This window comes from Hyphomicrobium methylovorum, assembly GCF_013626205.1.
GTDB classification, from domain to species: Bacteria; Pseudomonadota; Alphaproteobacteria; order Rhizobiales; family Hyphomicrobiaceae; genus Hyphomicrobium_B; species Hyphomicrobium_B methylovorum.
The window spans coordinates 1,365,824-1,422,183 of the sequence record NZ_QHJE01000001.1 but is presented as its reverse complement, the minus strand read 5'-3'; the positions used below and the strand labels follow the sequence as shown (position 1 = coordinate 1,422,183).

The window sequence follows — 56,360 nt, the reverse complement described above, 5'->3', positions numbered from 1 at the left end:
GCGGCAGTGAGTTTGACTGGTCCGAGATTTCCGACGCCTAAGGATCGAATGCCGCCGTTCGAGCATGCAATCGCCGCGACGCGCGGAGCCAGAGATTACCAGGAAGACTCTGCCGCTTTCTGGCCAGAGGGCGGTCAAACCGTTTCTTTGGCGAGCGAAGCGGCTGCACATGATCTCGGCGGGTTTGCCGTTCTTGCAGACGGCATGGGCGGTCACGCAGGTGGCGCGCTCGCGAGCCGGACGGCATGCGAAAAGTTTCTAGCCGCGGTCGGCTCGGGAACGGCAGGATCGACAACCGATCGCCTGATCTCCGCGCTTCGCGCGGCCAACGCAGCCATCGCCGCGAAGATCAAGGAAAACCCGTTGCTGTCAGGCATGGGTTCGACGCTGATCGGCACGGCATTCAACCGTTCAGGCATTGAGTGGGTCAGCGTCGGAGACAGTCCGCTGTTCCTCTTCCGGCGTGGCGAAGTTGCAGTCTTGAACGAAGACCATTCGCTTGCCCCGGAACTCGATCGTCTTGTCGCCGAAGGCAAACTCACGGCGAATGAAGCCCGCCGCGATCCGCGCCGCCACATGCTGCGATCCGCCGTCACCGGAGAAGACATCGATTTGCTGGACGTCTCTCGCCGTCCTTTGACGCTCGAAGCCGGTGACTATGTCGTGCTGGCGAGTGACGGCATCGCGACGCTCGATACGGCGGAGATTGCGCGCATCATTCAAGGCTACGCGAACGATGGTGCTGCGGCCGTCGCGAAAGCGCTCATCCGCGCGGTTGAATCGATCCGCGAGCCCTATCAGGATAACGCCACGGTGCTCGTGGTGAGAGCGCTTCCCTAAACCCGCGCTACGCGCTTTGCGCAAAAAAAGAGGGGCAGTGCACGGCACCACCCCCTAGGGAACGTCTGGAAAGCGATGAGCAGAAACTTAACGCCACCAGCAATGGCGGTGGCCATGGCGAACAGCGCACTTGCGGTGCTTGTGATGACGGTGCCACGTCACGTTTGAAACGATGGTCGAGCTTTTCGCAGCGTGTACGCCCGAGACAGCAGTCGCATTCGCTGCGCCGGTGCAGCCGAATGCAAGCACCGCGAATGTTGCGGCGGCGAGTAACGTCTTCATAGTGCATCTCCTTGAGCCAGCCGAAAGCATCTGAGCGCCCGCGGCGATCTACTTCGCGTCGTCGACACATCGATCCGGCGATTGGCATGCCGTTCGGTGACGAATCTAACGACCGCCGCGAACCTATGCTGATGCGCGCGAGAAGCGGTACATACGGATTCGTAAAGTCGATCGGTGACGTGCGTTAACGAAGCAGCAAGATTCAGTGCGGCTCTTGGTTAGTGCTTTTCGCTGATTGTCCGCTTGTCGAATAGAGCGGCAGCGTCCCGACTTGAAATGCGCGGGCATCGTACTCGCGCAGGTCCATGTCGAAGGAAACTTCAGCAGGGCCGCGAACGCCAAAGCGATCGAGAAATCCAAACCCTTCCGATGTGGCTTCGTCGAGTATCAGCCGGAAATGATAAGTGCCCGGCTCACGGATAAGCTGATCCGGCTTTTCTTCAGGTCCCTTCGTATAGAAGAGAATAGTTTCTGTTCGGCTTGCTTTGCCCGCGAGAGGCATAGGCGCGAAGGGCTCGTAACTAAGATTGCGCGTCTTCTCCATCGACCAGCGCCCGAAGTCAGCGGCGTAGAAATTTTTCTTCTCTTTGGTCTTGGTGTTCGTCGCTTCGAGCCGCATCGAAAGCACCGTTCCCGTTCGGCCGCCGTCATTGAGGATCGTCACTGGAACCTGAATGACTTCGAAGTTCGTGTTGTTATAGGGCGATGTGTAGTGAATGACGGGCGGCACGAAAACTTCGAGCGCGGGCGCCTTGAGCGAGCTTTCCCATAAGCTGTAACCCGAGAAGAGAAGCGCCAGCGCCGAGATCAGAATCGTGAATACGCCGTCGCCGCGATGAGCAACTGTTTCGATCGCGACATCCGACGGCTCGTTGCCGATACTCGATCGCGCATGAAGTCTGGCCATGACTGTGGTTCCCCGTGCTGTCCGCCCCGCCGCGGAAGCAAGCAGTCGGCCGCGCGGCGGTCAAGCGATTGCAGCGCGGCAATTGCGGACAGGGGGAGGGTGCATCCCATACGCAGCATTGGAGAGAACACGGAGCTCTGCTAATCCTGCGCGCGCCGCCAAATATGGTCATGAGACTCATATCGGAGGAAGTCGCATGCATCTGCTGATCGTCCTGCTCTTTATGGTGCTCTTCCCCATCGCGTCCGTTTTTATCGAGTCCATATATTTCGCCAATGGTGCCAGCCTCCTGGCATTGATCGGAAAGTGGTTCGTATTCTGGGGCGTGGGCCTGCGCCTCATGTTGGCGGCGGTGAGCCAGATCGCTCAACCCTCGTTCACCGCTCAGACGATCTTCCGCATTCAAGACCCGGCCGCGCTTGTGGTTATTCGCGAACTAGGGTTCGCAAACTTCGCAATCGGGTCGCTCGGCTTGCTGTCGATCGTGCAACCGGGATGGACTTTGCCTGCCGCGATCGCCGGTGCCATTTTCTACGGCTTGGCGGGAGCCAATCACACGTTAAGACCGGAGCGCACGGCTTCGGAGAACGTTGCAATGATTTCCGATCTGTACATATTCGCGGTATTGGCGATTTATAGCGCCGCTGCCATTCTGGGAGCCGCCTAGCGAGGCTGAAGAACACCAAATTGCGCTGGGCCAGCGGCCAGTTATCCGCTGACGGTATATTATAGTCGCAGGCGCTTGGCGCGCGCCTCGCGAAAGTACAATATCCCGCGCTGACCAAAAATTGGATCCCAACTCAAGCTAAAAATATCCGGGAGGAAGTACTCGTGGCCGTCAAGTCCGACATTGAGATTGCGCGCGAAGCGAAAACCAAGCCGATAACGGAGGTCGCTGCCAAAATCGGCGTTCCCGCAGAAGCGCTCGTTCCTTTCGGCTGGACGAAGGCGAAGGTGTCCTTCGACTATATTAACCAGCTCGAAGGCAACAAAGACGGCAAGCTGATCCTGGTGACGGCGATCAGCCCGACGCCCGCGGGCGAAGGCAAGACCACGACCACGGTCGGCCTCGGCGATGGCCTGAACCGCATCGGCAAGAAGGCGATCATGGCTCTGCGTGAGCCCTCGCTCGGACCGTGCTTCGGCATGAAGGGCGGCGCGGCAGGTGGCGGTTACGCCCAGGTCGTACCGATGGAAGATATCAATCTTCACTTCACCGGCGATTTCCACGCGATCACCAGCGCCCACAACCTGCTGAGCGCGTTGATCGACAACCACATCTATTGGGGCAACGCCCTCGGCATCGATTCTCGCCGCGTGACCTGGAAGCGCGTCCTCGACATGAACGACCGCGCGCTGCGCTCGATCGTCAATTCGCTCGGCGGCGTTGCGAACGGTTACCCGCGCGAAAGCGGTTTCGACATCACGGTCGCTTCGGAAGTTATGGCTATCCTTTGCCTGTCGAAGGATCTGAAAGACCTCGAGAACCGTCTCGGCAACATCGTCGTCGCTTACACGCGCGATAAGAAGCCGATCCGCGCACGCGACCTCAAGGCCGACGGCGCAATGACCGTTCTGTTGAAGGACGCGCTGCAGCCGAACCTGGTGCAGACGCTCGAAAACAATCCGGCGTTCATCCACGGCGGTCCGTTCGCAAACATCGCGCACGGTTGCAACTCCGTTCTCGCAACGCGCACCGCGCTCAAGCTCGCCGACTACGTTGTGACGGAAGCGGGCTTCGGCGCTGACCTCGGCGCTGAGAAGTTCTTCGACATCAAGTGCCGGAAGGCGGGCATTGCGCCGTCCGCGGTTGTCATCGTTGCCACGGTCCGCGCACTGAAGATGCACGGTGGCGTCGCCAAGGAAGATCTGAAGAACGAGAACGCAGCGGCTGTTGCAGCCGGATGCGCCAACCTCTCGCGCCACATCGAGAACGTGAACAAGTTCGGCGTTCCGGCCGTTGTCGCGATCAACAAGTTCGTCACCGATACGGATGCTGAAGTCGCCGAAATCCAAAAGGCGGCTGAAAGTCTCGGCACCAAGGCGTTCCTTTGCACGCACTGGTCTGATGGCGGCAAGGGAACCGAGGATCTCGCTCACCACGTCGTCAAAGTGATCGATGAAAACAAGGCGGACTTCAAACCGCTGTACCCGGCTGAGATGAAGTTGCGTGACAAGGTGAAGACCATCGCGACGGAAATCTATCACGCCGCGGACATCGCCTGCGACGCAAGCGTCGAAGCGCAGTTCAAGGAATTCGAAGCTGCTGGCTTCGGGCACTTCCCTGTCTGCATGGCGAAGACGCAGTATTCGTTCTCGACCGATCCGACGAAGCGCGGCGCGCCGACCGGCCATATCGTGCCGATCCGTGAGTTGCGGCTTGCAGCGGGTGCGGAGTTCATCGTCGTCGTGACCGGTGAAATCATGACGATGCCGGGCCTGCCGAAAGTGCCGTCCGCGGACACGATCCGTCTCGACGAAAACGGCAACATCCAGGGCCTGTTCTAAGCTTACGCGCGGCGCTGGATGGTCGTCCGGCGCCGCGCGATTGCTCCGGGATGCGCGGTTGAGGCGCGCATCCATTCTTGCTGCGATCCTCTGCCTTGCGCGATTTCGTTTGAGCGGCCGCCACGCGGCCTCGCGACGACCACCGGAAATAAACGAATGACCTACGCCGTGGCACTTCGGCTGGACCGGGGGCTGGTTTTCGCCGCCGACACGCGCACCAACGCGGGCCTCGACAACATCGCGCAATATCGCAAACTTCAGACTTGGCGACAGCCGGGAGATCGCCTGCTCGTTCTTATGAGCGCCGGCAATCTCGCCGTAACGCAGTCCGTCCTCAGCCTTCTCAATGAAGCGGCGTCGGACGACGATGAGCGACCGACGCTTTTCAACGCCACGAACATGTATCGCGCGACCCGCATCGTGGGTGACGCCGTTCGGGAAGCGCGCCGCATCGATGGCGAAGCTCTCAAAGCCAGCAGAATAAATTTCAACAGCCACTTCATCTTCGGCGGGCAGATCAAGGACGAGCGTCCTCGCCTGTTCCAGATCTATCCCGAAGGAAACTTCATAGAAGCGGGAGACGACACCCCGTTCTTCCAAATCGGCGAGCATAAGTACGGCAAGCCCATTTTGGACCGAGTCGCGCGCCGCGATATGAGCCTTGGTGAGGCCGTGAAGCTTCTGCTGCTATCGTTCGACTCGACGCTGCGCTCGAACCTCTCGGTCGGCACACCGCTCGATCTCGTCATCTATGAAGCGGGCTCGCTCGATCTGACGCGCGAAGTGCGCATTGAGGCCGAGGACCCATATTTCCGCAAGTTGTCAGCGGATTGGTCAGAGGCGCTGCGCCATGCCTTTTCGACAATCGACGACTACGGCGACTGATGCGTAGGCGGCATTTCGCCTGCGGCCGAGCGGCGAGCTGCGTCCATTCTTGCTGACGTGCTTAACAGCTTTCAGCCGCCTAAAAGCCGGTCGCAGCGGTACGGTCAGCAATCACGCGCCTCTCCGCGCCTTGGCAGGGCGGCCGAATATCGCACTGCGACTTGCCTATGCACGGTCGAGTGAGCCGGTCTATCTCGCTTCTTATTAGGAACTAGGATTAGATAGAATCCGGACAGTTCTACCCGCGGCAACTGGAAGGGATGGATGGGTTTCTCAACTCTACAAGACTATCTCACGGACTGGACACTTGAGGGCCGAACACGCCGTCAGGTTTCGGATACGATCCTGGCGCTAGCCGAAGCCAGCATGCTGCTGTCCGAAGTGGCGGGACGTGGCGCGCTCGGCGGCCAGCTCAGCCGTGTTGTCAACAATGCAGGCGAGTTCGACGAGCAGAAGGAAATTGACCTTCTCGCCAATCGAATGATCGTCGATGCATTGCAGTCAGCTCCGGTCGCCGCCATTGCCTCTGAAGAAGCTGAAGAACCGATCGCGCTGAAGCCCGATGCGCCGCTGCTCGTCGCCACCGATCCGCTCGACGGCTCATCGAACGTCGAAGCGAACGTCTCTTACGGAACGATCTTTTCGATCCTGCCTCGTCATCCCTCGTCGACTGGTGAAGCAGCGTTCCTGCGTCCGGGCTCGCATCAGCTCGCCGCTGGCTTCGTGCTCTATGGCCCGCAAACGGTTTTCGTTCTGACAGTCGGCGTCGGTACGCACGTCTTCACTCTCGATCGAGAAGCGAAGGTGTATCGGATGACGGCGCGCGGCCTCGACGTGCCATCGGAAACCGCCGAATATGCGATCAACACGTCGAACGCCCGCCATTGGGACGAGCCCATCCGCATTTACATCCACGATTGCGAGAACGGCGCCAACGGGCCGCGCGGACATGATTTCAATATGCGTTGGACCGGATCGCCGGTCGCCGACATCTATCGCATTCTCACTCGCGGCGGCATCTATCTCTATCCGGGAGACAGCCGGAAAGGTTTCCAGCAAGGGCGCATCCGGCTGATCTATGAAGCCAGTCCGCTCAGCTGGCTGATTGAGCAGGCGGGCGGTCACGCAACCACCGGCCGCGAACGCATTCTGGACGTCATCCCCTCGACGCTCCATCAACGCACGCCGCTCATCTGCGGTTCGCGCAACGAAGTTGATCGCGTGATGCGCATCTACAGCGGGCACGAGTTCAAAAGCGACCACTCACCACTGTTCGGTCGCCGCGGACTGTTTCGGGCTCTGCCATGAGCCTCCGCAATCGTCTCCACCCAACCATGGTTTGAATCCCGCAGATGTCGATCAAGCATCCCATCATTTCTGTCACCGGTTCCTCGGGCGCTGGCACGTCGTCCGTCAGGCAGACGTTCGAGCAGATTTTCCGCCGTGAGCATGTTCGCGCCGCGTTCGTGCAGGGCGACGCATTTCATCGCTTCGATCGCAGCGATATGGAAAAGGCGATGAAGGCCGCCGCAAAGCGCGGCAACCCCAACTTCAGTCACTTCGGTATCGAAGCGAATCTCCTCGGAGATCTCGAAAAGCTGTTCTGCACCTACGGCGAGACGGGCCAGGGTAAGACGCGACTCTACATCCATGATGCCGCGGAACAGAAAGCCACAGGCACTCCGATAGGGTCCTTCACGCCTTGGACAGACATCGAGCCGGACACCGACCTGATGTTTTACGAAGGCCTGCACGGCGCGGTGAAGACCGATCACGTCGATCTCGCCCAACATGCGGATTTGAAAATTGGTGTGGTTCCGGTCATCAATCTGGAGTGGATACAGAAAATCCAGCGCGATCGAACCGAGCGCGGCTACACCACTGAAGAGGTCACGCAGGCGATCCTGCGGCGCATGCCGGACTATGTGAAATACATCTGCCCGCAGTTCGCGCAAACGGACATCAATTTCCAGCGCATCCCGACCGTCGACACGTCGGATCCCTTCATCGCACGCTGGATTCCGACGCCGGACGAATCCATGGTTATCATCCGTTTCAAAGAACCGCGTGGAATTGACTTTGCCTACCTTTTGTCGATGCTGCACGATAGTTTTATGTCGCGTGCAAACTCAATCGTCATTCCGGGGAGCAAGCTCGACCTCGCGATGCAGCTGATCTTGACGCCGCTCATCCTGCAGCTTGTTGAGCGACGTCGCCGCGTTCTTTGAAATCGCTTCGAGCTAAGATTGGAAGAAAATCGTGACGCGCCAAGTTATCATTGCTCCCTCGATCCTCTCGGCCGACTTCGGTAAGTTGAGCGACGAAATCCGTGCCGTAGACGCAGCCGGTGCCGACTGGATTCATTGCGACGTGATGGACGGGCACTTCGTTCCAAACATCACGTTCGGTGCGCCGGTCATCAAAGCGGTGCGCGGCGCGTCGAAGAAGATTTTCGATGTGCATCTGATGATCGCCCCGGCCGATCCGTATCTGGCAGACTTCGCCGCGGCGGGCGCGGACATCATCACGGTTCATGCCGAAGCCGGACCGCATCTCGATCGTTCGCTGCAAGCCATCCGCGCGCTGGGCAAGCGCGCCGGCGTTTCGCTCAATCCTTCGACGCCGGCTGCTGCAATCGAGCATGTTCTTGATCGCGTCGATCTCGTGCTCTTGATGACGGTCAATCCGGGGTTCGGCGGGCAATCGTTCATCACGTCCGTGGTCGACAAAGTGCGGCAGGTGAAGGCGCTTGTCGGCGACCGCCCGATCGACATCGAGATCGATGGCGGCATCACGCCGGAAACGGCGCCGCTCGTCATCAAGGCTGGCGCGAACGTGCTCGTCGCCGGTTCGGCCGTCTTCAAGGGCGGTTCACAGGCGAGCTACGCGGCAAACATCTCGGCTATTCGCACGGCGGCTGAGGCTGCCTGAGGCAAGCGTCGGCGCCAAGCTGGTGAGACATGGCTGAGCCAGTTATGTTTGCGCCATTACCGATCGACGCGGTGCTCGACGATGTCCGGAGCGCTTTGCGCGACTCCGGCACGGCCGTTCTTGTTGCAGCTCCGGGAGCGGGCAAGACGACGCGCGTTCCGCTGGCCCTTCTCGATGAACCCTGGCGCAAGTCCGGAAAAATCCTCGTCCTCGAGCCTCGCCGGATTGCTGCGCGCGCCGCGGCTGAACGCATGGCGAAGACGCTTGGCCAGCGTCTCGGATCGGATATCGGGCTGCGCGCGCGCCTCTCTTCGAAGACTGGTCCGCGCGTCGCCGTCGAGGTTGTGACGGAAGGCGTGTTCACGCGCATGATCCTCGACGATCCGGAGATGACCGGCGTCGCGGCAATCCTGTTCGACGAATTTCATGAACGTTCGCTAGATGCTGACCTCGGTCTTGCATTGGCGCTTGATGCGCGCGCCGCGCTGCGGCCGGACCTCCGCATCCTCGTTATGTCCGCAACGCTCGAAGCTGCGCGTGTGGCGAGCCTTCTGGGTGACGCGCCCGTCATTCAAAGCGAAGGCCGCGCCTTTCCCGTTGAGACGCGATACCTCGGCCGCGGAGACCGCGTCGATGATGCCGTCGCCGCCGCTGTACGCACGGCAATCGATCGCGAAACGGGTTCTGTGCTCGTCTTCTTGCCGGGCCAAGGAGAAATCACGCGCGTTGCAGCCCGGCTTGCAGACAGCATCACCTCGCGTGACATCGAAATCGTGCCGCTCTTCGGCGCACTCGATCCCGCCGCTCAGGATCGCGCCATTTCGCCTGCGCCACCCGGACGCCGAAAAATCGTTCTTGCAACGTCGATCGCCGAAACCTCGATCACGATCGATGGCGTGCGCGTCGTCATTGATAGCGGCTTGGCGCGCGTGCCGCGTTTCGAGCCGGATGTTGGGCTGACACGCCTTGAAACCGTGCGGGTATCGCGTGCATCGGCCGATCAGCGCCGCGGCCGAGCCGGACGCACGGAGCCGGGCGTTTGCTATCGCCTCTGGTCGGAACCTGAAACGCAAGGCCTTGTACCGTTCGCCGAGCCGGAAATTCGTGCCGCTGATTTGTCGGCGCTGCTACTGGATTGCGCCGAATGGGGAACGAAAGATCCGGCCACATTGCGTTGGCTCGATGCGCCGCCTGACGGTCCACTCAAAGCCGCCCGCGCCGCGCTCACTGCGATTGGCGCGCTCGATACGGAAGGCCACATCACGCCGGAAGGCCGTCGCTTGCGTGCGCTGCCGCTTCCTCCACGCTTGGCAAGGATGGTTCTCAAGGCTGGCGAGAGCGGCCACGCGCGTGAGGCGGCAGAACTCGCCGCCGTTCTTGTCGAGCGCGGCATCGGCGGCAATGACATCGACCTTGCCGTTCGTCTGGAACAGTTTCGTCGAGACCGGTCCCGTCGAGCGGAAGACATGCGTGGACTGGCGCAGCAGTGGGCGCGAACTGCAGAAGCGCCCGCCGCAACCGCACGAACCGCCGCGCCGTGGGTCGCGGCGTTACTCGCGCTCGCCTATCCGGAGCGCATCGCGAAGAATCGCGGTAAGCGCGGAAGCTTTCTGTTGGCCAATGGTCGCGCTGGAATTGTCGATACGGCGCACGCCCTTGCTGGAGCGCCGTATCTCGTCGCGGCCGAGCTTCAGGGCCGGGCCGCCGCAACGCGCATCGTCCTAGCTGTCGCAACTGACGAGAACGAGGTATGCGCTTTCGCGCAGAACCGGATCGAAGCGCGAGATGAATTGACGTTCGATCCGGCGCAACGGTCGGTCAAAGCGCGCAGCATTCGCCGTCTCGATGCGATCGAAATGCAAAGCGAGTCGCGTGCCGTTCGCGCCGATGAAGACGCATCCGTCGTATTGGCGAATGGAATTGCGAAGCTTGGCGTCTCGGTCCTGCCGTGGAACAAAGCGCAGCAGCAGATGCGCGCGCGACTGGCGTTTCTGCGGGCCGCCGATGAGACGTGGCCCGATCTATCCGACGCGGCGTTGGCGTCGAACATTCACGACTGGCTTACGCCGCATCTGACTGGCAGGTCGCGTCTCGCAGAGATTGATGCCGGAGTGCTCGATCAGGCGTTGTCGACGCTGCTTCCGTGGGCCTTGCGGCAGCGGCTTGATGCCGAAGCACCGACGCATTTTACCGCGCCAACTGGCAATAGCTTCGCGCTCGATTACGAAGGCGCGGGCGCTCCAGCGCTGCACATCCGCGTGCAAGAACTGTACGGACTGAAGCAGCATCCCGCAATCGCGCGTGGACGGTTGCCGCTGACGCTCAATCTTCTCTCGCCAGCGCATCGTCCGATTCAAATCACACGCGATCTGCCGGGATTCTGGTCAGGATCTTGGGCGGCCGTGCGCGCCGACATGCGCGGTCAGTATCCCAAACATGTCTGGCCGGATGACCCAGCGAACGCTGCGCCAACGGCTCGCGCGAAGCCGCGCGGCACATGAGCCAGCGTCATCCGTAGTAGGAACGATACCAGTCTGTGAAGCGCGTGATGCCGTCCTTCAGCGGTGTCGATGGCCGAAAACCCGTATCGCGTACGAGATCATCAATGTCGGCAAACGTCGCGGGAACGTCTCCAGGCTGCAGCGGCAAGAAAACTTTCTTCGCCTCGCGCCCAAGCGCACTTTCTATGGCGCCGATGAAATCGAGCAGCGCCACCGGCGCGTTGTTGCCGATGTTATAAACGCGGTACGGCGCGGACGAAGTAGCGGGGTCAGGAGTTTCCGACGACCACGATAGATTGGGGGCAGCATTGCGATCCGCAACGCGCAGAACGCCCTCGACGATATCGTCGATATAGGTGAAGTCGCGCGAGTGATGTCCATTGTTGAACACCTCAATCGGCTCACCGGCAAGAATTTTACGCGTGAATAAAAAGAGCGCCATGTCCGGCCGTCCCCACGGACCGTAGACCGTGAAGAAGCGCAGCGCCGTCACGGGCAGTCCGTAGAGATGGGCGTAGGCATGAGCTGAAAGTTCGTTCGCCTTCTTCGTCGCTGCATAGAGACTGAGCGGATGATCGACGTTGTCGTGTACGCTGAACGGCATCTTTGTGTTTGCGCCATACACCGAACTGGACGATGCGAGCACGAGATGCGCAACATTCGACCGGCGGCAACCTTCAAGTATGTTCTGCGTCCCGACGAGATTTGAATCGACATACGCATCCGGATTGATGCTGCCGTAGCGAACACCGGCCTGTGCAGCGAGATGAATGACTTTGTCCGGGCGATGAGCCTTGAAAAGGTGGGCCATCGCGTCGCGATCCGCAATGGTCTGCTGGAAGAACGTGAAAGCGTCGCGAGGGACCAGCCGCGCCAGACGCGCTTCCTTGAGTGCAGGATCGTAATAGTCGTTGACGTTATCGACGCCGACCACCTCGTCGCCGCGATCGAGCAGCCGCATGGCTGTGTGGTAGCCGATGAAACCGGCGGCGCCCGTCACCAGAAATTTCATGCAGCGCTCCTGAGGTGTCCGACGGTGTTAGGACAGCAGCTCGCGATAAACGTCAAGGGTCTGCGCCGCAATGCGTCGCGCATCGAATGAGGCCTGAGCGTCCGCATAGGCAGCATCTGCGAAAGCGGCGCGCTTTTCGGGATGCGCGAGCGCGTCGGCGAGCGCGTTGGCAAGAGCGTCGGCATTTCGGGGTGGAACCAGCCATCCAGCGCGGCCGCCTTGAACAAGATCGCGCACGCCGGGCACGTCTGTCGCCACGATTGCACGGCGTGCAGCTGCCGCCTCGATCAGAGATTTTGGCAGCCCCTCGCGATAATACGTCGGCAAGCAAACGACCGTCGCGGCTTCGAGCACGCGCGGCATGTCAGACCGGTGCCCCCAGATTTCGACATCGCCGTCCCTGCGCCAAGCCTCGATTTCGGAAGTCGTAACGGAGGTTGCGTTCTGAGGATCCGGCGCACCGACGAGCGCGAAGCGAGCCGCAACGCCACGCGATTTGAGGATCCGGGCAGCGGCTACGAATTCGCTGATGCCTTTGAGGTGCAAAAGCCGCGCAGGCAAAACGACAAGCGGCGGTCCGTCGGGTGGCGGCGCAACGTCGAACACCGCCATGTCAACGCCAGCGCCACGAATGAGCCGAATGTGCGCGGCGTCAGCGAGTCCGAGTGCCGTGAGCTCTTCTGCGTCATCACGATTCTGCACGATGACGCGCGTGTTGTTCCCGCGCAGCGCCGCACGGATGGCGTACTGGATGGGAAGCCGCTTCGCTCTCGCGATGAGCGAGCGTGACGCGAACGTCGTGCCGAGACCGGCGACAGCGTTCACGATGCCTTTGACGGGAAGTCCCCGAGCGGCAAGAGAACCAAGAACAACCGGCTTCAAGGCGACGTGATGGATGATGTCCGGCTGCTCGCTCTTGTAGAGACGGCGCAGTCGAGCAAGTTCCAACAAGCCGACGGCGGGACTCGTCGTTCCGCGATTGAGTTCGACCGGCAGCAGACGGAGGCCCGCGTCTCGTATCGGTGCCACATGAGCGTTGATGCGCGTCGCAACGGCGACGTCAAAGCCAGCGTCGCGCGCAGCGACGGCGAGATGCAGCCGATGCGAAACGAAATACCAGTCCTCAGTCACGACAAAGAGGAGCTTCGGCGCGCTCATGCTTGCCCACCGTGCTCAGTCTCGAGCCAGAGTTGAAACATGAGGACGGTCCATATCGCATGGGCGTTGCCCCGCCATCCACGTGAGAGCGCCAACCATGCGTGCGTTATGATGTCGGCATCGAAGAAGCCTTCGCGCTTCAGCCGCTCGGGCGTGAGCAATGCATCGGCCCAAGGTCTCAACGGCCCTTGCAGCCATTCGCTAAGCGGAACGGAGAAGCCCTGCTTCGGCCGCTCGAAAAGGGCCCGCGGAACATGTCGCGCCAGAAGCTCGCGCGTGATCCATTTCGATTGGCCATCACGGCGCAAAATCGAAAGCGGCAGACCGAACGAGAACTCTACAAGGCGATGATCGAGAAACGGCATCCGCGTTTCGAGGCTGACAGCCATTGCTGCGCGATCAACCTTAGCGAGGATGTCATCCGGCAGATAACCCGTGAGATCAGCCAGCATCATGCCGCGGACGGGATCGCCGTCGCTGATCTCATCTCCGGCGCGCGGCCAAAAATGTTCGGTCACGCCGAGTACCGCGCTCGGACTGTCTGGCCATTGCATCGTCGCGTTGGAATAAACCTCGTCGGCCGTGCGCGCGGAGAGAACATTCGCAATCTTTTTACCGCGCTCGGCGAAGCGAGAACCGCCCGCGCTCATCGCTGCGAGCGGGATGCGCTGCAATCCAAGCGCCGTTACGCGTCGCGCAGCATGCGGAATGCGGCTTAGCGTGGGCCAATAGCGATCGGCGAACCGGTATCGATCATAGCCCGAGAAAACTTCGTCACCCCCGTCACCCGACAGCGCCACGGTTACGTCGGCGCGCGCCATCCGGCTGACGAGATACGTCGGAATTTGTGAGGCGTCTGCGAAAGGCTCCGAGTAAATTCCTGAGAGTTTTGGGATCGTGTCGAGCATCTCGCGGTTTGTTACAGTGAGGCTCGTATGCTCGGTGCCGAGATGCTGCGCAACGGCAGCCGCATTCTGCGCTTCGTCGTAAGACGCGTCTTCGAAACCGATCGTGAATGTTTTAACCGGGCGCGACGAGAGTCGCTGCATCGTCGCGGTCACGAGAGTGGAATCGATCCCGCCGGAAAGAAACGCGCCGAGAGGAACATCGGAAATCATCTGGGATTCAACGGCCCGCGCAAACAACCGTTCTGCTTCGGCAAGGGCATCATCGGCGCTGCCATCAAAGGGTATGCGCCGTGCGTCGTCCATTTTGTCTTGCGCACGCCAGTACTGCGCGAAATTTTGAACCGTCCCGCCGCTGGAAATGCCGAGCATAGCGCCGGGCTGCAACTTCGATATTCCGCGATAGATCGAATGCGGTGCCGGGATGTAGCCGTGACGCAGAAGAAGCGCGACAGCATCGCGGGAAATGTCGTCCTGCCAGGAAACATGACGCCGTAACGCGCTGAGATCGGAACCGAACAGAAACGCGGCGCCCTGTTGGCCATAGTAGAGCGGCTTCTCACCAAGACGATCGCGCGCAAGTGTGAGGACGCGCGTATCGCGATCCCAGAGCGCGAGAGCAAACATGCCCGCGGACGCTTCGATCGCGCGCTGAATGCCCCACGCGTCGATTGCGGCAAGCAGAACTTCCGTATCGGACGATCCTCGCCACGCGGGCGCTGCTCCGCTGCGTTCAAGGTCGCGGCGAATATCGGCAAAGTTATAGATCTCGCCGTTGAACGCGATGATCCATCGACCCGATTGCGAAACCATCGGCTGGTGCCCGGCCGCGGAGACGTCGATGATGGAAAGGCGGCGATGCGCGACGGCAAAGCCCGCTTCAGCATCAATCCAGAGGCCGGACGAATCCGGTCCGCGGTGGCGGATAGCATCGTTCATGGCTTCGAGTTGCCGCACGGCATCCTCACGCGCGATGGCCGCGCCGATGAAGCCTGTGAACCCACACATCGCTGGAATGCCGTCCTTTCACTGCGCGCTGCCGCGAACGGGGGGACCGTGGCGCAAATCGCCGCCAGCGGCAAGCGGCAGAGACTGAGCGCCAAGCTTGCCGCGCGCTCAAAAACTTATCCCCGCCCTTGCGGCGGAGCGTATTTTGTCCGGGGAGAACGGATTGCTCGGAATTTTGTGAGAAAGATGACGGATACGCCGAACCTTGCCCTGCCCTATATCCTCGCCGCGCAGGCGCAGAAGCACGTAACCCATAACGAGGCGCTACGGGCGCTCGATTGCATCATCCAGCTTTCGGTTCTCGACCGAACGCTGACGAGCCCGCCCCCGTCACCGACGTCCGGTAGCCGCTATATCGTGGCGGCAGGCGGAAGCGGCGCGTGGGCCGGACGCGACGATCAAGTCGCGGCCTATCAAGACGGCGCTTGGGCCTACTTCACGCCGCGCGAAGGTTGGCTGGCCTGGGTCGCCGGAGAAAACAGTCTCCTCGTTTATGCGGCCGACACCTGGTCTGCGGTTCCCGGCGGCGGAGGCGAGGGCGGTGTGTCCGATCATGGTCTATTGAGCGGCCTCGGTGACGACGACCACGCGCAGTATCACAACAACGCGCGTGGCGACGCCCGCTATATGCCACTTGCGCCCGAGAATGTCGGGATCAACGCGACGGCCGACAGCACCAACCGCCTTGCGATCAAATCGGAAGCGAGCCTGTTCGACAACGAGGGCGCCGGTCATCAGCAAAAGATCAACAAGAAGTCGACGATCGACGCCGCAAGCCAGCTCTATCAAACGAATTACTCAGGCCGCGCAGAAATTGGTCTCACGGGCGATGACAACTTCCACTTCAAGGTGAGCGCGAACGGCTCGACTTGGAAGGACGCCATTCAGATTGACCGCTCGAGCGGTGTCGTCACCACGCCGTTTACGCCCACGCTGACGAAGCAGATTTTCTTGTCGTCCGGAACGTGGAGCAAACCTGCCGGATGCAAATTCATTAAAGCATCCATACAGGGTGGCGGCGGCGGCGGCGGAAGCTCTCAGCTAGCGTCGGCCTCCAACGGAGGTTGCGGTGGCGGCGGCGCGAGTGGCGGCCACGTCATCAAGTATCTCGACGTTACTTCGATATCATCGCTGACGGTAACCGTTGGCGCGGGCGGCACGGCAGGTGCTGCTGGCGTGGCCGGAAGCGGGGGCGGCACATCGGGCCTAGGACCGAGCCACACCTACGGCAAGGCCGATGGCGGTGGTGGAGGGAGCGGAACGGCGGCCGGCGCGAATGGAGTGTACACAGCCGGAGGTGGGCTGCCCGGCACGGCATCCAATGGTGATCTCAACAACGGCGGCAACGGCGGCGGCGCTGGTTTCATGGTCGCAACAAATCAGGGCCTCGGTGGAGAAGGCGGATCGTCATCGTTTGGCGGGGCGGCACGACCAAATCGATTGTTTTTTCCAACGGTTCCGTTTTGGCGGGCAGCGCAGCGACCGGTTACGGAAGCGGCGGCTCTGGCGGAATTTCCTGCACGTCGACATCCGAAGCAGTCGGCGGAGCTGGTGCTGCAGGCATTGTTGTCATCGAGGAGTTTTACTGATGCGCAAGACGATCATTGATGTTGCGACGGGAGACGTTGCGAACGTCGTCGAGCTTGCCGACGACGCTGCATGGGAACCAAGTGACGGGCAAGCCGTCGGCCACAATGGCGGCGAGATCGGCCAACGCTGGAACGGCGTGTCCTACGAGTGGATCGACCCACCGCTGAGTGACTAGCCGGGCAAACTCCACTCATGGCCGTGCGGGTACGTCTTATGCCGTAAGGTCCAACGCGTGATCGGTCGACGCCATGGCCCTTGCTTTACAGGTTTGCGTGCCTGGGGTTCGCAGTGGACTTACGCCAATGCCGCCGACTGCCGATGAGCATGGACCCGATGCGAGATCATTCGCGGTGCTTTGGCGGTGGTTGATTCTCGCCGGACCGAATTTCCTTGCTGGCAGGCGGAGCGCAGCACATCGTTAATGTCACAAATGCTTTTCGTCAGACGGGATATAATGGCCGCCGCGTTCTCTCGCGCGGGGAGCGATCAATCGACTGAGCCGAATTTGCCCTTCAGAAACGGACTCTTCACTCGGTTCGTGCCCACTCCCGCCAAACGCATTACGACCAAAGTCGGATTTGGCCTGACAGTCTTCAGTGCCATTCAAGAAGTTGATAAGTGACTCGCGGCTACATCGCGGTCATCCGCGGCAAACTGCCCCGTCGGAGACTACGACGTAAGTCGGTCTGGAGGTTCTGAATATTGTCTGCGCCAGCCCGAATTTTGATCGTCGATGACCACCCGCTTTTCGTCGAGGCCTTGCAAAGAGCAATACTCGGCATCTTCCCCGGTACCGTCACTCGCGAAGCTGTATCGATCGCCGCCGCAAAAACGGTGCTTGCCGCCGAACCGATGTTCGACGTGCTCTTGCTTGATTTAGCATTGCCAGGAACGCGCAGCTTTGAAGGATTGTTGGAGCTTCGATCGCTTCATCCCAGTGTTCCGATCGTCGTCGTGTCGGCGTACGAAGACCCGCGCATCGTGCACGATGTGATGCGATATGGCGCGGCGGGCTTCATTTCAAAATCGGCGGATCGTGCAGAGATCGCTGCAGCGTTGAAAGACGTCATGGATGGATCGCTGACTTTGCCGAAAGGCTACAGGCCGCCGGAAGCGCCGGAAGCATCCGAAGGTCGCGGCGATCTGGCAGATCGCCTCAAAGCGTTGACGCCGAAGCAGTTGAGCGTGCTGAGGATGCTCAGGCAGGGTCTCCTGAACAAGCAGATCGCGCACGAACTTCAGATCGAGGAAACGACCGTCAAGGCGCACGTCTCCGAGATTCTGCGCAAACTCGGCGTATCTTCACGCACGCAAGCGGTGATCGAAGTCCAGCGCATCGATTTTGAATCGATCATCGGCGAAAATCACCTTTAGCCGTTCACGCGAGCAGATGCTGCATAAGCGCGCGAAGCTCGGCAGGCCGCACCGGCTTGTAAAGAAGCTCGCAATTGTGCTCGCGTGCCGCCTCTGCGGTGACGCTGTTCCGGTCGGCAGTGATGAGGATCGCGGGGATCTCAGCCCCTAGGCCTTCGCGAATAGCCGTGACGGCCTCAATGCCGAGCACGCTCTCATCCAGGTGATAGTCTGCGAGAATGATCGCTGGAGAGAAGCTGGGATCATTGAGAATTTCAGCCACGTCATCCAGATCGCGCGCAACCCGAACGTCAGCGCCCCATCGCGATAACAGCATCTGCATCGCGCTGAGCACCCCAAGATCGTTGTCGATCACAATGAGGGGCTTTGCGACGAGGTTGGTGGTGATCATGGGTTCGAGCACATCGGTCGGCTCGGCTTTTGTGCTGGATGCGAAAGGCGCCATGATCGCGAAGTGCGATCCGCGGCCCACGCGGGAGTTCAGCGTCAAAGTATGCTCAAGCGCATCCGCCATACGCCGCACGATGGCGAGACCGAGACCGAAGCCAGTGCCGCCTGCACGCTCTGATGCAGCACCCCGGTGGAACTCGTCAAAAATCCGTTCTTGCTCCTGAAGCGAGATGCCGGGTCCTGTGTCCCACACTTCGATTGCAACCCGGTCGCCGCGCCGACGTGCGGCGAGAAGCACGCTACCCTTCTCAGTGTAATGCACCGCGTTTGCGAGCAGGTTTTGTATGATGCGGCTGAGCATCTGCGGATCCGACCGCACGTTGAGGTCCGTCTGGCGGCATCGGACATCGAGTTTCTTTCGCCGGGCAATCGGTGCCAGGCTGCAAGACAACTGTTCGAAAATCAGGCTAAGCGGCACCGTCTGGATATTCGGGACGAATACGCCCGCTTCGAGCTTCGAAATGTCGAGGATGCTTGTCAGGAGTTCTTCGATCGAGACGAGCGCGCCCGATATGTTGGTTGCGAGTTGCTTAGTGTCATTCGCGTCCTTGGCGTTTTCCAGTTCGGAAAGCATGAGTCGCGCGGCGTGCAGCGGTTGCAGCAGATCGTGTCCGACAGCGGTGAAGAAACGCGTCTTGAAAAGATTGGCGCGCTCGGCCGTATCGCGCGCTTCGCTGAGTTCGAGGTTGGCATGCGCAAGTTTCGTCAGCGCGTTGTTGAGCTCTTCCGTGCGAATGCGGATCTGCGCTTCCTGATTGATCGCGGTCTGAAAAAGCGTGAAGGCGTTCGCCTGCTGATCCATTGACCGCTCGACGCGCTTCATCAGTGCGTCGTTGATCTTGCGTAGTTTATCGACGGTCCGACCAACGTCGGCCGGGTTCATTTGGTTGTTGTCAGATGTGTCTTGGTTCGCCATGGCCTAAGCCGGCTTGTCCATCGTCGTCGCAAACGCAATCCCGGTCAGTGTCTGGTTGAGATGCATCGCGTTGAACTGCTCGCCATAAGTATGAAAACCAGCAACTCCGAACCGCTGATATAGTTCTTCGACCTTGTAGCGCACCTGTCGACTTTCGGCGTCCAGACGCCGCAGAATGCAGTCGAAGCCTAAAACAAAATCGGTTCCGCCGAGTAGCGCATTGACATTCTCGAGAGCTTCGAGCGTCGTGCTCAGCATATCACGCGGACGCGCGACAGTGAAAACAAGACCTTCGTCGATGGCACAGTAGAATGAGAGACTTTGGTCTGGGTTCACGGCACGAATGCAGCGGCAATAATAGTTGCCGCCAACCTTCACGACGAGCGGATATGAAGCGAAGGTATAGGGCGACAAATCCTCGAGCGATAATCCAATAGCGTTGGCGTACTCGCGCGCTGCGGGTTCCGCGTTGAGTTCGTGCACGATGCGATTTTCGGTATCGGCAGCTGTAACGACGAGCTTGACAGGCGTCGGCTCGAAATTCTGCGTTTTGAAAATGCGAATCGGAAGCGCAGCCTCGACGATGAAAAAGATAGCGCCGCGCTGAACGACGCGGCCGCGATGAATGAGAATGGTGTTGCGAAATTCGAGCCCGTCGCCCGCCGATCCGCCGACAAGCTCGATGCCGTCAAGCGATAGATCGATCGCTGAGGTCAGCGTTTCCTCGGCGTTCGACAATCCGTCGACGAGGATAAGCGCGAACATGTGTTCCTTCGCCGCCCGCGTCGCTCCTGTGATCATCTGAATGCGAAGCCGGCGAGCGATTTCCGATGCGCGCTCCACGCCGCCCTTATCGATATCCGGGATGACTTCGCTCATGACGCGAAAGCCGGACTCGGGAAACGCGATCAGAACGATGCCGCCCTGAATCAGTCCGAGGGGGCCGATTTCGCCGCAGGTACTGCAACCCGATATCGTCGAGTCGGGGAAGCTCTGCTTCATCGCGTCGATGAGAACCGCCGGATCGTGGTTGCTCGAAAAAAATACGATGATGTGCTGAAGGATGACGCCCGCAAGCTCGGAGCGCGCCGCGGCAACGGCTTCCCGTGTCGCAAGGGTACTGGCGACCACACGGATACCGCAGGCAGCGATGGTGGATTTGGTAGCCATAGGAACCTTGGTCTGTAAGGTGCAGCGTGAGCGCCTCGATCGAAAGTGCCATAGGGGGCGTGGGCGAGGCAATGCTGCACCGCGATGAAAAGCGGGGGCGTGGTCAATTTCAGGCTGGTTACGGACTCGTGAACCAATTCAACGGCATCGGCCTTGCGGGCTTTACGTCGCGTTGGCCCGGCGGTTGGGAAAGACTACGTAGCGGGCTACGACTTTCGTGTGGGTGAAGGGCGGTAGATGGCTCTCCAAGTCATCATTATTCGAGCCGACGGCGCGCTCGCCGAGATTGAAGATATCCGGCGCAAAGCCTTTGCACAGGCTTTCGCGGAATCGGGCTTCGACTGGGCATGTGATCGTGAAGGTTTCGCGTTGACGGCCAAGCTGATCGATGCCGAAGCCCGTATGGCGCATTACGTCCGCTCGATGCTGCGCGGGCGGCCGGAAACCGAAGATTTCGCTGTGTTGATGCGCACGATGTATCGGCGCGCGTCAAAGGTGTTCAGCGAGTTGCTGGCGAGTGCCGCGGTAGATCCGCGCCCCGGCATACGTGATCTCGTTGTCGTTGCTCGCCAGGAAGGCATTCGTCTCGCGCTCGCTTCGCTTCTCAATCGTTGCGATACCGACCGTCTCGTGAGATCCGCATTCGGCGAATTCGGACGAAATGCATTTGACGTGGTCGTCACCAACGATACCGGGGGCAATGATGCGTGCGCCCGGGTCTATCGGGAAATGCGCGACGCCGTCGGGACTGAGCCGGACAACTGTCTGCTGATCGAGGCCGCATCGTTCAGCGCCGAAGCTGGTAAGGCGGCGGGGTTTCCAGTGATCACAACGCGGTGCGCGCACTGTCGCGATACGCCCGCATTGAGTTCCGGAAGCTGCATCGTCGCCGATATCGCAAGCCTTATTGCCCGACCCGATCGTGATCGTCTCGATCCGATGACCTCTGAAGACCGCGCCGATTTAATGGCGGCAGTATATCGCCTTCATGCCCGCAAAGCCGAAGGGCCAGCGGATGCAGATTGGAGTGAAGACATGCGCGTAGCCGACATTTTGAAATCCAAAGGCGGCGCATCCGTGAAAGCTATTGCCGCCGATGCCACAGTGCAGGCGCTTGCGCGTAGTTTTCGGATGGAAGACGTTGGCGCCATGCTCGTTCTCGATTCCGAAGGCAGATTGCAGGGCATCGTGTCGGAGCGCGATTTGGCGCGCGGCATCGATCAGTTCGGCATTGAGCTCCCGGCGAAGCACGTGTCCGACCTTATGACGCGAGCTGTCGTGACCTGCGCGCCCGGCGATCGGGTCTCCGTCGTTGCCAACGTCATGACGGAGCGCCGCTTCCGCCATTTGCCGGTCGTCGTGAACGGCAAGGTCGTTGGCATTGTCAGCATCGGTGACGTTCTGAAGAGCCGCGTAGACGAAATACAACTCGAAGCGAGCGTGCTCAGGGATGTGGCGCGCGCCCGGCGTTAGCATCATCAGTTTGCTGCAAGGTGCCGCTGGCAGACTTGCGCCATGCTGGATTCAAATTATCTCGACGCTATCAAGAAATTCGAAGGCTACGCCTCCAAAGCGACCTGGGATTACGCCCAGCACAGCAATGGGTATGGCACGCGAGCGGCCTTTCCCGGCGAAGTGATCGACAAGGCGGAGGCGGAGCGCCGGTTTGCCGGAGAAATTCGCAAGGCCGCTGAGTTCGTCGAATCCGTTGCCCCCGATCTCGATTCCGGCAGCAAGGCCGCGCTGACCTCGTTGACCTACAACGCTGGCCGGACGTGGGCGACGAGCGGCCTCGGCGATGCAATCGCGAGTGGCGACATGGACAAGGCGCGGTCCTTGTTCCTGCAATATAATAAGGCGGGCGGCTCGACACTCGATGGCCTCGTTCAACGCAGGCTTCAGGAAGTCGCTTGGTTCGGTGAAGGTCAGCAAGCGGCGGCGCCGTTCACCACCGCCATGGCCGAACAACCATCAGCCGTGTCTGCGGCATCGACGACGAAGTCTGTCGAAGCGCCGACTGCTGGCGCAGTCGTTCCACCCGAACCTTCCGTCGCACAGCGCGCCGTCGCAAATCAGGCGCCGATGGCAGGCTCGCTATTGGCGCCGGAAGATCAGGCTGCATCACGCGCGTTCTCGCGAGCTGCAGGTGATCCGGTTCTCATGTCGTTGTTGGAGCAGCTCGGCAAAGCACACGCCGCGCGTAAAGAGCCCGACGCCGAGCGCCAGCGCGATACGAAGCAGACGGCCGTCTGATCCCGCCGCGCTTCGCTAAGTCTTAGTGCAGGAGCCAACCGCCAATCAGAAAGCCGAACCAAAGCGTGCCAACCGCAACGCCTGCGATCCTGAGGGTCGAAATCCCGCTTAGGTAAGCGAGAACCCCACCGCCGCGACGCGCGCTTACCGATGCGTCTTGCCGGACCGGCTGCCCTGCTGCCATCGCAGCGGAGCGTTGGATGAAGCTCGCAAGATCGCCCGAGACAAGCGGAGAAACACCGGGAAGCCGCGCCTGCTCGGCAAACCCAAGCATCTCGTGCCGCACGCCATCGTCAGCCGACACAAAACCGTTTTCGGCATAGCGTTGCGTCACGCGGCGCGAGGGATCCGCATTCCCCGCTAAGGCAGCGATTTGCTTTTCGCCGCTTCCTGCAACGTTGGCGATTTTAGCATCTGACGCTTCAAGCTGATCTTCCAGCAGCGTCATCAAAACCGCGGCCGTTGTTTTTCCATCGTGGGCGAGCGGCGGCGCAGCAGCGGTTGGCGCCTGGTGCACGAGGGGAGCGTCGCGTTTCACCATCAGATTGCGTTCGCCCTGCAGCAACGCGCTGTTGTAAAGCAGTTTGCCAATGGCTTCAGGGCCAGTGGTCATCTGTTGCGACCCTCAAACGCCAAGCTAGCGCGGCTGCTGCGTCCCGTTACGGGAGCCGCCAGGCAGCATCTGCGACAGGAACGAAAACACATCCGCAACGGGCGGCTCGTCCAGACTCTGCTTCAGCCCGTCGTAAAGCCTCGGCACGATCTCCATGGCCTGATCGAGCGTGATATCGCTGCCGGGCTTGTAGCCGCCGATCGCGCGGAGATCGCGTGTATCTTCAAAACGCGAAACCAGTTCGATAAGCAGCGTCGCGAATTGCGCCTGTTGTTTCGTTCGGATCTTCGGCGCAAGGCGGGATAGCGATACGAGTGGATCGACGGCGGGCAGTCGCCCCTGGCTTGCGATCGCCCGATCGAGAACGATATGGCCGTCAAGAATGCCGCGCGTCGCATCGGCAATCGGATCGTTATGGTCGTCGCCATCGATCAGAACGGAAAGGATCGCCGTAATCGTGCCCGCGCCTTCTTCGCCTGTGCCAGCTCGCTCCAGCAACTTCGGCAACGCGCTGAACACACTCGGCGGATACCCGCGCGCAACGGGTGGCTCGTCGGCAGCCAGCGCCAGTTCACGCATCGAGTGAGCGTAACGCGTAAGTGAATCGATGATGAGCAGAACGTTCTTGCCCTGATCGCGGAAATACTCCGCGATGGCCATGGCGGAGACGGGAGCAAGTCGCCGCATCATCGGGCTTTCGTCCGACGTAGCGACCACGGAAATAACCTGAGACCGTGTTTCTCCGAGCGTATCCTCGAGAAAATCGCGAACTTCGCGGCTGCGCTCGCCGACCAGCGCAAGCACCGTCATGTCGGCCGATGGCGCGCGGCTGAGCATCGCAAGCAGGGTCGATTTGCCGACGCCCGACCCCGCAAAGATGCCAATTCTCTGCCCCGCGCATATCGGCGTAAAGAGATCGATCGCTTTGACGCCGGTGGTCAGCGGAGCGCCGAGTCGGCTGCGCCGCATAGCGCTGGGCGGGCTGCCTTGAATAGGAACCGCGCGATCGCCCTGAAGCAGCGGCTCGCCATCATCGATGGGCCTGCCGAGAGCATCAAGCGTTCTTCCAAGCCATGTTTCATGCGGGAACAGCGTCATCTGCCCCGACATCGCCGTCACGCACGCGTTCAGTTCGATCCGATGGTCTGCAACGAAGGGCGTGACGTTGATCGTGTTGGCGTCGATACTCGCCACTTCGCCCAGAACCGGGCCGCCGACGCCAGCAATTGAAACCGCGTCACCAATCGAAACGAATTTCGATAAACCCGTTACGACGATGAAACTCGTGCTAATGCGCGAGACACGTCCCGAGACGCGATGCGCGGGCCGCCGTATCGCCGCAAGCGACACCAGAGCATCGAGGCGGTCGAATGGCGTTCGTTCTGTGGCGGCTTCACCCGTCACGTGTCACCCGTCATGATCCGGCAATCGTCCGTAGCGAATCCTTCAGCGAGGATTCGGTGTTGTTCAACACCGTGCTTACGGCGTCGAAACTGCGTTGCAGCGATATGAGATGCGTCATTTCCATCATCGCATTGACGTTCGACTTCTCGACATAGCCCTGAACCACGCCGCTGTTGACGAAGTCGATTTCCGGAACGGGCGGAACATTCGAGGTGACCGAAGCGCCGTTTGCGCGCATCAGCTTGGCATCGCGCGGCATTCGGTAAAGGCCGAGCGCGCCGAGATTATTGCCATCCTGCTCAACGGTTCCAGCCTTGTTGATGACAGGCGGGCCGCCTTCCGGATCGAGCTGCAGCGGAGAGCCACCGGCGTCGAGAAAAGGATCGCCAGCCAGCGTCATCAGCATGCCTTCCTTGCTGATTTGCATCCGACCATCGCGCGTGTAGGCCGTGCCAGTCGGCGTCCGGATGGACAGCCACGCATCGCCGCGCACCGCAATATCGAGCGGGTTCTTCGTCTGCATCAGCTCTCCGGCTTGCGTCGAAAGGTGGTTTTCGCCCTTCGAAACGAAGCTGACGCCTTTCCCCGAGCCGGTCTGAACCAGTTCCTCGAAGGAAAGCTGTTCGGCGCGGAATCCGCTCGTGTTTGCGTTGGCGACGTTATTGGCGACGGTGTCGAGCCGTTTCTGCAGGGCAAGCTGTGCCGAAAGACCAACGTAGATGTTCGACTGCATGTGCCGCGCCCCATAGCAGGTAGGGCCGGTCGCGTCCGGCCAGCATGATTGCTTGCCCCAGCGTACGGGCACGAACTTGTGGCAGGCTGACGCTAGGAGGCAGCCCGGCCGTGGGGCAAGCCCGGCGCAAGGCGAAGCGCAGTTAAGTTACGGTCGCTGAGTGATAGGGATTCCGTCGTGACCATACTCCTGGGTTTTTTCATCACCCTGGCTTGCATGCTCGGTGGCTTCACCATGATGGGCGGCCACGTCACGGTGATTTGGCAGCCCTGGGAGTACGTCATCATCTGCGGCGCGGCGTTCGGCACGTTCGTCGTCGCCAATCCCATGAAGACCATCAAGGACTGCGGCTCGGCCACCGTCGAAGCCTTCCGCAACGATGTGCCGACCCAGGAAGAGCACATCGAGCTGTTGTCGCTGTTGTTTTTCATGATGCGCGAGCTGCGCGATAAATCGCGCGCCGAAATGGAAATGATCATCGACGCGCCGCAAGAATCCGAAGTTTTCAAACGCTCTCCGAGCGTCACCGAGCACGAAGATCTAACCACCTTCATCTGCGATTATTTCCGCCTCATCATCATGGGGAACGCGCGCACGCACGAAATCGAATCCTTGATGGACGAGGAAATCGAAACCGCGCGTCACGACAAGTTGAAGGCCTATCACGCTCTCGTCGCCGTCGGAGACGGCCTGCCCGCACTCGGCATCGTCGCCGCGGTTCTGGGTGTCGTGAAAGCGATGGGAGCGATCGATCAGGCGCCAGAAATCCTCGGCGGCCTTATCGCATCGGCGCTCGTTGGCACGTTCGCGGGCATCTTTTTCTCTTACGCTGTGGTGGGTCCGCTCGCGACGAAGGTCAAGATCGTGCGCGAAAAGCGCCTCCGGTCATACGTGATCGTCAAGCAATCGCTTCTGGCATTCATGAACGGCGCGATGCCGCAAGTTGCCATCGAGCACGGACGCAAGGCCATCTCCGCCTACGAGCGCCCGACCATCAACGACGTCGAAGCGGCAACCATCAGCGGCGGCAGCCGGGCACCAAGCGAAAGCAGGAAGGCCGCGTGATGCCGTTCTCGGCTGAAGTAGCAGAGCTTGGAAAACGGGGCTTCGCAACGGGGCGTAAGAGCCTGGACTGCGAGATGCCCTGTGCATAGCGATCGTCCAGCCCGCACGGCCGTCGCACAAAAGACGCTCGAGCGCGCGCTATCCGCCGGACACAATCGCCCGGACCGTCTGCCTGGTTTGCAGATGATTTTCGGGCAGTTGCCGCGCATTCTCGTTGAAGACATCAGTGCCATCGCCCTTCAGCCGGTCAAGGTGCAGTTGCTCGATCTCGGGCCGTCGACGCTGGGTGAAATGTGTACGTTGTCACCGGGCACGCTTGCCGCCGTCGTACGAACGGAACGCTGGCGCAGCTGGCTTTACTTCATGGCCGACCCGGTCGCCACGACACTCTTTGTCGAAGCAGCGTCCGGCGCAGAAGCTCTTCCGCCGTCGGGTTTCCTGCCGCGCAAACCGACGAAAACCGACGCCAATATTATGCGCGTCTTCTTCCGGCGCCTTGCACGCTGCCTGTCGAGCGCCTTCTCGCTTCTTGTCGATGTGAACTTCGAGGTCCGCTCCGTCGTCGATGAGATCGAGATGGAGCCGAACCTCAGCACGTCCTCGACTGTGATCGTTGCGCGCCTTGGCATCGAGTTCCCCGGCCACATGGCGATCATCAACATCGTCATTCCTCAAGCGGCGTTCGAACCCGTGCGCGACGTGCTCTCCGCGCCTGTCCAGAACGATCCGGCGGGCAGCCCAATGCCGCAGCAGAAATCGCGCGGCGATTCCGAATGGTCGAAGCAACTCTCCGAAGAAATAGCGCGCTCCTTCATTGACCTGAACGGAGTCTTGGAGGAACGCACGATCTCGCTTGGCGAGGTTCAGAAATTCGCAGTCGGATCGATCGTGGAATTGACGAGCACCACGCTGTCGCGCGTGCGCCTCGACGCCGATGAAATACCGCTGTTCTGGTGCGATCTCGGCAAGCGCGACAAGGCGCTGATCCTGCGCGTCGAAGACGATTTCGACAAAAGCCGGGAAGGGATCGATGAATTTTACGGCCTCTGAAGCGGCGGGCCACAAGGCTGCGGCAGGGTTCGTCTGTAAGGATCACGAATCGGAGGCCTGCCGAGCGAAGGCCGAACCCAGCAAAGGCACGATACAATGACGGCGAGTTCAGAGAACGAATCGGAGCACGGGGCCGAAGCTACGGCAGCTGATTTCGATCAGGCTCTCGCTGGAATGACGGCCGCCGCGTACGAGGAAAACGAGAAGTCGGCCTTCGGCATGATGTCGGAAACTTCGGATGAAATGTCCGGTCAGAACGGCGCTGGCGACAACAGCGCGATGATCATGGGCCTTCCCGTCATGATGAAAGTCGTGCTCGGCTCCGCGAAAATGCCGGTCGCGACACTTGCGAAGCTCGCAAAGGGCTCTGTCGTCAAACTCGATAAGACCGTCGGCGATCCGGTAGACATTCTGGTCAACGGCCGCTTGATCGCGCGCGGCGAGGTCGTCGTGCTCAACGAAGCCCCATCGCGCTTTGGCGTTGTCCTGACCGAAGTGGGCAACCTCACCCCAGCCGTGAAGTAGGCGGACGCGGACGATGTCGCTCAGAGACGCCGACCCACAGGAGGCTGGACTGTCACGACCGCTTACAGGGCCGGAGAAAGTCGGCGTGCTGCTTCTGGCTCTTGGTAAGGAGCGCGCCAGCAGTCTTTTGAAAAATTTCAATCCGGAAGAGCTGAACATGATTGTTCGCTCGACCGAGGTAATGCCGACGATCTCGGCCGCGGATCTCGAAGACATCGTCGAAGAGTTCGAAGGTCAGCTTGGCCTCGGAACGCCGTTTGTCGGCCGCCCGGAAGACGTCAAGCGGCTGGTTACCGATGTCATCACCGAAAACAAGTCGGCGGATGTCGGCACCGGCTTCGAAGTGCATCAGGATGTGTGGACGCGGCTTGCGGCCCTGCCCGACGATACGCTCGACGCTCACCTTCGCAATCAGTCGCCCCAAGTGGCGGCATTCTACCTCGATCGCCTTGGAAGCGAACGCGCTTCAAGCATTCTGAGAAATTTCTCGCCGGTCGAACGCAACAACATGCTCGGGCGCATCCTCGGTCTCGGCCAGGTTTCGCCGCAGATTGTCGAAGCCCTCGAAGCCTCATTGCATGAGGAGCTTTTCGATCACGATCACAGTTCGACCGATAAGCACCTCGCGATGGCGGGGATCCTGAACAACATGGATAAGGACGCCGTAACCGAGGCGTTGGAATTTCTGGCGTCGACGAAGCCGAAAGACGCCGAAGCCATTCGCAAGATGCTCTTCAAGTTCGAAGATCTCATCCGCCTATCCGCCAAGGCGATGACGGTGCTGATGGACGGCATCCCGGTGGAGCGGACCGTTATCGCGCTACAGGGCGCTGACTCAAGTCTTCAAAATCAGGTGCTAGGGGCGCTTTCGCCGAGGGCACGCCGCATGGCCGAGGCCGAACTTCAAAGCCCCGCCAACGTCGCGCCGCGCGATATCGCCGACGCGCGCCGCACGATCGTCGATACGGTTCTGCGACTTTCGTCCGAAGGCACAATTGAGATCCCCGACGCCGGCTAGGCTGAGGTTGACAGGATCGCATCGTGGCCGAAGGTCAGGACCAACACAGCAAAACAGAAGAAGCAACCGACAAGAAAATGTCGGACGCGCGCAACGACGGCAATGTGCCGACGTCGCGAGAACTACAGAATTTCACGTATTTGCTGGCCGCGTTGCTCGTTATTGCAGTGTTAGGGCAGGCGTTCGCGCGCCATCTCAGCAGTCTGCTCACAGGGCTGCTCGCCAATGCGGGTTCGGTGCGCCTCGAGAACGGCAGCGACGTCATCATGCTCTTCAGCGTCGTTGGAAAATCCGCGGCAGGCGTTGCGGCGCCTATTCTCCTGGCATTTGGCGCAGCAGGTGTTCTCGCGTCTGTCTTACAGAACCCACCCGTTCCAATCTTCAAGCGCATCGAGCCGCAGATGTCCCGCCTCTCGCCCTCGAAAGGCTTGAAGCGTCTATTCAGCATGTCCGGGTCGGTGGAGTTTTTGAAGCTGACGTTGCGGCTCATCGTCGTCGCCGCCACGAGCGTCATGATCCTGATGCACATGTGGCACGACTTCACGAATGCGATCTGGAGCGACCCGTTTGCAATTCTCACGCTCTCGCAAAAGAGTGTGGTGGCCCTGCTCATTTCGCTGGCGTTGCTGTCGTTCGTGCTGGTCGTGTTTGATCTGCCTGTTGCGCACATTATATGGCGCCGCCAGTTGCGTATGGCGCCGCAGGAAATCAAGGACGAGCGCAAGCAAAGTGAAGGCGACCCGCTCTTGAAGGCGCGCCGCTTGTCAATCGCGCGGTCGCGTTCCCGTCAGCGGATGATGCAGGGCGTTTCGAAGGCAACGGTCGTCATCGCCAACCCCACGCATTTCGCCGTTGCGCTGCGTTATGTGCGTTCCGAGGGAGGTGCGCCGCGCGTCGTGGCCAAGGGACAAGACCTCATTGCGCTGACGATCCGGCGCATCGCTGAAGAAAATTCTATTCCCGTGGTGGAAGACAAGGCTCTCGCAAGGTCCCTCTATGCAAAAGTGGAAGTGGATCAAATGATCCCGGTTGAGTTCTACCGCGCGCTCGCAGAGATCCTAATTCGTCTGCAATCGCGCCGCCCTCGCCCGAATACCGTACGTACCTAAGAGGATGCCGGTCGATGATGCAATTTCGCATTGATCATTCCGCGGTTCGCGAAAAAATTCTTGGCGACAGCATTCGCAGCGTCGCCTCCGATCTCCGCTTGATCGACCTTCCCGATCTCGTGAGCTATCTGAAGAGCGGACAGATATCGAGCGTCAACGCGCTCGTGCAGGCGTCGATCGAGCTCTCCTTCAAACCGGAGACGTTGGCCTTCGGTAGTTCGGGAGACGTCTACCTCGAATGGGACTCCCACCCGCGCGTCTCCTTCGACATGGAATTTCACCACGAAGCGATCCACGTCTATTTCCGCTTGATGCTGGCTGCCGAGGAAGCGGGCGTCGAGATCACCTACATCTCGTTTGAAGGCGAATCACTCGGACCAGCTCACAACACACAGCGCCTGCATGCAGCGCTGCACGGCGCCCGTTTGAACTGACGCGCCCGCCCGATTCCCCATTTTCTGAGCCAGTTGTCCAGTCCGACGCAAGCGTGCGCGTGCACAACGAAATTGCACTATTGGGGATCGTTCTATGCAGCCGCTGCAACTATTCGACCTGGCGTTCCGCCAAAACGAGTGGCTCGCACAGCGCCAGTCCGTCATCGCTTCGAATATCGCGAACGCCAATACGCCCGGATACAAGGCGCGCGAGATTCAGGGCTTCGACGACGAGATGGCGAAGGCCACGGCGATGGTGACGACCAATGCCGGTCACATCGCGCCGGGAAACAACGGAACGGTGTCCGCAAACGAATCGAATTCGCAAGACGCGGACGTGTTCGTGTCGGGCAACGACGTCACGCTCGAGCAGGAATTTCTGAAGTCCGGTGAAGTGATGCGCGGCTATTCGATGAATACGCAAATCCTGAAATCGTTCAGCCGCATGCTGATGTCCGTCACGAAGGGGTAGCGCCTCATGGCTGATCCATTAATCGCATCTGCAAAAGCAGCAGCGCACGGCCTGTCCGCGCAATCGGCGCGTATGCGGGTTGTGTCGGAGAACATTGCCAACTCGTCGAGCACGGGCAAGACGCCCGGCGCAGATCCCTATCAGCGCAAAACGATCAGCTTCCAGAGCGTGATGGACGAGTCCGTCGGCGCCGACATGGTCCAAGTCGACGAGATTTCTCGCGATAAGACGCCGTACGAACTCGAATTCAAGCCGAGCGATCCAGCCGCAAACGAGCAGGGATACGTCAAGAAGCCGAACGTCGATCTGCTCGTGGAGCTTGCCGACATGCGTGAAGCGTCGCGCTCCTACACGGCGAACACGCAAGTCATCAAGCAGGTGCGTGAACTCGTTTCCATGACCATTGATCTGATGAGGCCGTCGTAATGAGCTTGCCGATCGCAATGGTCTCCCCGGAAATCGGTGGCATCGGCGGCGTCGTCCGAACGGTGCCCACAGCCAAGCCGGCCGGTGTTCCGGAGCCAGGGTCGGATTTCGCGCAAACGATGGCTGCGATGGCAGCCGACGCGATCACGACGATCAAAGCTGGCGAGGCAACAGCCACCGCCGGAATTAAGGGGCAGGCGTCCGTGCAGCAGGTCGTGCAGGCCGTCATGCAAGCGGAGCAAACGCTGCAGACCGTCGTTGCGGTCCGCGACAAGGTCGTGAGCGCCTATCTTGAAATCAGCAGAATGCAGATCTGAGGGCTAAGCCATGAGAGCGCTGTCAATTGCCGCGACAGGAATGTCGGCCCAGCAGACGAACGTTGAAGTCATCGCCAACAACGTGGCGAACATCAACACCACCGGCTTCAAGCGCTCGCGCGCGGAGTTCACGGATCTTCTCTATGAAACGGAACGCGCCGCAGGAACAGTTGCGCGCGATGACGAGACAATCATCCCTGAAGGCAACACCGTTGGCCTCGGCGTTCGCACCGTCGCGATTCGCAATCTCCATGTGCAGGGCGCGCTCGCGCCGACGAGCAACCGCTACGATCTCGCGCTGAGCGGCATGGGCTGGTTTCAGATCCAGGGCGAGAACAACGAAATTCTTTACACGCGGGCTGGCGCTTTCAACAAAAACGCCAATGGTCAGTTGGTGACGCTGGAAGGTAACCTCGTCGTTCCGGAAATCACGGTCCCTGATACGGCCAGCGACGTCATGGTCAACCAGGTGGGCCAGGTCTACGCAATCATCGGCGCCACGGGCGAGCAGCAGCTTCTCGGTCAGTTGACGCTTGCGAAGTTTGCTAACGAAACAGGACTGGCGCCGCTCGGCGGAAACCTTTTCCGCGAAACAGTTGCGTCGGGTGACGCCGTGATCGGATCGCCGGGGGATGCAGGCTACGCCAAGATCCAGCAGGGCTATCTCGAAAATTCGAACGTCGATCCCGTCAAGGAGATCACTGAACTCATCGCCGCTCAGCGCGCCTACGAGATGAACTCGAAAGTCATCTCCGCTGCTGACTCGATGTTCAGCACAATCACGAGGGATCTGCGCTAATGCGTATGATGCGGCAAACCCTATGGCTGGCTCTGAGCCTCGCTCCGGTGTTGGCTGGCACGGCACCATCAACGCCCGTGAACGCGGCCGAAGGTGTTCGTGCCGTTATGGTTCCGCGCGGCGTTATTTATCCCGGCGACGTGATCTCGGCCGAGTCGCTTGTCGCGCGCAATCTCACGCGCGACACCGAAAGCCCCGCAGTCTTCGGAGAGAACCCAAAAGATCTGATTGGCAAAGTCGCGCGCCGCACTTTGTTGCGCGGAGAATTCATCCCGAGTTCCGCCGTGCGCGAACAGGAACTGATCGTCCAAGGACGGCGGTACAAGCTGTCCTACATCTCTGAGTCGATATCGATCGTTGGCGTCGGAATCCCACTTCAGTCGGGAGCCGCTGGCGACATCGTTTCCGTGCGCAACCCCGATAGTGGCATCGTCATCAAAGCGCGCGTTCGCGCCGATCAAACACTGGCGGTCGAAGATCAATGAGGTCTATTTGCGCCCTGTTGTTGCTTCTGCTCGCGACCAGCGTCGCGACGGCAGCCACGCGCATCAAGGACATTACCGACGTTCGCGGGATTCGCATCAACCAGTTGGTCGGATACGGCCTCGTCGTCGGACTCAATGGAACGGGCGATACGCTGCGTAATTCGCCGTTCACGCAGCAATCCGTGCAAGCGATGCTCGATCGCATGGGCGTGAATATTCGCGGTTCTCAGTATCAGCCGCGCACGCGCAACGTCGCCGCCGTCATGGTCACAGCGGACCTTCCGGCGTTCGGCCGCAAGGGTACGAGATTCGACGTCACGGTATCGTCTCTCGGCGACGCGAAGTCGCTCGCGGGCGGCTCGCTCGTCATGACGTCGCTGATGGGTGCCGATCAGACGATTTACGCGGCTGCGCAAGGTCAGATTACAATCTCTGGATTTCTCGCGAAGGGCGCGGCGGAAACGGTGACGTCCGGCATTCCAACGCGCGGACGTATTCCGAACGGCGCGATCATCGAGAAAGACGCGCCGGGAGGATTGGACGAAGGCGATCCGCTCGAACTCGTTCTCCGCAATCCGGACTTCGCGACCGCAGTCCGCGTGATGGACGCCATCAACACCTACGGCGAAGAACACTTTGGTCGGAAACTCGCGGCTGCAAAAGATTTTCAAAGCATATCGCTGCGCAAGCCGAACGGAATGTCGACACCGCGTTTGTATGCCGAGATCGGCGAACTGATGGTCGACCCCGATCAGACGGCACGCGTCGTGATTGACGAACGCACTGGAACGATCGTCATTGGCGCCGATGTTCGCATTTCGACCGTTGCTGTTGCGCATGGAAGCATCACCGTCCGCGTGACGGAGATGCCGCAAGTTTCGCAGCCCGCGCCGTTTGCTGATCGCGGCGAAACAGTCGTCGTGCCGGAAACTTATGTCGATGTGACCGAAGCAGGCGGGAACGTCGAGATTGTACGCGGCACGAAGTTGCGTGAGCTCGTAACGGCGCTCAATCGCATGGGACTGAAGCCGATCGGCATCATCGCCATTCTGCAGGCTATGAAGACGGCAGGTGCGCTGCAAGCCGAACTGGTGGTGCAATGATGAGGGCCACCGCGATTCTTTGTGGCGGGATCGCTCTGCTCGGCTGCGTGACGGCGAATGCTGATGAGGCACGCTCCACATCGCGCCAGATCGTACTGGCCAATGCCGCAGTCGACGGCGCAGCAAAGAAGGCTGACGAAGGCGACGCCGCCGCCAATGCTCTGCCCTTGCCGCCTACTGCGCCTGCTCGCCTGACGCCCGCCGAACAATATTGCTCCAGCATCGTAGACGCTGCAGCGGCAGCGCAAATCGCCCAGCAAACGGAAAACCTTGAGATGGCCAAGCGCCGTATCGAGGAACGCGTTGCGGTTCTGGCAGCGAAAACAGAAGAGCTGAAAAGCTGGATGAAAAAACGCGAGGACTTTACCGCACACGCAGCCGATACGCTCATCGAAATCTACAGCAAGATGAAGCCGGATGCCGCCGCGAACCAATTGCTCGCGATGGATGAACTGACCTCGGCCGCCATCGTCTCGAAGCTTTCGCCGAAAGTGAACAGCCTGATTCTCGGAGAGATGGACGCGACGAAAGCCGCACGACTGACGGCGATCATCGCCAACGCCGGAGCAATCTCAATGAAGCCGGAGGTCCAGTCCCGTGCGAACCGGCAATAGAGCACGCTGGACGTCGCTGGCCTGCGCTTCTCTCGCGCTGCTGTTGCCAGCGTGCGCGATGGATCAAATACGCGAGATCGGCCGCGAGCCTGCACTCAGTCCGGTGGGAACCGGCCTCACGCCCAATCGTGTTTCGAATCTCGATCTGCCCGTGGCGACCGCCTCCATTCATGCCGGAAATTCGACGTGGCGCGATTCCGGCGCGGACCTTTTTCGTGACGCCCGCGCATTCCGGATTGGCGACGTCGTAACGGTCAATATTCAAATCAAGGATAAGGCGTCGTTCAACAACTCGCTCAATCGATCGCGCGATGCGAACGTCGCCTTGGGCACGGCACTGGATTATAATCTCGCATTCGGAGGTCCGGCTATCACGGGCTCCGGCAAAATCAAAGGCAACCTGGATCGCTCCACGTCCACCGATGCAAAAGGAGGGATCGCACGCTCCGAAAGCATCAACTTGCTGGTCGCGGCTGTCGTGAGCGAAGTGCTGCCGAACGGCAATCTCGTAATCAGCGGCACGCAGGAAGTTCGCGTCAACTTTGAAGTTCGCGTCTTGAGCGTCGCCGGTGTCATTCGTCCGCGCGATATCTCGACCGACAATACGATTTCCTATGACAAGATCGCCGAAGCGCGGGTCTCCTATGGCGGACGCGGCCGGGTAATGGAGGTTCAGCAGCCCGCGTACGGACAGCAAATTCTCGACATGGTTTCTCCGTTCTAGGCTCATCGGAGGAAACGTGGCCCAGGCGCTGGTAAAACAAGACGAGACGATCCCGGCACCAGCAGCCGAGGGCGGTAGCGTGATCAAGGGGATGATCGCGGCAATCGTCCTGGGTGCGGGTAGCGGAGTGGCGTTCGGTTACTTCGCGGTGCCGGACGCAGCGCCGGCAAAGGAGATCCACACCCCGATCGAGGAAAGCAAAGACAAAGCCCAGCCGGTAACTGGCCGCTTTCCGAATGACGCGCAGGAAATCGCGATTCCCTCGATCCTCGTAGATCTTAAAGGCGAGCCGAAAACCAGGGTTCGCCTGGACGTCTCCATCGTCGCTGTGCACGGCACATCGGGGTCGGGCCCGCTGAAGGGTGAAGTCAGAGAAGACGTCATTGGCTATCTTAAAGGCCTGAACGTCAGTGACATCCAGGGCGTACGAGGGTTCCAGAATCTGCGCGAACAACTTGACGATCGCGCCAAGATCCGAGGACGAGGCGCAATTCTCGGATTGCTGATCGGCGGGCTTGTCATCGAATGATGTTGCGCCTGGTTATGGCGGTTTTCACCGCGCTCTTGCTCACCTCGACCACGGCGGTCGCCCAGCAGATAAATCTCGAATCACTCTTCCCAGCGGGAGACGCCACCGTCTCCGGGCGTATCGTTCAGTTGCTCGTGGTGATGACCGTTTTATCGGTCGCCCCCGGCCTGCTGATTATGGTCACGTCGTTCGCGCGTTTCCTGATCGCACTCTCGTTCCTGCGTGCCGGACTGGGCCTGCAGACAACGCCGAACAATCTCATCCTCGTCAGCTTGGCGCTGTTTATGACCATGTTTGTCATGGCGCCGACGTTCCAGAGCGCCTGGGACAATGGCGTCAAGCCGATGGTCGAAAACCAAATCAGCCAGCAGGAAGGGTTCACCCGAACGACTGAGCCCTTCCGCGTTTTCATGCGGGCCAATGTCCGCGACAAAGACCTCGCGATTTTTCAGTCGATGGCCGTCGAACGCTTTGGGCAGGCCGAAACCATCGGACCCGATGATCTGCGCGTTCTTATTCCGGCGTTCATGGTGTCCGAGCTGCGCCGCGGTTTCGAGATCGGCTTTCTTGTTACGCTCCCGTTCCTGGTCATCGATCTTGTAGTGGCAACGATCATGACGTCGATGGGCATGATGATGATGCCGCCCACTGTGGTATCGCTGCCACTTAAGATTTTGTTCTTTGTTCTGGTGGACGGCTGGAGCCTTCTCGTCGGCGCGCTCGTCAAGTCTTTTATCTGAAAATCCGTACACTTACGGCTTCGGCAGCGCTTCGTCAGAGCACGCGCATACTTTCAATCAATTCCTGCAAAAGTAACGATTAGGAAAGAACTCTCGGCTATTGCTTCGAGCATGACAGAGTGGCCGCTCGCAAGCGCCACAGGCATGAAGCCGATCTGCCAGGCCGGAAAAAACCCGGCATGTCCCCAGCATTGCGCATCTAGTGCCGAGTAGAAGGACAAGGGACATGGGCATGAATAGCATTAACACGAATACCGCCGCGATGACTGCACTGCAGTCGCTTCAGCAGACCTCGAAGTCGATGCTGACGACGCAGAACCGCATCTCGACCGGCCTCCGCGTCGCAACTGCAGAAGACAACGCCGCTTACTGGTCGATCGCAACGACGATGCGCTCGGACAACGACGCGCTCTCGACGGTTCAGGACGCGCTCGGCCTCGGCAAGAGCACGGTCAGCATCGCCTACACCGCGATGAACACCGCCATCGATCTCGTCGGCCAGATCAAGACGAAGTTGACGGCTGCTGCAACTCCGGGCGTCGACCGCTCGAAGATCCAGTCGGAAATCAAAGAACTCCAGAACCAGCTCAAGGGCGTTTCCGATACGGCGAGCTTCTCGGGCGAGAACTGGCTCTCGGTGGACTCGTCGAATACGGGCTACAACGCAACGAAGTCGATCGTTTCCTCCTTCACGCGTACGTCTTCGGGCGCCGTGCAGGTTGGCAACATCAGCATCGACACGAAAAATGCGGTTCTGTTCGACTCGAGCGCATCGGCAGCCGGCATTCTCGATGCAACTCGCAACTCGCTGGGCGCAATCGCTTCCACCGGCACATCGGTTTACGCGATGGACATCAGCACGCTGACCGACAGCGCGACTGACCTCAACACCCTCAAGGGCTACATCTCTGGCGCCGACGCGGCGTTCCAGGAGATGACGAAGGCCGCGACCGGCCTTGGTGCCAACCAGCAGCGCATCAACCTGCAGAGCACGTTCGTTTCCGCTCTGTCGGACGCCATCACGTCAGGCGTATCGCAGCTTGTCGACGCCGATATGAACCAGGAATCGACCAGACTGCAGGCGCTTCAGGTCAAGCAGCAGCTTGGCGTCCAGGCGCTGAGCATCGCCAACCAGTCGAGCCAGAACATCCTCTCGCTCTTCCGCGGTTGATGAATTGAGGTTTGGCGCTCCGGCGCCAAGCCCCCTGCCCTTTCCTTGATCGGCATTTGTGACGGGTCGTTCCGTGCTTGCCCACTGCTTCGGCAGAGGTGAGCCCGGAAACGGCCCGTCACCTTTACACAAGGTTCGCTCTCTACCGTCGGCGCGGAACCGTGCGGGTAGGTCCGAACAATGGATTGGCGTCAGCTTGAAAATCTGATCAGCAGCCTCAAAGGTCTGGGGCAGCGCCGCCTGATCGCGCTCGGAATCGCGGGCTTCTCCGTGTTTGCGCTCATCTCGGTCGGCAGCTATTTTGCCTCGCGCTCGAACTACGAAACGCTTTACGTCGGCCTGACACCGCCGGATATCAGCCGCATGGGCCAGGTGCTCGGCGAAGCCGGAATTTCGTTCGAAACAAGCCTTGACGGAACCAAGCTTGGCGTCGCCTCCGGGCAGGCCGGGCAAGCCCGGGCGTTGCTGGCCGAAAAGGGTCTGCCGGGCAGCCCGAATTCCGGTTACGAGCTTTTCGACAAGCTTGGCGCCCTCGGCCTCACATCATTCATGCAGGAAGTCACCCGCGTTCGCGCGCTTGAGGGTGAACTCGCACGCACGATCCAATATCTGAAAGGCATCCGCGCCGCGCGCGTGCACCTCTTTCTGCCGGACCAGAACGGCCTGCGAATCAAAAAGCAGTCCCCCTCGGCGTCTGTTGTCATCCGAACCGACATCTCAGGCGACGCCGCCTCGGCGCCCGCAATCAAACATCTAGTGGCCTCCGCCATCCCCGACATGACCCCCGATGAAGTTCAGGTGATCGGCACCGACGGAACACTTCTCGGCGGGGGCAAATCTGCGACCGGCGATAAGCCGGTTCAAATGCTGGATCTCGAACGCACCGTCTCCCAGCAGGTGCAGGACAGCGTGAAGCGCGCTCTCTCGCCTTACCTTGGCATCGACAACTTTGAAGTCAGCGCCATCGCGCGACTGAATCTCGATAAGCACCAGACGAACGAAACGAAGTTCGACCCGGAAACCAAGGTCGAAAGATCAACGCGCGTCGTCAAGGAAGCGCAAAGCTCGTCCGACGGTTCGGCAAAATCTGAAGTCACCGTCGAACAGAATATTCCAGGCGCGGCACCTGTCGGCAAAGAGAACAAGCGCGCGCAAGATAGAAAAGAAGAAACTACAAACTACGAAATCAGCTCAAAGTCGGCATCGACCACGAGCGAGGGCTACAAGGTCGACAACATCTCCGTCGCGGTTGTCGTGAACAAGAAGCGCCTTTCCGAAGTCCTTGGTCCGGAAGCCAAAGCCGCAGATTTCGACAAGCAGGTTGCCGAAATTGAGCGTGTTGCGCTGTCGGCTGCAGGTCTCGATACCAAGCGCGGTGATCGCATTAGCGTTTCGGCGCTGGAGTTTGCAGCCTCCCCGTTCGGTACGGAGCCTGGTTCTGGTGGAAGCGACTGGACCGTTATGCTGATGGGCCTCGCTGCAACAGGCATGAAGTCCCTCACCATTCTCTTGGTTGCGGCAATCGTTGTGATGGCGGGATTCAAGCCCGCGATGCGCGCTCTCATATCGAGTTCCGGGCCAACGGCGCTGCAGTCCGAGTCGGTCACGGCGCTGGGCGCTCCATCGACGCAAGGTCCGGCGCCGCTCGACACGCCGGAAATGGCGTCGGCGCTGCTTGAGCCGGGCGCCAATCCGTTTGATACGGCCGACAACATGGGCTCGGATTTTTCCGGCGGCGGCTTATCGTTCGGACGCCAGATCTCGTTCGGTCCAGTTGAGAAGCTCGGCGCGATCATTGCGCGCGACGAAGAGCAAGCGACCGCAGTGATGAAACACTGGGTCAAAAACGGATGATAGGGCGCCAGCGACATAGCCGGGCGTTTCCATTGCTTGCCGATATCGACCGGGGTGGCGGTTTCGCTCTGCCCGATCACGGGGAGAAATTGAGCGAAGCGCACAACACTGGATTTCAGCTTGGTCTGGCTGCGGGCAGAGTAGAAGCGGAAGCCGATTGCGAATTGCGGCTGGCGGAACTCGAAACGCGTCACCTCGAAATGCTCGCGCAGCAACGCGAAGGCCTGCAACGTGACTATGCGGACGCGCTCGCGGATCGTTTCGACGGCGCCGTAAAAATGATCGAACGCGCGATTGAAGAGCGGGTCGCAAATCTGTTGCAGCCATGGCTCGTCGAACGCCTTCGCGCGCGCGCGATTGAAGACCTCGAAAAGGCGATCGTTCGCGCACTGTCCGAAGGCGCCAAGGTCCACATCGAAGCGCCGCCCACTATCGTTGCGCACCTTCGGGACCGCCTTCCGAATACGGGGCTGCAGATCGAATATTCCGAAAGCCAGACAGCCGATATCCGCGCGCATATCGAAGATACGCAAATCGAAGCGAACCTGTCCGTATGGATCAGTGAGCTGGAGGCGGCGGCCGAATGAGCGACGGACAGGAAGACGTTTCCTCACAGCCATTGGTGATCGTTCGTCGGCGGCGACAGACGGAAGAAGCGCATCACGGCGGCGTCTGGAAGATTGCCTACGCTGACTTCATGACCGCGATGATGGCGTTCTTTTTGGTGATGTGGCTCGTAAATGCCGCTGACAAGAAGACGATCGTTCAGGTCGCGGCGTACTTCAACCCGATGCGTCTGACCGATCGCACCGAGGTGCCGAAGGGCCTCGAAGACACAAACGAAATGGAAGTGAGGCAGACGCGCGACCAGAAGGACAAGACGGGCGCGCCGCATCCGGGCAAGGATATTCCGAAGGGCCCCAGTGAAAGCTCGTCGAAACCGAGCCCAAACTCGGCCGAGGGCGCGAAGGCACAGAAGGCGAGCGGTGAGGCCGGAGGCAAGATCGAAGAAGCGCGGAAGGAAGACGCTCTTTTTGATGATCCCGGCACTCTTTTGAACAGCCTCGCCGATAAGGCGAAGGCAGATCTGCTTTTGGAAGCCGAGAGCCCTCCGGAGGCCCAAGCACGAGATCCGTTCGATCGGACTGTTCAAGACAAAAGATCGAATGCAGCACGGCGTTCGGCGGAAGACCTAAATCCGGGAGATCCCCTGCCACCGCAGGGAGCGGCTACGGTTGATTCGAAAGCCGCAGTTCGTCCTCCAAGTGATAGCCTGCGCGCGGCCGTTCCAGCGCCAGTCGAGACAAAACCTGCGCCCAAGCCCGGCGCTGAAGCGCCCGGAGTGAAGCAACGCGATCCCGTCAAGGAACAGCTCGCGCCCGGCCCGGCGGACAAAGCTGGATTAGTCGATAAGGAGAGCGAAGCTAAGAAGGTCGCCAAAGATATATCGAGCGCGATCTCCAAGGTTTTGCATAACCTGCCCAACGTCGAAGTGAAGGCCACATCGGAAGGCTTGCTTGTCAGCCTGCTCGACGACGCGAAGTTCGGCATGTTCGAGGTCGGTTCCGCCAAGCCACGTCCGGAGCTGGTCATCGTGATGGATAAGATCGGCGAAGTTCTGAAAGAGAAAAAGGGCGATATCGTTGTCCGAGGTCATACGGATGACCGTGCCTATCGCAACGGCAACTACGACAACTGGAGACTTTCCGCGGCGCGCGCGCAGATGGCCCATCACATGCTTGTTCGCGGCGGCATCGCCGAATCGCGATTTGTTGCCATCGAGGGGCGCGCCGACCGCGATCCAAAGATTCCGTCCGATACCAGTGCGGCGCAAAACCGACGCATCGAGATCCTCATTCGTGAGCGGCCGCGATGAAGCGCCTTGTCTGGATCGCCATTGGAGGTGTGACGCTCGCGGCCCTTGCCGGTGGCGTCTTCTTCTATTTAGGCGCAGGCCATCAGTACGAGGCGGGACCGGACGCTCAGGCGTCGCGCCAACAGCACAAAACGTCTGCTACGACCGACGAGGAACGCGACGCCAGCGTACGCGCGCAAACCCTTGGACTTCTCGAAGAACTCAATGCCGTACAGGATCGAGTGATTGCGGGAGACCGCGGAGCGCTCGCTGAACAAAGCAGATTGATGGCGACGATCGCGTCGGTGCTTCGGAAATTCCAGCAGGAAAACTGGAACGACTACGCGAATGTTCGCGCCGCCTTCGTATACGTGCTGAGCGGTGGAGAGCCCGATGTGCTAAATCCGCTCCTGAATGACGACATGCTATACGCAGCCGATCGAGACCTTGCCGAGGGCATCATGAGCTTCGCGCGCGGGGACACGCAGGCAGCGAGAAAGTCGTTCGACGAAATCGATCCAAGGTCGCTCGACATTAGACTCACCGGCCCGTTCGCGCTGGCGCGTGCATCCCTCTACATCGGAGAGGATGAGAAAAAAGCCATCTCGCTGCTGGATGACGCACGCATCGCGGGGCCGCACACCGCAATCGAGGAAGCAGCGGTACGGCGGCAGATTCCAATTCTGATGGACGTTGGTGACACGCCGCGTGCCACGATGCTGATGGCGGATTACGTTCGCCGCTTTGGAAAATCCGCTTATGCGTGGAAGCTGTTCCAAAGTTTTGCAGTTTCGATTGCGAAGCAAGCGGACCTCGAAGACCAGAAAATGATGGAAGACCTTCTGTCCGCAATCTCAACGGCAGATCCGAAGAGTAAAGCCAACCTATGTCTCGGAATCGCAAGTGAAGCGCTGCTGAATGGCAGAATTGCTTTGGCTGGATTAGCGGCCGATGCCGTGCTGAAAATAACCCCGCTATTGCCCGATCAACTGGAAAAAGCGCGGCTCTACAGGGCCGCGGCCGACGCGCCAAGCACGCGCGCCGAGGAAGCACTCGCAATCCTGAGTCAGATGTCGCGCAATCGCCTTTCGGAAAACGATAACGAAATTCGCGAAGTCGCAAGTTTCATTGCGCGCACCGTGATTGAATCCGGCAAGCAGCGGCCAACGCAGATGAAACAGACGAAGGCCGGTGCGGAAGGTACAGATACACCACGACCACCAGGCGCATTGGAACAAGCAGAATCGGCGATGAAAGAAGCCGACAAGCTCATTTCGGAGAGCATGTAATGACGCACGCGATCGGTGCCTCTCAGCCCGGCCCAGTCATGGCCGATAAAGCCGCACACTCTTCCACCTCAAGCGCGTTACGTCGGGGCCAACATGCGAATGCGGTGAACCGCGAAGCCAAGGCAGACGACGAAAAATCGTCGCTCAAGGATGGTGACGCACGCCGATCACGCGCAGGAGAAGCGCCCAAGACCTCGGCGACCGAAATATCTGACGTGCTCGCATCGCGCGAGTCACGAACCCCAACCAAGAGTGATGCTGCGGACGACGACTTTGCGGCGACAATTGATGGCCTCGAAGGAAAGCCTGAAACGCCCGCCGAGGTCAGAACCGAGCCCGCGAAGGGCACCGAGAGCACAGTCTGGAACGCCAATGCAGCATTCGCGCAGATCGCGCTTGCGCGGTTGTCGGACGGTGAGGCTGGCGAAGTCTCGGCCGCTGAAGGCAAAGATCATGGAAATACGCGCCGCTCGGAAGGATTGAAAACCGGCTTGCCGGACTTGGCGGAAAAGCGTGTAGCCAATCATCTGGATATGCCAACGGATGAGTTGCCAGAGGAAACGTTGACGACAACCGTCAGAGTCGACGCCCGCGAAACGCATTGGTTGTTCTCCGAGCGAAAGATTGCTGAAGCAGGCACGGCCGCCGCGAACGGCGAACGCACCGCCACCGGGAAGATTGCTCCACAAGAGGTGCTTTCAGCGAAAGCTCAGGATCTCTTGCAGAAGGCGTCAAACCAAAGCGACAAGTCCGCCGCGCAGACCATCGGCCAAGCGGCCGCCACGAGCGACGCGCCTAAGCGTCAGACATTCGATAGCCAGCGCGACAATGGAAAGTCGCGCGAGCAAACGGGTAGCGATCGCCGTCCGTCAGCACTCGGCGCGGCAGGCAAGACTGAGCGCGTCGCAACTGACATGCCAACCCAATCCGCAGGCGTTCCGGCCGCAACTCAGCAACTTAAGAACGGCATTCTCAACGCGCTGACCGGAGGCCCGCGCGATGGCGCGCCAACTCAAACAAGCCCATTTCATACGATGCCGGAGCGGCCAACGATGGCAGGTCAGGTTCTCCGCGCAATCGACATCACGTTATCTCCCCCCGATCTCGGCACAGTGAAGGTTCGCATGTCGCTGCGTGAAAACGCGCTCGAGATCGACGCGGCTGCTTCGAAAGCATCGACGGCAAAATTGTTGCATGACGACCGAAAAGGCTTGGAGCAAAGCCTGCGCGAGTCAGGCTATGACGTTTCAAGCTTGAAGATTTCCGAAGCAAGTACGAGCAGCTCAGCAAACTTCAACAGCGGTACAAATCCGCAAGACGGCGGACAGGCTCGCACTGGGTTTCTGGGGCAGCAAGCGTCAGACCAGCAACGGCGGGAGGGCGCGCCGTCGGATCAATCGCAGCAGCGCTCATCCGGTGAGCGTTCCAACAGCGGACGAAACGAAAGCGATGCACGGCAAACCAGCGGGATTTACATCTAGGTCGTGACGATGGCGCAGCAACAGCAGCTGGGCGGGACGGGCTTACGCGGCCCATTTCCCCTTGTTTCGGATTCGATCGAGGAAGAAATCGTCGATCATTGTCCAGGAGCGTATGCGCTTGGCTTTATCGATAACCGTGGCCGCTTCGCGATTACGTTCGTCGGCAGTGCCGGAGACGATCTGAAGTCAAAGCTCAAGGCGCACATCGGCACCGCGCCGCAATTCAAGTTCCGGCATTTCGAGCACCAAAGTCAGGCGTTCGAAAAGGAATGCGAAATGTTTCACCAATTCGTGCCCGGTGGAAACTTCCTGCACCCTAGCCGGCCGCCCGGCACAAATTGGACGTGTCCGAAGTGTCGAGGGCCGATTGGCGGCCGTCCATAATGCGGAATATGTCCGCCAGCGCCTGATGATAGCCGGAATGCCAATACGCGCATTCCGCTGTGTCTCGATCCAGATGCAGGTGCTGCTCAAGCTGCGAAGACCAGTCGCCGGTCAGTTGCTCGCCGATGCCGGTCATGCGAGCCCGCAAAGTCTCGATATCGATGTTACGCACACTCATAAAACGTCTCGTCCCTATTCCGTGCCGGTCCGGCTTAGGGGAGACTGTACGCGATATTTATCGCAACATCGCCAATACGACTGATTGCATTTTATCAAAGTTGGAAGTCTCGGGGGCTAAGCCCCCGATTTTCTAAGTTTCGCGACGTATTGATCGATGAGGGCATTGGCGATCATCATCCGCTGAGTAGCCGCCTCGCGGAGGTCCGGTGGCATTCGATCAGGATGGTTGCGCAACGCAAACGCCCGCTTCACGAGCGCCACGTCGGCTTCGGTGGTAACGCCTTCGATCAGTCCGAGGTCGTGTAAGATTTTGTTAGGATCGAGAGAGACCTCCGGTGCTGTCTCCCCGTCGTAAGAATAGGTGTGTCCGGGCGGGATCATTGCGGCGGCTGACTGCGGAATCGAGCGAGCCGTCGCGGCGGCTCCCCAGGCTGCCTCCAAGCTGTCGATCGAAAAGGGATGCGCGGCCCGCGGCAAATCCTCAAAGGAATCGGGCCCTTCGGCAAGGTCTTCGATCAGGCGGTCGAACGGTGATGACGAAGGCGTTGGACGCATCAGGAGATGTGGGGCCAGTTGGCGAAACGATGCCGAACCTTAACGACCCAGGCTTGCAGTGCGCTTACGGAGCTTTGCTTAGCTGCGCCGCGCCGACTTCTGCAAGCTCACGGCCTTGCCGAAATATTCCCGGCCCAGATCTTCAAAATCTAATCGCTCGGCAACGTCCGTAACAGGATCGCGGAACTCGATGCCGATATGGTTCTTCTCGACCCAACTCACATAGCCGTTGACGGGCGTGCCGTCGAAAAGGGTCAGCGTCACGCGCTCCTCGACGTTCGGTACCGCGCCGTCGAGAATGCGGATCTTCGCTCCGGTTTCCGAAAGGTCGACGAGATCGCAGATCATGCTGGAGCTGCGAAACTGCATCACGGCATGCTGGTGGGTCGTCTGGCGGAATTCCGCACGGCGGTCGCCTGGCGCAAACGGCCGCTCCGGCACAAGGGCCCGGTCGGTCAGGTCCCGGCGCATTCGGCGCGTTCGCGTATGCTTCATGGGAACACCGTTCGCGGATAGGCACCCGGATGGGTGAATAGAGTTTTCGATCAACGGATATATTTAGGCGCAATTAGACTGACAAATCGCTAGGAGAAGCCCGCCGAATTAGATATCGGAATTCAGCATTCATTAACGCCGTTCGATTTCCGGAAAGGCACAGTGGTCCAATGGGGTATTGCGCTCTATTCCCCGCGTAATAGGGCACGCATTGCTTGCACCCTCGGTAGAAGAGCCCGGCCGCCGGAAATATCCTTACGAACCGCGAACCTAGCTCGATCCCGCTCCGTGTAGATGCACGGAATGGTATTTTAGACACCCCGCAAGCCGGGATCCAAGTAATGCCAAAAAAAGTGTTAATAAACCGAATGAATCAATGTATCCCGCTTAAATACAGACGATTTAAAGGCGGGGGCGGGAATGTTTGTGGTTTTAGACGATCGTTCGACGGTCGCAGGCGGATGTATTGCCTGTTTTGAGCGCGAAGGAATCGCGGCCGTCGCAGTCGATCCCGCTGAGTTCATGGACTGGTTCGAACTTGTGAATGATTCGGACGTCGATGTCGTCGAAGGATTTTTGATCGGTTCAGTAACGAACCGCCGCCAAATCGCCGCCCGCATCCGCGCCCGTTGCCGTGCCCCCCTTCTCGGCCTCATCGAAGCCAAAACGCTCAACGAAACCCTCGATCTCTTTTCACTTGGTTTCGACGATGTCGTATCCAAGCCCTTCCACGTGCGCGAAATTCTGGCGCGCAGCGGTGCCATCCGCCGCCGCATGAAGATGGCCGAGCAATGCGTCGACGTTGCAGGAATCCGAATTTTCTTCGACGGCCGCGACCCGCTGGTCAACGACGAGGTGCTGCCCCTGCCTCGCCGCGAACGCCGCATCCTCGAATGCTTGGTCTTGAGCCGCAACACCCGCGTGACCAAGACCCAGATCTTCAATCGCGTCTATGGCATCTTCAATGATGAGATCCATGAGAACGTCATCGAGAGCCACATCAGCCGCCTTCGCAAGCGGTTGAAGCAGCGCCTCGGACACGACCCGATCGATTCGCAGCGCTTCCTTGGCTACCGGCTGAAGGAATATTCTGGCGAAGACTCTTCAGTCGCCAATAGCGACGCCGAAACCAGTCTCACGCAAGGCCCGGATGCTCCACTCACGAAGAGCATCATTCGTGACGACCAGGAGAGTGTCGATGGGCCTATACGGACTAATGACTACCAGCATATCGGGCATGTCTGTCCAAGCTGACCGGATGGGTACCGTCGCGGACAACATCGCGAACGTAAATACGACAGGCTACAAAGAAGCATCCGCACAGTTCGCGACCTTGGTTGCCGAAGGCCACGTGGCCTCCTACGTCCCCGGCTCGGTGTCTTCGGTTGCGCGCCGGGCGATTTCCCATCAGGGCGACATCTCCTACACGACCTCTCCGACCGATCTGGCGATCAGCGGCAACGGGTTTTTCATGGTGCAGAGTCCGTCCGGCACACCGTTTCTCACTCGTGCGGGCAGCTTCGTCACCACGAACGGACAGCTCGTCAACGCAGCGGGCTTCACGCTATTGGGCTACGACCTACTGAATGGCGGCAGCACGTCCGTCATTAACAGTGCGGCAGGTCTCGTTCCCGTCAGCACCGCCAATCTCGGTCTTAAAGCCACGCCGTCGAGCGTTGGCGAATTCCAGGTGATGCTGCCGTCGGACGCGGCGACATCTGTGAACCTCCCATCTGCCAATGGCGCCTTCGCGGACTTCTCAGGCAAGACGTCGATCATCACCTACGATAATCTCGGCCATCAGGTGACGCTCGATATCTATTCGGCAAAAACCGCAAACAACCAGTGGGAAGTTACCGTCTACGACAACGCGGGCGCGTCGGCGAATGGCGGCTTTCCATATGCCGGTGGATCTCTGCTAACGACACTGCCGCTAACGTTTGATGGCACCAATGGCAAATTGCTGACGCCCGCGAACGGCACGCTGTCAGTCAATATTCCCAACGGCACGACACTCTCGCTGGCGCTCGGAAATACAACGCAGCTCGCTGGCGACTACACGCCGATGAAAGCGACCGCGAACGGCAATGGCCCTTCAGCCGTTGACCGTTTTGAGATCAGCAAGAACGGCACCGTGACGGCCGTCTATGCCGACGGATCACGCGTAGACGCCTTCCAGGTTCCGCTTGCGAGCGTTGCAAGCCCTGACAACCTGACGGCGATTTCCGGAAACGTCTTCGCAACAAACAAGGATTCGGGCGATCTCCAGCTCGGCAAAGCCAACACAGGTGCGCTGGGTTACATCGCGTCAGGAGCGCTGGAAAAATCGAGCGTCGATCTCGCGTCTGAGTTGACGACGATGGTCGAGGCGCAACGCAGCTATACGGCCAACTCCAAGGTCTTCCAGACCGGCACCCAGTTGCTCGACGTTCTCGTCAACCTGGTCCGATGATTATGACCCCTAAGGGGAAAACGAACTGATGTCGCTGACGTTAAGTATCGACACCGCGCGTTCAAGTCTCGCGACAACCTCCGAGCAGATCTCGGTGGTGTCGCGGAATATTGCGCGCGTGGGCGATGCGAACGCCACACGCAAAACGGCTCAAACCATCACCGGGCCGGGCGTCGGTGTCAGTGTCGCTGGCATCCAGCGCACGGCCAACAGCCTTCTTTTCAATGCGTACCTGAATTCGAATTCCAGCAGTCAGGCGCAGTCGGCCATCACGTCGTCGCTCGATCGGCTTCAGAATACGGTCGACGATACCGATCTGGAGCGCTCGCCGGCAGCGCTGTTGGCCAAGCTAAGCGCCGCTCTGCAGACGTATTCGGGAGCGCCGCAGAATCCCGCGGTGGCCGCAAGTGTGGTCTCCGCAGCGAAGGACGTGTCCAACGCCCTCAATTCGGCATCCGCAACCGTCACGAGTGTGCGCCAGCAGGCCGACGCCGACATCGGCGCGTCTGTTGGTCGAATAAACAGTCTGCTCGCGCAGTTCGAAACGCTCAACAATCAGGTTATCCGCGCGACGAGCGGCAGCGGCGACGCTTCCGACGTGCTCGACGCGCGCGACGCCATACTCAAGCAGCTTTCGGCAGAAGTCGGCATTCGCACCGTTGACGAAAGCAACGGTGGCATGTCGATCTACACCGACAGCGGCGTGACGCTGTTTGACAAGCTGCCACGCAAGGTCAGCTTTCAGCAAACGCAGAATCTTAGCGCGGGCATGTCCGGCGCCGCGGTGTTCGCAGATGGTGTGCCCATTGCGGGCGGAACGCATTCACTTGGAATTTCGACCGGCAAGCTCGCGGGCCTTGTCGCGGTACGCGACGACATTGCGGTAACGTATCAGGGCCAGCTCGATGAGATGGCTCGCGGCCTCATTCTCGCATTCGCTGAATCGGATCAATCCGCTACGCCGACGCTTCCTGATGTCGCCGGTCTCTTCACCTACGCGGGCGGACCCGGTTTGCCGTCATCATCAAGTCTCGTTTCGGGACTTGCCGCATCGATCAAGATCAATCCGAATGCCGACCCAAGCCAAGGCGGCGATGCCGAGCTGATCCGTGACGGCGGCATCTCTGGCAATGCGGCCTACAAATACAATGCCGCAGGCGGAGCGTCTTTCACCGATCGTATCCAGGGTTTGATCGCGAGCCTTGGTGCCGGACAGACATTCGACCCGTCGACACAGCTCTCGTCGAGTGTTCCTCTCGGGAGTTACGCAAAGGATTCAGTCGCCTGGCTCCAGGCTCTGCGTCAGTCGTCGAGCGCGGAAGCCGAGTACCGCAGTACCGTGGCCAGTCGAGCGGCGTCCGCTCTGTCATCGCAGACGGGTGCGAGCCTCGATGAGGAAATGACAAATCTTCTCAGTCTCGAACGAACGTTTCAGGCCTCATCGCGCCTGATAAGCGTCGTCGACGGTATGTTCACAACCCTCCTGCAATCATTCAGCTAGGCCAATGATCACACCGACATTCGTTTCAACATCAGCGCTCTCAAGTGAAACGCGGTCGTCGATTGCACGCATCCAGGCGCGCCTCGTTGATGCGCAGAAAGAACTCGGCACGCTTCGCCACGCAGACGTCGGGCTAACGCTGGGCGCGACGACCGGCATCAGCGTTTCGATGCGCCAGGATATGACCCAAATTCAGGCGATCAAGGATACGAACTCGATCGTCTTGACGCGCATGCGCGGCTCGCAAGCAGCGCTTCAATCGCTTGCTGACAAAGCCCAGTCGGTGATGACGGCACTCACCGGAGCGCAATCTGCGTCCTTGATGCCCGAGACGATCGTGCAGGAAGCAAAAGCCGGGCTGCAGACCGTACAGGACCAGCTCAACGCATCGCTCGATGGGCAATATCTGTTTTCCGGCATCAACTCAGACGTCAAGCCGATGGAGGATTATTTCGCAAATCCTCCGCCGGCCAGTGCGCAGTCCGTCAACGCCGCCTTCTTCGCCAAGTTCGGAATGAATCCGACCGACCCCGGCGTGAATTCGATCTCCGACACGGACATGGAGAGCTTCCTAAATAACGAGTTTGCGGACCTCTTCTCGGATGCGAACTGGTCTGCAAACTGGTCCGCCGCATCGGATCGTCCGGTCAACAGCCGCATTTCGCGAACCGAAACCGCGAACACGTCCACGACCGCGAACGAGATGGCGTTCCGTCAGATGACTCAGGCATTCACGATGGTGTCTGGCCTCGGCTTCGCAAATCTCAACAGCGGCGCGCAACAGGCGATCGTAAAGGCCGCTACGACGATGCTCGGCAATGGCATCAGCGGAGTGACAAAGATTCAATCGTTCCTCGGCGTCACGCAACAGCGCGTCGCGGATAGCAACGATCAGGTTGATACGCAGCTTGCTTTCTTGGAGCGCTCGATCGGAGATCTCGAGTCGGTTGATCCGGCCGAGATCACGACCACGATTTCAAATCTCACGACCCAACTCGAAGCCGCTTACAGCATCACCAACAGGCTGAACAATCTCAGCCTCATGAACTTCCTCAAATGACAATTCCGCATAGCTTTAGCGAATGACCGGACCGGAAAATGTATAAGTTCTCATATGAAGAGACGTTGAGTGAATCTGGCGGCAGGCAGCGCGAGAACGAACGTCTCGCGCTTGAGCAGTCTGTCGCGATGCTTCAGAAAGCGCAAAGCGCCGGACCGAATTCGCGTGAAGCGATCGAGGCAATCTTCTTCGTCAATCGTCTCTGGAGCTTCCTCCTCGAGGATCTCGCCAAGCCGGATAACGGCCTGCCAGAGCAAATGCGCGCCAACCTCATCTCCATCGGCATCTGGATGCTGCGCGAAGCCGAGGCGATCAGCAACGGCAAGTCCCAGAACTTCGCAGGCCTGATCGAAATCTCGAACGTGATAGCGGAGGGGCTTTGATGAGTGGCGGCTTGAAGATAACGCTCCGCGCCGGCGAACGGATTTTCGTCAACGGCGGCGTGCTGAAGGTTGATCGTAAAGTCAGCATCGAACTGATGAACGACGTCATCTTCCTTCTTGAGCAGCACGTCATGAAGCCCGAAGAGACAACGACGCCGCTGCGCCAACTCTATTTCATGGTGCAAATGATGCTGATGGACCCGGCATTGCACATGAAGGCGCGCGAGATGGCGATGGAGTCGGTAGCAAATCTGCTGGCCAGCATACGCGATCCGAAAATGCTTCAGGGATTGGCGGATACGAGCCAGCTCCTCGATAGCGATCGCCCCTTCGAGGCATTGAAACGAGTCCGGTCCCTCATTCCGCTCGAAGGGGCGCTGGAACCGGCGACAGAACTTACAAAGGAGGTCGCATGACCACGATACCCGCAACCGGCTCGGCAGGCGGCACCACCAATACGAACACCGGCACGAACAAGTCGACGCTCGACTACAACGACTTTCTTCGTCTCATGGTGGCGCAGCTGCAGAACCAGGATCCGCTCAACCCGACGGACTCCACCGAGTACATGTCGCAGATTGCTCAGTTTTCCAACGTAGAGCAGGCGATCAACACCAACTCGAAGCTCGGGCAGCTGCTCATAAATTCAAACATCAGCCAGGCTAGCACCCTCGTCGGACACACCATGATGAGTGCTGATGGCTCGGTCTCAGGAATTGTCACGTCTGTCAGGATTGACTCGAACGGGTCAACGGCGATCCTGACCGACGGCAAAGAAATACCGATCGTTGCTGGCGTAACGGTAGGTTACTGATGTCGGAGGCAGACGCCCTCGGAATTGTTCAGCAGGCCATCTGGCTCGCAATCGTATTGGCCGGGCCAGTCGTTGGCTCGGCCATGATCATTGGCGTCGGCGTGGCGTTCTTTCAAGCGCTGACGCAAGTCCAGGAAATGACGCTGACGTTCGTTCCGAAGATCATTGCGGGATTTTTTATAATCCTTCTAACGGGCAACTACAGCGGCGCACTTTTGAAAGTGTTCACTGAACAGTTGTTCCTGCGCATTGCTACTGGGTTCAAGTAGGCCGCGCCCCGCGAACGCATTTCACAAATACATGCGTTTTAGGGGATGATTGTTGCTCAAAATCGGCGAATTACGACCAATTGTTCATTGCGATTCCTTGCGATTTATGTTCCTCAGTAACCAGTCCGTAGTCTGATGAAGTAGCGCGGCCGCGCGCGCTTTCAGCAGGTCTGGGGAGCGCGCGAGCTGGCGTATCCCAGTTCAAACCCGGCCACGAGAACACGGCGTTACAGCCGGTTCGCAATGGGCGTGGCCTTCGAAATCATCGATCGAAGCAGGGCGATATGATGCAAGCCGTATCCAGGCATGTGCCTCTTTCCGCAATGATCATGTTGTCTAGCGTTCTCATAATCTGCGCGACGTATGTCTTTTGGATAATGTACATGCGAACCGGCGGCGAGGTGGCGGCCCTCTCCCCCTGGTCAGACGTGAGCTGGCGAATTGCGGAAGTCGACTCGCGTGGTCGCATCATTCGGCTCGGTTCTCACCCCATTGCTATCGCGGCCTTGTTCGGATTGGTGTCGGTCGGGTTGCTTGGTTTTGCCGTCGGAGCTTGGCAGTACTTCACCGGCAATGAAATGGCGCGCAGAGCAGACAACAAAGCTCAATCGCAGCGCTTGGACAAAGTCGGCAGGGACTTGGATGACGAAGTATCGTCATTGGTCACCCTGCTGCAGCAGCATCTCGAAGTCAGCTCATCCCATTCCGATGCCCTGGCGAGCGTCAATCGCAATCTCCCGACGTTGACGTCGCCGGAGCAGATCAGGGCTGTCGTTCAACGCTTGATCAATGAGAATGCACGCTTCCGGGGTGAAGTCGACGTTCTGAACGGGCGCTTGCGTCAGTCACAAACGCAAATCGAAAAGCTCCGCGCCAATCTCAACGAAAGCCAGCGGCTTGGCATGATCGACGCGGTCACGTCGCTCAAGAACCGCCATTGGTTGCAGGCAAACATGGAACGGGAAGTGCGCCTCGCGATGGAAGCGAACGAGCCGCTGTCTGTCATCATGGCCGACGTCGATCATTTCAAGAAGATCAACGACACATTCGGACATGCCGTGGGCGACGAAATTCTTCGCCGCTTCGGAGAGCTGCTTTCGAAAAGCATCAAGGGCCGGGACACGGCAGTGCGTTACGGAGGCGAGGAGTTCATTGTGCTCCTGCCCCAGACGAAACTGCTCGGTGCGGTAAATCTCGGTGAGCAACTTCGCGCAGGGCTCGAAAGCAAGCGGTGGATGCACCATCGCACGGGCAAGCCGATTGGCACCGTAACGGCGTCGTTCGGCGTCGCGCAAATGAGACCGGACGACAGCCCGGAAACGCTGATCGATCGTGCGGACGGCAAACTTTATGAGGCGAAGGCCGCCGGACGAAACTGCGTCAAGTCCGAAGTTGACGATGTCGCCTGACGTCGAAAAACAAGATCGCAGATCGAGCTAATCAGCTTTCCGTAAACAGCGGATCATTTTCCGAAAGCGGCTGATCGAAGCGCGCGCTTGTCTTTCCGGCTTTTGCGCATGCGATCAGACTTGGAAATTTTCGTCCGTTTTGCAGCTCGATCAGTACGCTCTCTTTAGTTCGGAACGCTCGAGGGCAGACGAAATCGATGCCGTTCGTTGAAATGCTCATCGTGCGGCCGACGGCGATGGCATCCTCCGCAGTCACTTTGCACGGACGGGACAGATTGTAAGTTCGCGACCGTCGCCGTTGCGGCAGAATGGGCAGAGCGACTTCCCCTTGCCGATTGATGCAACTGTGGGCGCCAGCCGCCACCTCTTTGAGAAATTTCCCAAGCACGAGCGCATTGCCCGTATAAGTGCCATCAAGCCGCCACCGCGTCTCGGGTTCGAGAGCAAGAACCGCGTCGCGGCAATCCTCGGCGAGTTTGCGCCAAGCCATCGTGAGCTGTTCGAGCCGATCAATAGAGACAGCGGGAGCGACGAAATTCCCCGCGCCAAGTACCAGCGGAAGCGCCACCGTTCGCGCGTCCAAAAGCTCGAGATAGATCCGATTGATCGCGGCTCCGGGCTCTGGCGGCAGAGCAATGTCACGCCAAGACCTGAGGGCGGAGCGGACCAACGGCGACTCGACCGGAAGCAGATTGGAACATGAGCGCAGCATCCAAGGCCGCTTGAACGCGAGAGCGGCATTCATCGCGCTCGCAACGGCGCCAATCTGCAGCGCCGTCCAATGCAACTCGCAAACCAAGGCTTCGAACAGAGAGTTTCCGTCTAAAGGCTCCACGGCCGTCGCAGATGCGTTGACGGACGGCTGGACGCGTTTGGATGGTTCGAATGTTTTTCGCAAAGTATTCAGCATGGCTATTGTGACTTCGCAATGAGAGCGCGGACCGCAGCCGCAGGAATCGGTCGGGAAAACAGAAAGCCCTGGGCCTCAACACACCCTTCTGAGCGCAGCTTGGCATACTGCGCTTCCGTTTCGACGCCTTCCGCCACGCTCGTCATACCGAGATTGTATCCGAGCTGAATGATCGAACGGCGCAAGGTCGCGGAGCGCTTCTGGTTGGAAATATCCGAAACGAACGATCGATCGATCTTGATCTTGTCGAATGGAAAGCTTTGCAGATAGCTCAACGACGAAAAGCCGGTTCCGAAGTCGTCGATTGCGATCCTTGCGCCGAGCTTCTTTAGCTGATTGAGCGTCGTCGTTGCGAGATCACGATCCTTGATCAGCACGGATTCCGTAATCTCGAGAACAAGCCGCGATAGCGACATGCTGCGCGATGCGTCGACGATTTGCTGCACGAGGTTCGGCCCAAGGAACTGGACAGCAGAAACATTCACCGCAACCCAAATGTTATCCGGCCACCGTGAAGCCTCGGCGCATGCGCTTTTCAGCACCCACTCACCGATCTGCTCGATGTAACCGGCTTCCTCCGCAATCGGAATGAATTCGGATGCAGGCACCAATCCGCGCTTCGGGTGATACCATCGGATGAGCGCCTCGCACCCAACAATTCTGCGGCTGTTGACGTTGACGATCGGCTGGTAGTGCAGCTCGAATTTGCTGTTTGCGATCGCTTCGCGCAGGCCCATTGCAATGGTATGGCGAGCCTGCAGCCGCTCATGCATCGTCTGCTCGAAAAAGCCAAACGAGCCACGTCCGATAGATTTGGTTCGATAAAGAGCGGTGTCGGCGTTCACCATCAGCTGTTCAGCATTGCTCGCGTCGCCAGGCGCAATCGCGATGCCGACGCTGCCGCCAGCCGCCACGGTTTCGGAACCAATTTCGAAGGGTTCCGCCAAGGCGCCAATGATGGCCTTGCCCATTGCGGCAACATCTTCAATCGAATTTGGTGCGACCTGAATTATGCCGAACTCGTCGCCGCCAAGGCGAGAAACAGCATGTGTGCCGGGGAGGTTTGCAAGCCGTTGCGCGGCCGCCTTGAGGATGGCGTCCCCTGTCGGATGTCCCAGCGTGTCGTTGATAATCTTGAACCGATCGAGACCGACACAATGCAGTGCCAGCATCTCTCCGTGTCCGAGATGTTCCAGCGCTGAGCGCGCGCGCTTTAAAAAGAGCGTGCGGTTGGGCAGGCCCGTCAGCGCGTCATGATTGGCAAGCCGCCCGATCATCTCTTGGTCGCGCTTGCGATCTGAAATGTCGATATGCGCGGTTACAAATCCGCCATGCGCCAGCGGCGTGCCGCGAATTTCAAGGTAAGTACCGTTCGGACGTTGCCGTTCGAAGCTATGTGCAACACGTTTGGATGCTCGGCCCAATCTTTCACGGACCAAGTCATCAAC

Annotated in this window: 61 protein-coding genes (2 of these 61 running past the window's edge); 45 read left to right on the top strand and 16 right to left on the bottom strand. The window is 59.5% G+C overall.

Annotated elements, in window-relative coordinates; all coding sequences use genetic code 11:
* Both DLM45_RS06975 and DLM45_RS06970 read left to right on the top strand, forming a co-directional pair.
* On the top strand, positions 1–41 hold the 3' end of the coding sequence (locus DLM45_RS06975; RefSeq protein ID WP_181336450.1) for an FHA domain-containing protein. 739 nt of this gene lie to the left of the window's left edge; 41 of the gene's 780 nt are visible here — the last part of the coding sequence; its start codon lies off the left edge, out of view; the stop codon is at positions 39–41.
* Positions 42–48: 7 nt separating this feature from the next.
* A complete protein-coding gene (locus tag DLM45_RS06970; RefSeq protein ID WP_181336449.1) occupies positions 49–840 on the top strand; it encodes a PP2C family protein-serine/threonine phosphatase in 792 nt (263 codons plus the stop codon).
* A gap of 87 nt (positions 841–927) precedes the next feature.
* Here the strand turns inward: DLM45_RS06970 and DLM45_RS06965 are convergent, their stop codons facing one another.
* A complete protein-coding gene (locus tag DLM45_RS06965) occupies positions 928–1,122 on the bottom strand; it encodes a hypothetical protein (protein WP_181336448.1) in 195 nt (64 codons plus the stop codon).
* A 202-nt stretch (positions 1,123–1,324) separates the two neighbouring features.
* Complete coding sequence (locus DLM45_RS06960) at positions 1,325–2,029, bottom strand: hypothetical protein (RefSeq protein ID WP_181336447.1); 705 nt, start codon at positions 2,027–2,029, stop codon at positions 1,325–1,327.
* A 196-nt stretch (positions 2,030–2,225) separates the two neighbouring features.
* On the opposite strand from DLM45_RS06960, the gene DLM45_RS06955 reads away from it, so the two are divergent.
* From DLM45_RS06955 to hrpB, 7 genes are all read left to right on the top strand, one after another.
* Positions 2,226–2,696 (top strand): DUF6790 family protein, encoded by a 471-nt coding sequence (locus DLM45_RS06955; RefSeq protein WP_181336446.1) that lies wholly within the window; start codon positions 2,226–2,228, stop codon positions 2,694–2,696.
* Between the two features lie 164 nt (positions 2,697–2,860).
* Positions 2,861–4,537 (top strand): formate--tetrahydrofolate ligase, encoded by a 1,677-nt coding sequence (locus tag DLM45_RS06950; protein ID WP_181336445.1) that lies wholly within the window; start codon positions 2,861–2,863, stop codon positions 4,535–4,537.
* Between the two features lie 156 nt (positions 4,538–4,693).
* Entirely contained in the window at positions 4,694–5,422 is a 729-nt protein-coding gene (locus tag DLM45_RS06945) for a proteasome-type protease (protein WP_181336444.1), read from the top strand.
* 264 nt (positions 5,423–5,686) lie between these two features.
* Positions 5,687–6,730, top strand: a complete 1,044-nt coding sequence (locus DLM45_RS06940; protein WP_181336443.1) for a class 1 fructose-bisphosphatase — start codon at positions 5,687–5,689, stop codon at positions 6,728–6,730.
* Between the two features lie 44 nt (positions 6,731–6,774).
* The gene (locus DLM45_RS06935; protein ID WP_181336442.1) at positions 6,775–7,650 is read left to right on the top strand and encodes a phosphoribulokinase; all 876 of its coding nucleotides are present in this window, start codon (positions 6,775–6,777) and stop codon (positions 7,648–7,650) included.
* Between the two features lie 31 nt (positions 7,651–7,681).
* Positions 7,682–8,353 carry a ribulose-phosphate 3-epimerase gene (gene rpe / locus DLM45_RS06930; RefSeq protein ID WP_181336441.1) on the top strand — a complete coding sequence of 224 codons (672 nt, stop codon included), beginning with the start codon at positions 7,682–7,684 and terminating at the stop codon, positions 8,351–8,353.
* Positions 8,354–8,382: 29 nt separating this feature from the next.
* Positions 8,383–10,854 carry an ATP-dependent helicase HrpB gene (gene hrpB / locus DLM45_RS06925; RefSeq protein ID WP_181336440.1) on the top strand — a complete coding sequence of 824 codons (2,472 nt, stop codon included), beginning with the start codon at positions 8,383–8,385 and terminating at the stop codon, positions 10,852–10,854.
* Between the two features lie 7 nt (positions 10,855–10,861).
* On the opposite strand, the gene DLM45_RS06920 is transcribed toward hrpB, so the two are convergent.
* Genes DLM45_RS06920 through asnB form a run of 3 tightly spaced genes read right to left on the bottom strand, consistent with a single transcriptional unit; the run spans position 10,862 to position 14,937 of the window.
* Positions 10,862–11,866 carry an NAD-dependent epimerase gene (locus DLM45_RS06920; RefSeq protein ID WP_181336439.1) on the bottom strand — a complete coding sequence of 335 codons (1,005 nt, stop codon included), beginning with the start codon at positions 11,864–11,866 and terminating at the stop codon, positions 10,862–10,864.
* A 27-nt stretch (positions 11,867–11,893) separates the two neighbouring features.
* Positions 11,894–13,024, bottom strand: coding sequence for a glycosyltransferase family 4 protein (locus DLM45_RS06915; protein ID WP_181336438.1), 1,131 nt, complete (start codon positions 13,022–13,024; stop codon positions 11,894–11,896).
* The gene (gene asnB / locus DLM45_RS06910) at positions 13,021–14,937 is read right to left on the bottom strand and encodes an asparagine synthase (glutamine-hydrolyzing) (RefSeq protein ID WP_181336437.1); all 1,917 of its coding nucleotides are present in this window, start codon (positions 14,935–14,937) and stop codon (positions 13,021–13,023) included. Before asnB ends, DLM45_RS06915 begins: the two co-directional genes overlap by 4 nt.
* A gap of 186 nt (positions 14,938–15,123) precedes the next feature.
* Between asnB and DLM45_RS16390 the strand changes: the two genes are divergently transcribed.
* The 3 genes from DLM45_RS16390 to DLM45_RS06895 all read left to right on the top strand — a co-directional run bounded on the left by DLM45_RS16390 (position 15,124) and on the right by DLM45_RS06895 (position 17,901).
* Positions 15,124–16,545 carry a DUF2793 domain-containing protein gene (locus DLM45_RS16390; protein WP_210269809.1) on the top strand — a complete coding sequence of 474 codons (1,422 nt, stop codon included), beginning with the start codon at positions 15,124–15,126 and terminating at the stop codon, positions 16,543–16,545.
* Positions 16,526–16,702, top strand: coding sequence for a hypothetical protein (locus DLM45_RS06900; protein WP_181336436.1), 177 nt, complete (start codon positions 16,526–16,528; stop codon positions 16,700–16,702). Before DLM45_RS16390 ends, DLM45_RS06900 begins: the two co-directional genes overlap by 20 nt.
* A gap of 527 nt (positions 16,703–17,229) precedes the next feature.
* A complete protein-coding gene (locus DLM45_RS06895; RefSeq protein ID WP_181336435.1) occupies positions 17,230–17,901 on the top strand; it encodes a LuxR C-terminal-related transcriptional regulator in 672 nt (223 codons plus the stop codon).
* Positions 17,902–17,905: 4 nt separating this feature from the next.
* On the opposite strand, the gene DLM45_RS06890 is transcribed toward DLM45_RS06895, so the two are convergent.
* Both DLM45_RS06890 and DLM45_RS06885 read right to left on the bottom strand, forming a co-directional pair.
* The gene (locus DLM45_RS06890; RefSeq protein WP_181336434.1) at positions 17,906–19,267 is read right to left on the bottom strand and encodes an ATP-binding response regulator; all 1,362 of its coding nucleotides are present in this window, start codon (positions 19,265–19,267) and stop codon (positions 17,906–17,908) included.
* Between the two features lie 3 nt (positions 19,268–19,270).
* A complete protein-coding gene (locus DLM45_RS06885; RefSeq protein ID WP_181336433.1) occupies positions 19,271–20,437 on the bottom strand; it encodes an FIST N-terminal domain-containing protein in 1,167 nt (388 codons plus the stop codon).
* A gap of 237 nt (positions 20,438–20,674) precedes the next feature.
* Between DLM45_RS06885 and DLM45_RS06880 the strand changes: the two genes are divergently transcribed.
* Both DLM45_RS06880 and DLM45_RS06875 read left to right on the top strand, forming a co-directional pair.
* Positions 20,675–21,910: a CBS domain-containing protein gene (locus DLM45_RS06880; protein ID WP_181336432.1), complete on the top strand. Its 1,236-nt coding sequence runs from the start codon at positions 20,675–20,677 to the stop codon at positions 21,908–21,910.
* Positions 21,911–21,952: 42 nt separating this feature from the next.
* Positions 21,953–22,690: a lysozyme gene (locus DLM45_RS06875; RefSeq protein WP_181336431.1), complete on the top strand. Its 738-nt coding sequence runs from the start codon at positions 21,953–21,955 to the stop codon at positions 22,688–22,690.
* A 22-nt stretch (positions 22,691–22,712) separates the two neighbouring features.
* Here the strand turns inward: DLM45_RS06875 and DLM45_RS06870 are convergent, their stop codons facing one another.
* From DLM45_RS06870 to flgF, 3 genes are read right to left on the bottom strand one after another with little or no spacing between them, the layout of a single operon-like run.
* Positions 22,713–23,303, bottom strand: coding sequence for a hypothetical protein (locus DLM45_RS06870; RefSeq protein WP_181336430.1), 591 nt, complete (start codon positions 23,301–23,303; stop codon positions 22,713–22,715).
* Between the two features lie 24 nt (positions 23,304–23,327).
* A complete protein-coding gene (locus tag DLM45_RS06865) occupies positions 23,328–24,707 on the bottom strand; it encodes a FliI/YscN family ATPase (RefSeq protein ID WP_181336429.1) in 1,380 nt (459 codons plus the stop codon).
* 10 nt (positions 24,708–24,717) lie between these two features.
* Entirely contained in the window at positions 24,718–25,440 is a 723-nt protein-coding gene (gene flgF, locus DLM45_RS06860) for a flagellar basal-body rod protein FlgF (protein WP_181336428.1), read from the bottom strand.
* A gap of 177 nt (positions 25,441–25,617) precedes the next feature.
* Here flgF and motA point away from each other — a divergent pair, with 177 nt between their 5' ends.
* The 22 genes from motA (at position 25,618) to fliK (ending at position 44,500) form a co-directional block, all read left to right on the top strand.
* Positions 25,618–26,505, top strand: coding sequence for a flagellar motor stator protein MotA (motA, locus tag DLM45_RS06855; protein ID WP_181336427.1), 888 nt, complete (start codon positions 25,618–25,620; stop codon positions 26,503–26,505).
* 81 nt (positions 26,506–26,586) lie between these two features.
* A complete protein-coding gene (locus DLM45_RS06850; RefSeq protein ID WP_343062251.1) occupies positions 26,587–27,555 on the top strand; it encodes a FliM/FliN family flagellar motor switch protein in 969 nt (322 codons plus the stop codon).
* A gap of 219 nt (positions 27,556–27,774) precedes the next feature.
* On the top strand, positions 27,775–28,080 hold the full coding sequence (gene fliN / locus DLM45_RS06845; protein ID WP_425485231.1) for a flagellar motor switch protein FliN: 306 nt from the start codon (positions 27,775–27,777) through the stop codon (positions 28,078–28,080).
* A 13-nt stretch (positions 28,081–28,093) separates the two neighbouring features.
* A complete protein-coding gene (locus tag DLM45_RS06840; protein ID WP_181336425.1) occupies positions 28,094–29,098 on the top strand; it encodes a FliG C-terminal domain-containing protein in 1,005 nt (334 codons plus the stop codon).
* Between the two features lie 23 nt (positions 29,099–29,121).
* Positions 29,122–30,207: an EscU/YscU/HrcU family type III secretion system export apparatus switch protein gene (gene flhB, locus DLM45_RS06835; RefSeq protein WP_181336424.1), complete on the top strand. Its 1,086-nt coding sequence runs from the start codon at positions 29,122–29,124 to the stop codon at positions 30,205–30,207.
* Between the two features lie 14 nt (positions 30,208–30,221).
* On the top strand, positions 30,222–30,641 hold the full coding sequence (locus tag DLM45_RS06830; protein ID WP_181336423.1) for a hypothetical protein: 420 nt from the start codon (positions 30,222–30,224) through the stop codon (positions 30,639–30,641).
* A gap of 94 nt (positions 30,642–30,735) precedes the next feature.
* The gene (gene flgB / locus DLM45_RS06825) at positions 30,736–31,113 is read left to right on the top strand and encodes a flagellar basal body rod protein FlgB (protein ID WP_181336422.1); all 378 of its coding nucleotides are present in this window, start codon (positions 30,736–30,738) and stop codon (positions 31,111–31,113) included.
* 6 nt (positions 31,114–31,119) lie between these two features.
* Positions 31,120–31,539 (top strand): flagellar basal body rod protein FlgC, encoded by a 420-nt coding sequence (flgC, locus tag DLM45_RS06820; RefSeq protein ID WP_181336421.1) that lies wholly within the window; start codon positions 31,120–31,122, stop codon positions 31,537–31,539.
* Positions 31,539–31,856 carry a flagellar hook-basal body complex protein FliE gene (gene fliE / locus DLM45_RS06815; RefSeq protein WP_181336420.1) on the top strand — a complete coding sequence of 106 codons (318 nt, stop codon included), beginning with the start codon at positions 31,539–31,541 and terminating at the stop codon, positions 31,854–31,856. Before flgC ends, fliE begins: the two co-directional genes overlap by 1 nt.
* A gap of 10 nt (positions 31,857–31,866) precedes the next feature.
* Positions 31,867–32,655 carry a flagellar basal-body rod protein FlgG gene (flgG, locus tag DLM45_RS06810; RefSeq protein ID WP_181336419.1) on the top strand — a complete coding sequence of 263 codons (789 nt, stop codon included), beginning with the start codon at positions 31,867–31,869 and terminating at the stop codon, positions 32,653–32,655.
* The gene (gene flgA / locus DLM45_RS06805) at positions 32,655–33,140 is read left to right on the top strand and encodes a flagellar basal body P-ring formation chaperone FlgA (protein WP_246317199.1); all 486 of its coding nucleotides are present in this window, start codon (positions 32,655–32,657) and stop codon (positions 33,138–33,140) included. Before flgG ends, flgA begins: the two co-directional genes overlap by 1 nt.
* On the top strand, positions 33,137–34,243 hold the full coding sequence (locus tag DLM45_RS06800; protein ID WP_181336418.1) for a flagellar basal body P-ring protein FlgI: 1,107 nt from the start codon (positions 33,137–33,139) through the stop codon (positions 34,241–34,243). The genes flgA and DLM45_RS06800 overlap by 4 nt, the downstream gene beginning before the upstream one ends.
* Complete coding sequence (locus DLM45_RS06795) at positions 34,240–34,857, top strand: MotE family protein (protein ID WP_181336417.1); 618 nt, start codon at positions 34,240–34,242, stop codon at positions 34,855–34,857. Before DLM45_RS06800 ends, DLM45_RS06795 begins: the two co-directional genes overlap by 4 nt.
* On the top strand, positions 34,841–35,581 hold the full coding sequence (flgH, locus tag DLM45_RS06790) for a flagellar basal body L-ring protein FlgH (protein ID WP_181336416.1): 741 nt from the start codon (positions 34,841–34,843) through the stop codon (positions 35,579–35,581). The genes DLM45_RS06795 and flgH overlap by 17 nt, the downstream gene beginning before the upstream one ends.
* 16 nt (positions 35,582–35,597) lie before the next feature.
* Complete coding sequence (locus DLM45_RS06785; protein ID WP_181336415.1) at positions 35,598–36,110, top strand: flagellar basal body-associated FliL family protein; 513 nt, start codon at positions 35,598–35,600, stop codon at positions 36,108–36,110.
* The gene (gene fliP, locus DLM45_RS06780) at positions 36,110–36,850 is read left to right on the top strand and encodes a flagellar type III secretion system pore protein FliP (protein ID WP_181338214.1); all 741 of its coding nucleotides are present in this window, start codon (positions 36,110–36,112) and stop codon (positions 36,848–36,850) included. The genes DLM45_RS06785 and fliP overlap by 1 nt, the downstream gene beginning before the upstream one ends.
* Positions 36,851–37,082: 232 nt before the next feature.
* A complete protein-coding gene (locus DLM45_RS06775) occupies positions 37,083–38,021 on the top strand; it encodes a flagellin N-terminal helical domain-containing protein (RefSeq protein WP_484496834.1) in 939 nt (312 codons plus the stop codon).
* Between the two features lie 180 nt (positions 38,022–38,201).
* Positions 38,202–39,875 carry a flagellar basal-body MS-ring/collar protein FliF gene (gene fliF / locus DLM45_RS06770; RefSeq protein ID WP_181336413.1) on the top strand — a complete coding sequence of 558 codons (1,674 nt, stop codon included), beginning with the start codon at positions 38,202–38,204 and terminating at the stop codon, positions 39,873–39,875.
* 32 nt (positions 39,876–39,907) lie between these two features.
* The gene (locus DLM45_RS06765) at positions 39,908–40,462 is read left to right on the top strand and encodes a hypothetical protein (protein ID WP_246317195.1); all 555 of its coding nucleotides are present in this window, start codon (positions 39,908–39,910) and stop codon (positions 40,460–40,462) included.
* Entirely contained in the window at positions 40,459–41,751 is a 1,293-nt protein-coding gene (locus tag DLM45_RS06760) for a MotB family protein (RefSeq protein ID WP_181336411.1), read from the top strand. The genes DLM45_RS06765 and DLM45_RS06760 overlap by 4 nt, the downstream gene beginning before the upstream one ends.
* Positions 41,748–43,019, top strand: a complete 1,272-nt coding sequence (locus DLM45_RS06755) for a hypothetical protein (protein ID WP_181336410.1) — start codon at positions 41,748–41,750, stop codon at positions 43,017–43,019. The genes DLM45_RS06760 and DLM45_RS06755 overlap by 4 nt, the downstream gene beginning before the upstream one ends.
* Positions 43,019–44,500, top strand: a complete 1,482-nt coding sequence (gene fliK, locus DLM45_RS06750) for a flagellar hook-length control protein FliK (RefSeq protein WP_181336409.1) — start codon at positions 43,019–43,021, stop codon at positions 44,498–44,500. The genes DLM45_RS06755 and fliK overlap by 1 nt, the downstream gene beginning before the upstream one ends.
* Before the next feature lie 186 nt (positions 44,501–44,686).
* Here the strand turns inward: fliK and DLM45_RS16615 are convergent, their stop codons facing one another.
* From DLM45_RS16615 to DLM45_RS06735, 4 genes are all read right to left on the bottom strand, one after another.
* A complete protein-coding gene (locus DLM45_RS16615; RefSeq protein ID WP_281365423.1) occupies positions 44,687–44,815 on the bottom strand; it encodes a hypothetical protein in 129 nt (42 codons plus the stop codon).
* A gap of 1 nt (position 44,816) precedes the next feature.
* The gene (locus DLM45_RS06745; protein ID WP_181336408.1) at positions 44,817–45,062 is read right to left on the bottom strand and encodes a hypothetical protein; all 246 of its coding nucleotides are present in this window, start codon (positions 45,060–45,062) and stop codon (positions 44,817–44,819) included.
* Between the two features lie 116 nt (positions 45,063–45,178).
* Positions 45,179–45,619 (bottom strand): J domain-containing protein, encoded by a 441-nt coding sequence (locus tag DLM45_RS06740; RefSeq protein WP_181336407.1) that lies wholly within the window; start codon positions 45,617–45,619, stop codon positions 45,179–45,181.
* Between the two features lie 78 nt (positions 45,620–45,697).
* Positions 45,698–46,114 carry a PilZ domain-containing protein gene (locus DLM45_RS06735; RefSeq protein WP_181336406.1) on the bottom strand — a complete coding sequence of 139 codons (417 nt, stop codon included), beginning with the start codon at positions 46,112–46,114 and terminating at the stop codon, positions 45,698–45,700.
* Positions 46,115–46,534: 420 nt separating this feature from the next.
* Here DLM45_RS06735 and DLM45_RS06730 point away from each other — a divergent pair, with 420 nt between their 5' ends.
* The 9 genes from DLM45_RS06730 to DLM45_RS06690 all read left to right on the top strand — a co-directional run bounded on the left by DLM45_RS06730 (position 46,535) and on the right by DLM45_RS06690 (position 54,002).
* Entirely contained in the window at positions 46,535–47,368 is an 834-nt protein-coding gene (locus DLM45_RS06730; RefSeq protein WP_181336405.1) for a response regulator transcription factor, read from the top strand.
* Positions 47,313–48,566: a flagellar hook protein FlgE gene (locus DLM45_RS06725; RefSeq protein WP_181336404.1), complete on the top strand. Its 1,254-nt coding sequence runs from the start codon at positions 47,313–47,315 to the stop codon at positions 48,564–48,566. Before DLM45_RS06730 ends, DLM45_RS06725 begins: the two co-directional genes overlap by 56 nt.
* A 28-nt stretch (positions 48,567–48,594) precedes the next feature.
* Positions 48,595–50,067: a flagellar hook-associated protein FlgK gene (gene flgK, locus DLM45_RS06720; protein WP_181336403.1), complete on the top strand. Its 1,473-nt coding sequence runs from the start codon at positions 48,595–48,597 to the stop codon at positions 50,065–50,067.
* 4 nt (positions 50,068–50,071) lie between these two features.
* The gene (locus tag DLM45_RS06715; RefSeq protein WP_181336402.1) at positions 50,072–51,127 is read left to right on the top strand and encodes a flagellar hook-associated family protein; all 1,056 of its coding nucleotides are present in this window, start codon (positions 50,072–50,074) and stop codon (positions 51,125–51,127) included.
* 38 nt (positions 51,128–51,165) lie between these two features.
* Positions 51,166–51,510: a flagellar biosynthesis regulator FlaF gene (gene flaF, locus DLM45_RS06710; RefSeq protein WP_181336401.1), complete on the top strand. Its 345-nt coding sequence runs from the start codon at positions 51,166–51,168 to the stop codon at positions 51,508–51,510.
* Entirely contained in the window at positions 51,510–51,926 is a 417-nt protein-coding gene (flbT, locus tag DLM45_RS06705; protein ID WP_181336400.1) for a flagellar biosynthesis repressor FlbT, read from the top strand. The genes flaF and flbT overlap by 1 nt, the downstream gene beginning before the upstream one ends.
* Positions 51,923–52,324, top strand: coding sequence for a flagellar hook assembly protein FlgD (gene flgD, locus DLM45_RS06700; protein WP_181336399.1), 402 nt, complete (start codon positions 51,923–51,925; stop codon positions 52,322–52,324). The genes flbT and flgD overlap by 4 nt, the downstream gene beginning before the upstream one ends.
* A complete protein-coding gene (locus tag DLM45_RS06695; RefSeq protein ID WP_181336398.1) occupies positions 52,324–52,593 on the top strand; it encodes a flagellar biosynthetic protein FliQ in 270 nt (89 codons plus the stop codon). The genes flgD and DLM45_RS06695 overlap by 1 nt, the downstream gene beginning before the upstream one ends.
* A 383-nt stretch (positions 52,594–52,976) precedes the next feature.
* Entirely contained in the window at positions 52,977–54,002 is a 1,026-nt protein-coding gene (locus DLM45_RS06690; protein ID WP_246317194.1) for a GGDEF domain-containing protein, read from the top strand.
* Between the two features lie 31 nt (positions 54,003–54,033).
* Here the strand turns inward: DLM45_RS06690 and DLM45_RS06685 are convergent, their stop codons facing one another.
* The gene (locus DLM45_RS06685) at positions 54,034–54,912 is read right to left on the bottom strand and encodes a PilZ domain-containing protein (protein WP_181336396.1); all 879 of its coding nucleotides are present in this window, start codon (positions 54,910–54,912) and stop codon (positions 54,034–54,036) included.
* 2 nt (positions 54,913–54,914) lie between these two features.
* Positions 54,915–56,360 carry the 3' portion of a sensor domain-containing protein gene (locus tag DLM45_RS06680; protein WP_181336395.1) on the bottom strand. It continues 669 nt past the right edge of the window, so only the last 1,446 of its 2,115 coding nucleotides appear in the window; its start codon lies off the right edge, out of view; the stop codon is at positions 54,915–54,917.

Coding starts and splice junctions, on each gene's coding strand:
- DLM45_RS06940 (WP_181336443.1), top strand. CDS start 5,687: ATGGGTTTCTCAACTCTACAAGACTATCTCACGGACTGGACACTTGAG.
- fliP (WP_181338214.1), top strand. CDS start 36,110: ATGTTGCGCCTGGTTATGGCGGTTTTCACCGCGCTCTTGCTCACCTCG.
- DLM45_RS06830 (WP_181336423.1), top strand. CDS start 30,222: ATGATGCAATTTCGCATTGATCATTCCGCGGTTCGCGAAAAAATTCTT.
- DLM45_RS06725 (WP_181336404.1), top strand. CDS start 47,313: ATGGGCCTATACGGACTAATGACTACCAGCATATCGGGCATGTCTGTC.
- DLM45_RS06795 (WP_181336417.1), top strand. CDS start 34,240: ATGATGAGGGCCACCGCGATTCTTTGTGGCGGGATCGCTCTGCTCGGC.
- DLM45_RS06840 (WP_181336425.1), top strand. CDS start 28,094: ATGTCGCTCAGAGACGCCGACCCACAGGAGGCTGGACTGTCACGACCG.
- DLM45_RS06935 (WP_181336442.1), top strand. CDS start 6,775: ATGTCGATCAAGCATCCCATCATTTCTGTCACCGGTTCCTCGGGCGCT.
- DLM45_RS06945 (WP_181336444.1), top strand. CDS start 4,694: ATGACCTACGCCGTGGCACTTCGGCTGGACCGGGGGCTGGTTTTCGCC.
- DLM45_RS06885 (WP_181336433.1), bottom strand. CDS start 20,437: ATGGCTACCAAATCCACCATCGCTGCCTGCGGTATCCGTGTGGTCGCC.
- fliN (WP_425485231.1), top strand. CDS start 27,775: ATGATGTCGGAAACTTCGGATGAAATGTCCGGTCAGAACGGCGCTGGC.
- DLM45_RS06695 (WP_181336398.1), top strand. CDS start 52,324: ATGTCGGAGGCAGACGCCCTCGGAATTGTTCAGCAGGCCATCTGGCTC.
- fliF (WP_181336413.1), top strand. CDS start 38,202: ATGGATTGGCGTCAGCTTGAAAATCTGATCAGCAGCCTCAAAGGTCTG.
- asnB (WP_181336437.1), bottom strand. CDS start 14,937: ATGTGTGGGTTCACAGGCTTCATCGGCGCGGCCATCGCGCGTGAGGAT.
- DLM45_RS06970 (WP_181336449.1), top strand. CDS start 49: ATGCCGCCGTTCGAGCATGCAATCGCCGCGACGCGCGGAGCCAGAGAT.
- DLM45_RS06745 (WP_181336408.1), bottom strand. CDS start 45,062: ATGAGTGTGCGTAACATCGATATCGAGACTTTGCGGGCTCGCATGACC.
- DLM45_RS06760 (WP_181336411.1), top strand. CDS start 40,459: ATGAGCGACGGACAGGAAGACGTTTCCTCACAGCCATTGGTGATCGTT.
- DLM45_RS06740 (WP_181336407.1), bottom strand. CDS start 45,619: ATGCGTCCAACGCCTTCGTCATCACCGTTCGACCGCCTGATCGAAGAC.
- DLM45_RS06870 (WP_181336430.1), bottom strand. CDS start 23,303: ATGACCACTGGCCCTGAAGCCATTGGCAAACTGCTTTACAACAGCGCG.
- DLM45_RS06685 (WP_181336396.1), bottom strand. CDS start 54,912: ATGCTGAATACTTTGCGAAAAACATTCGAACCATCCAAACGCGTCCAG.
- flaF (WP_181336401.1), top strand. CDS start 51,166: ATGTATAAGTTCTCATATGAAGAGACGTTGAGTGAATCTGGCGGCAGG.
- DLM45_RS06775 (WP_484496834.1), top strand. CDS start 37,083: ATGAATAGCATTAACACGAATACCGCCGCGATGACTGCACTGCAGTCG.
- flgC (WP_181336421.1), top strand. CDS start 31,120: ATGGCTGATCCATTAATCGCATCTGCAAAAGCAGCAGCGCACGGCCTG.
- DLM45_RS06960 (WP_181336447.1), bottom strand. CDS start 2,029: ATGGCCAGACTTCATGCGCGATCGAGTATCGGCAACGAGCCGTCGGAT.
- DLM45_RS06915 (WP_181336438.1), bottom strand. CDS start 13,024: ATGAGCGCGCCGAAGCTCCTCTTTGTCGTGACTGAGGACTGGTATTTC.
- flgF (WP_181336428.1), bottom strand. CDS start 25,440: ATGCAGTCGAACATCTACGTTGGTCTTTCGGCACAGCTTGCCCTGCAG.
- DLM45_RS06890 (WP_181336434.1), bottom strand. CDS start 19,267: ATGGCGAACCAAGACACATCTGACAACAACCAAATGAACCCGGCCGAC.
- flgA (WP_246317199.1), top strand. CDS start 32,655: ATGCGTATGATGCGGCAAACCCTATGGCTGGCTCTGAGCCTCGCTCCG.
- flgB (WP_181336422.1), top strand. CDS start 30,736: ATGCAGCCGCTGCAACTATTCGACCTGGCGTTCCGCCAAAACGAGTGG.
- hrpB (WP_181336440.1), top strand. CDS start 8,383: ATGGCTGAGCCAGTTATGTTTGCGCCATTACCGATCGACGCGGTGCTC.
- DLM45_RS06755 (WP_181336410.1), top strand. CDS start 41,748: ATGAAGCGCCTTGTCTGGATCGCCATTGGAGGTGTGACGCTCGCGGCC.
- DLM45_RS06715 (WP_181336402.1), top strand. CDS start 50,072: ATGATCACACCGACATTCGTTTCAACATCAGCGCTCTCAAGTGAAACG.
- fliK (WP_181336409.1), top strand. CDS start 43,019: ATGACGCACGCGATCGGTGCCTCTCAGCCCGGCCCAGTCATGGCCGAT.
- flgD (WP_181336399.1), top strand. CDS start 51,923: ATGACCACGATACCCGCAACCGGCTCGGCAGGCGGCACCACCAATACG.
- DLM45_RS06880 (WP_181336432.1), top strand. CDS start 20,675: ATGGCTCTCCAAGTCATCATTATTCGAGCCGACGGCGCGCTCGCCGAG.
- DLM45_RS06800 (WP_181336418.1), top strand. CDS start 33,137: ATGAGGTCTATTTGCGCCCTGTTGTTGCTTCTGCTCGCGACCAGCGTC.
- DLM45_RS16390 (WP_210269809.1), top strand. CDS start 15,124: ATGACGGATACGCCGAACCTTGCCCTGCCCTATATCCTCGCCGCGCAG.
- DLM45_RS06690 (WP_246317194.1), top strand. CDS start 52,977: ATGCGAACCGGCGGCGAGGTGGCGGCCCTCTCCCCCTGGTCAGACGTG.
- DLM45_RS06965 (WP_181336448.1), bottom strand. CDS start 1,122: ATGAAGACGTTACTCGCCGCCGCAACATTCGCGGTGCTTGCATTCGGC.
- DLM45_RS06900 (WP_181336436.1), top strand. CDS start 16,526: ATGCGCAAGACGATCATTGATGTTGCGACGGGAGACGTTGCGAACGTC.
- DLM45_RS06955 (WP_181336446.1), top strand. CDS start 2,226: ATGCATCTGCTGATCGTCCTGCTCTTTATGGTGCTCTTCCCCATCGCG.
- flbT (WP_181336400.1), top strand. CDS start 51,510: ATGAGTGGCGGCTTGAAGATAACGCTCCGCGCCGGCGAACGGATTTTC.
- DLM45_RS06920 (WP_181336439.1), bottom strand. CDS start 11,866: ATGAAATTTCTGGTGACGGGCGCCGCCGGTTTCATCGGCTACCACACA.
- DLM45_RS06730 (WP_181336405.1), top strand. CDS start 46,535: ATGTTTGTGGTTTTAGACGATCGTTCGACGGTCGCAGGCGGATGTATT.
- DLM45_RS06875 (WP_181336431.1), top strand. CDS start 21,953: ATGCTGGATTCAAATTATCTCGACGCTATCAAGAAATTCGAAGGCTAC.
- flgG (WP_181336419.1), top strand. CDS start 31,867: ATGAGAGCGCTGTCAATTGCCGCGACAGGAATGTCGGCCCAGCAGACG.
- flgK (WP_181336403.1), top strand. CDS start 48,595: ATGTCGCTGACGTTAAGTATCGACACCGCGCGTTCAAGTCTCGCGACA.
- DLM45_RS06735 (WP_181336406.1), bottom strand. CDS start 46,114: ATGAAGCATACGCGAACGCGCCGAATGCGCCGGGACCTGACCGACCGG.
- fliE (WP_181336420.1), top strand. CDS start 31,539: ATGAGCTTGCCGATCGCAATGGTCTCCCCGGAAATCGGTGGCATCGGC.